Origin of the sequence: Paraburkholderia sp. UYCP14C, assembly GCF_004197395.1 — a bacterium.
GTDB lineage: Bacteria > Pseudomonadota > Gammaproteobacteria > Burkholderiales > Burkholderiaceae > Paraburkholderia.
Genome location: NZ_SELS01000028.1, coordinates 1 through 57,671 on the forward strand (window position 1 = coordinate 1; position 57,671 = coordinate 57,671).

Here is a 57,671-nt window from a genome sequence, read left to right on the forward strand (position 1 = left end):
CACACCCTGTGCCCATCGGACTGTCCCCGCTGCCAAAACCATTGCTATCCATAATCGACGACTTTGCATAATCGGCCTTTGCGGACATTTCTGTCTCGGCTCTGGAGAGGAAGCTAGTCGAGGCTTAAGACATTCGCTCAACCACCAGCCGGGAAGGTGGGCTGCGAACGGTGAGAAGCCGAGGGGGACGATAGGCTGTCTCCCGGCAATGTTCTAAAAAACACCGATCGTGGCATTCCACGGCCCCATGGGTATCCGCAGGAATAGCTAATGGAGAGACGTGGCCGTCATCCGACGTCGCCATATGACTACTTCGTGCTTACATGGCCCATGAGCTGAGCTATAAGCGCATTCGCGGCGAGTTGGTCTCGTATCACAACCTCGGACGCGCCGCGTTCTCAAGCAGAGTCTTCCTCATGTTAGCTAGCTGATACCACAGTCGTGAGAGTTGTTGCTCGCATTTCGTTTTGGTAGGGGCGTGCTCTGGACGGCCGGTGACCATCCAGGTTTCCTTTCCCGATCTGATATGAACTGTGACAGAGCGCAACAATCAGTCTAGCGCCGGATCCAGTCACCAGGCACTTCGAATGTCTTGATCACTCGTGCTGGTAGGCCAGCGGCAAGGCTCCTGGCAGGAATTGCGCCGGTGACAATCGATCCGGCCGCAATGACGCTGTGGTCGCCGATAGAAGCTCCTGCCAGAACCATGGAATTTGCACCGATCCAAACGTTGTTCCCGATTGATACCGATGCCTCGGTTAGCGGTTCATCCGGGCATACCTGATGGAAGTGAGTGTCGTAGATATAAACCATGTCTGCCACCTTGACGGAGTGGCCGATTTTGATCGACTTCACGGCACATAAAACGACACCGTCGTTGAATAATGCGTTGTCGCCCACCTCCAGCACTGCATCTTTGAGGACGGTGAATTGCTGTCGAAGACGAAAGGAGCGAAAGCAACAATTCTTTCCAAGCCTGACGTGCCCTTCGCCTAAGAAATCAGGAAAGTATCCGTTGATTATGGGGCGTCCGGCACATTGGATGTTCCGCGGTCTTACAAGCGAATAGAGACACCCCTTGAGACGGGATCTATTCATAATATTACTGAGGTCCATTTCTTCTACTCCTCGGAGTAATGCCTCAACAATAAGGATTGGCTATGACAAATCGAGCCCTCGATGGTCGGGTCAGGGACGCACTCCGCGCAGGCACAGACAGTTCGCAGTACTGAAACTGGTGGTTCGGCCTACCATAGGTGGGACAGGTGAGTATATCAGTGCTTCCGGGCGGTTGATATGCCGGCGAGGGGCCAAGACATATTCCAGATGGGAACGCGTTCGTTTCAATTCACCTGCTGTTGGCCGGGCCACTCAGTTAACCGCCGTTGAACCCAGACAGCGCGACCGGCAGTTGAGGGTCGGCTACGGCCTGTTGGCATCTGGAACCGGCCACAACTTCGGCGCGGCGATAGGCATGTCGCGCGTTCTCTGACGCACACGAGCAACCGTCGTGGCGCAGCTAGACAGCTACGAGCAAGCACTTGATTTTTTGATGTGCGGCGTCGCAATCACCATGGCGCTCTACGCCACGCGAGCCCCGCTACTAATGCGAAGGCGGCAGATAGGTCATGTGCTCTTCGTCGTACAGCGCGTAGATCAGTTCGAGCATGCGCTGGATGTCGGCCGATTCATCGAGCATGCGCATGCTCATGATGATCGGCGACACAAGGTTCTGATCGTCGAGGTCTTTGTAGGCGACGTCGCCGCGCTGCAAGCCGTACACGCTCGCCGGCACGATCGAGATGCCTTCGCCCGCGCCGACGAGGCCGAGCGCGATCTGCAATTCGCGTGTTTCGTGGAGCCGGTGCGGCTTCAGGCCGCGATCGTGAAACGCGGCGAGCACCTGGTCCGCGTAACTGGGCCGCGGCGCCTTCGGAAAGATGATCAGCGTTTCGCCGGTCAGGTCGTGCAGCGACAGCACCGGCTTCGCGTCGATCAGCGGATGGCCGGTCGGCAGCGCGACGATCATCCGCTCCTCGCGCAGCACGACGCGCTTGATGCTCGGGTCTTCGTGACGAATCCGGCCGAAGCCGACGTCGATACGGCCCTCCTTGAGCGCCTTGATCTGATCCATCGTCGACATCTCGTGCAGGCTCAGCTCGACGGTGCTGTTCTCGGTGCGAAAGCGGCGGATGATTTTCGGCAGCATGCCGTACAGCGTCGAGCCGACAAAGCCCACCGACAAACTGCGCTCGATCTTGCCGACGCGCCGCGTCATCGCCTCGATTTCCGTGGTCTGTGCGAGCAGTTGCACCGCATGCGAATAGAAGAAGCGGCCGGCCTCGGTCAGCTTCAGCGGCCGCGAGTCGCGCTCGAACAGTTGCACGCCGAGCAGGTCCTCGAGCTGCTGGATCTGACGGCTGAGCGGCGGCTGCGCAATGTGCAGACGTTTGGCGGCCTTGGTGACGTTGCATTCCTCGGCGACGGCCACGAAGTAGCGCAGATGGCGCAGTTCCATAGAAATACCTTTTGAGTATCGTCGCGATACTAAATCAGTGTTGGACGATGCGAACGGCGTGGAACTATCCTTCAGTTACCGTAGACGCCCCGCAAAATTATACCTCCCGAGCATTGATAACTCGGCCCGGTCTGAAGCGTCGGTCGGCCCCCGGAGACGGCGCAGGCAAATCCTCGCGCATGGGATCCAAGACCTAGAAAGAGTTCAGGAGCAGCAATGAGACATGCTGAAATCGCAACCCCGATCAAAGGGTTGTCCACCGATGCCCTGCCACCCGCGGCCGATGCGCGCGGGCAATCCCTCAGGCACCAGGTCCTGCATTCCATGCCGAAGGTCGAGCGCTTACGCGCCACGGCCTGACGCCATACCGGAGGCGCACCGCCTCCACTCCCCGACGTAAAAGACCAACCGGCCAGCCGGCCTCCCGGCAGGCAGGCCGCTCCCTATACGCGTGCATCGCACGCATACCGACAGTCCGAATCAGGAGACCCGCATGATTCCGATCTACCCGGATCACACTCCGCAACTGAAGAATATCGACGACTTCCTCGTGGAAGACCGTGAGAGCGGCGATTACCGCCTGCATCGCAGCGCGTTCACCGACGAGCGGCTGTTCGAACTCGAAATGCAGCACATTTTCGAGGGCAACTGGATTTACCTGGCCCACGAAAGCCAGATTCCGAACAACAACGATTACTTCACGACCTACATGGGCCGTCAGCCGGTCGTGATCGCGCGCAATCGTCAGGGCGAGCTGAACGCGTTCATCAACTCGTGCACGCACCGCGGCGCGATGCTGTGCCGTCACAAGCGCGGCAACAAGGCGACCTATACGTGCCCGTTCCACGGCTGGACCTTCAACAACAGCGGCAAGCTGCTGAAGGTCAAAGACCCCGCGGACGCGGGCTATCCCGACTGCTTCAACAAGGAAGGCTCGCACGACCTGAAGAAGCTCGCGCGCTTCGGCAACTATCGCGGCTTCCTGTTCGGCAGCCTGAGCGATGACGTGCCGCCGCTCGAGACCTTCCTCGGCGAGGCTGCACGCATCATCGACATGATCGTCGACCAGTCGGAAGAGGGCCTCGAAGTGCTGCGCGGTTCGTCGACCTATACGTACGAAGGCAACTGGAAGCTGACCGCCGAAAACGGCGCGGACGGCTATCACGTGTCGGCGGTGCACTGGAACTACGCGGCGACGACCAATCATCGCAAGGAAGAGAACGCCCGCGAAGACAAGATCCGCGCGATGGATGCCGGCAGCTGGGGCCGTCAGGGCGGCGGCTTCTACGCGTTCGAGCACGGCCACATGCTGCTGTGGACGCGCTGGGCGAATCCGGAAGACCGTCCGAACTTCAGCCGCCGCGACGAATTCGCCGCGCGCTGCGGCACCGAGCGCGCGGACTGGATGATCCAGAACTCGCGCAACCTGTGCCTCTATCCGAACGTGTATCTGATGGACCAGTTTGGCTCGCAGATTCGCGTGCTGCGGCCGCTGTCGGTCAACAAGACCGAAGTGACGATCTACTGCATCGCGCCGAAGGGCGAATCCGACGAAGCGCGCTCGCGCCGCATCCGTCAGTACGAGGACTTCTTCAACGTGAGCGGCATGGCCACCCCCGACGACCTCGAGGAATTCCGCGCCTGCCAGCTGGGCTACGCGGGTCGCGCGGTCGAATGGAACGACATGTGCCGCGGTTCGAAGCACTGGATCGACGGCGCGGACGAAGCGGCGCAAAAGATCGGCCTCAACCCGGTGATGAGCGGCGTGAAGACCGAGGACGAAGGCTTGTACACGGTGCAGCACCGCTACTGGATCGACACGATGAAAAAGGCGCTGACCGCGCCGGGGAGCCGCGCATGAGCAACATCGCCATCACCGATATTCAGGCTTTCCTGTTCCGCGAAAGCCGCCTGCTCGACGACGAGCAGTGGGACGAGTGGCTCACCTGCTATCACCCGGACGCGCCCTTCTGGATGCCGTCGTGGGACGACGAGGACAAGCTCATCACCGATCCTGAGCGCGAGATTTCGCTGATCTACTACCCGAACCGCCAGGGCCTCGAAGACCGCGTGTTCCGCATCAAGACCGAGCGTTCGAGCGCGACGATGCCCGACACGCGCACGAGCCACAACGTGGCCAACGTCGAGATCGAGAGCGCGGACAACGGCGTGTACACGGTGCGCTTCAACTGGCACACGCTGAGCCATCGCTACAAGACCAACTACAGCTACTTCGGCATGTCGCGTTACGTGATCGACTTCAACGGCGCGCAGCCGCAAATCCTGAGCAAGTACGTCGTGCTGAAGAACGACTACATCAATCAGGTCATCGATATCTACCACATCTAACCGGTGCGGTCGCAGGAGACAGGTCATGGAACACACCATTGCACTTCAGTTCGAAGACGGCGTCACGCGCTTCATCAGCTGCCGTGAGAACGAAACGATCTCGGATGCCGCGTACCGGCAGAAGATCAACATTCCGCTCGATTGCCGCGAAGGCGCGTGCGGCACCTGCCGCGGGCTGTGCGAATCGGGTGTGTACGACATGCCCGAGGAGAGCTACGTCGAAGATGCGTTGACGCCCGAGGAAGCAGGCAAGGGCTATATCCTCGCGTGCCAGACGCGGCCGCGCTCGGATCTCGTGGTGCGTGTGCAGGCGTCGTCGGCGGCGTGCAAGACCGGCGTGTCGCGTTTCGAAGGCACGCTTGCGGCGGTCGAGCGGCTGTCGGATTCGACGATCCATTTTTCGATCGATCTCGACGGCGCGAGCGCGCCGAGCTTTCTTGCGGGTCAATACGTGAACGTCGACATTCCGGGCGCGAGCGGCGAGAGCCGGTCCTACTCGTTCAGCTCGGCGCCGGGCGCGACGCGTGCTGCCTTCGTCGTGCGCAACGTGCCGGACGGCAAGATGAGTGGCTTTCTGAGCAACGATGCGCAGCCGGGTCAGCGGATCGGCTTCACGGGTCCGTACGGCAGCTTCTATCTGCGCGATCCGCAGCGTCCGGTGCTGTTTCTCGCGGGCGGCACCGGCATCGCGCCGTTCCTGTCGATGCTCGACGTGCTGAAGGCGAGCGGCAACTCGCAGCCGGTGCGGCTCGTGTACGGCGTGACCAACGACATCGATCTGGTCGCGCTCGAACAGATCGAAGCAGCACAGCAAACGTTGCCGAATTTCAGCTATCGCACCTGTGTGGTCGATTCCGCAAGCGGTCACGAGCGCAAGGGCTATGTGACCGCGCACGTCGACAGCGACTGGCTGAACGACGGCGACGTCGATGTCTACCTGTGCGGCCCGGTCGCGATGGTCGAAGCGGTGCAGGGCTGGCTGCGCGACAGCAGCGTGGAGCCCGCGAACTTCTACTACGAAAAATTCTCGGCGAGCAACGTAGCATGACTTCGACCTTTACCGATCGCTTCAAGGGCAAGGTGCTCGTCGTGACCGGCGCGGGCCAGGGCATCGGCCGCGGCGTCGCATTGCGCGCGGCGCGCGAGGGCGCGGCTGTGGTGCTGGTCGACCGTTCGCCGATCGTGCACGAGGTGGCCGAAGAGATCGCGCATGCCGGCGGCAAGGCGCGCGCATTCATCGCCGACCTCGAAACCTATGCGGGCGCGGCGGCGATGACGGCCTTCGCGATCGACGCGTTCGGCCGCATCGACGCGCTCGTCAACAACGTCGGCGGCACGATCTGGGCGAAGCCGTACGAGGAATATGAGGCAGAGCAGATCGAGGCCGAGGTGCGGCGTTCGCTGTTCCCGACGCTGTGGTGCTGCCACGCTGTGTTGCCTGGGATGCTGCAGCGTGCGAGCGGCGCGATCGTCAACGTGTCGTCGATTGCGACGCGCAGTATTTATCGCGTGCCGTACGCGGCGTCGAAGGGCGGCGTCAACGCGCTGACCGCGAGCCTCGCGTTCGAGCATGCGGAGCACGGCATCCGCATCAACGCGGTTGCGACCGGCGGCACCGAAGCGCCGCCGCGCCGCGTGCCGCGCAATGCCGCAGCGCAAAGCGAGCAGGAAGCGACGTGGTATCAGGGCATCGTCGAACAGACGATCGCGTCGAGCCTGATGCACCGCTACGGCACGATCGACGAACAGGTCGGCGCGATCCTGTTCCTCGCTTCCGACGAAGCGTCGTACATCACCGGCACCGTGCTGCCGGTCGGCGGCGGCGATCAGGGCTAGCGAGTCGCGGGTGCCGCGTGATGCCGATAGGCCGCGCGGCGATTGTCCTTCATACTGTCGGCCTCGAATGATTCCGCTGTCTGACGGTGGCCTGCTTCAAGCGCAGCGCCGCCTTGACCCACATCGACGATGAATCCCACCCCTAGCCAGGCGCCGACCACCCGCGCCGTTGCGGCCGACTGGTCCGTGTCCGCCATCGTGGCCGGCTTTCTGGCCGTGCTGATTTCGTACGCGGGCCCGCTCGTGATCTTCTTCCAGGCGGCGCAAGCGGCCCACATGCCCAACGAGATGGTCGCGTCGTGGGTGTGGGGTATTTCGATCGGCGCGGCCGTCTCCGGCATCTTCGCGAGCTGGAAGCTGAAAGTGCCGGTCGTGACCGCTTGGTCCGCGCCCGGCACCGCGCTGCTGGTCGGACTGTTTCCCGCGCTGACGCTGCATCAGGCGGTGGGCGCGTACCTCACCGCGGCCGTGATCATTCTGCTGATCGGCGTATCGGGCTATTTCGACCGCATGGTGCGCAGCATTCCGAAGGGCATCGCCTGCGGGATGATGGCCGGCATCCTGCTGCAGTTCGGCACGCATGCGTTCAAGGCGGCGGCGTCGATGCCGGCGTTGGCGTTCGGCATGATCGGCGCGTACATCGTGTTCAGGCGTTTGCTGCCGCGCTATTGCATCGTGCTGGTGCTGCTGACGGGCACGGTGCTCGCCATCGCGCTCGGCGCCGCGCATCTGGGCGCGCTGCCGCTGCAAGTGACGCGGCCGATCTTCATCAAACCCGAATGGACGCTGAGTTCGACGCTGAGCCTTGCGTTGCCGCTCGTCGTCGTCAGTCTGACCGGGCAGTTCCTGCCGGGCATGGCGATTCTGCGCGTGTCCGGCTATCACACGCCGGCCCGGCCGATCATCACCGCGACGAGCATCGCGTCGATCGGCGTGGCGTTTTTCGGCGGCATCACGATCGTGATCGCCGCGATCACGGCGGCGCTGTGCACCGGCAAGGATGCGCACGACGATCCGGACAAGCGCTATATCGCGGGCATTGCGAACGGCGTGTTCTATCTGATCGGCGGCACGTTCGCCGGGGCGATCGTCGCGCTGTTCACGATGCTGCCGAAGGAATTCGTCGCGATTCTGGCGGGCCTCGCGTTGATCGGTGCGATCACCTCGAACGTGATGGGCGCGATCCAGGACGAAGACCATCGCGAGGCCTCGGTCATCACGTTTCTGGCGACTGCGTCCGGGATGACGTTCCTCGGGCTCGGCTCCGCGTTCTGGGGCATCGTGATCGGCTCGTTCGCGTACCTCGTGCTGAACAAGGTGATGCGCGAGACGCCTGCGAACCGATAACGAATCGCTCACTCAAGGCCGCGCGCCGAGCGCCTGATACAGCGCGGCGGTATCGGCATAACGCTGCGCCGCGGCTTTGGTGCGATCGAGTCCGGTCTGCAATTCCTGACGCTGCGTATCGAGCAGCGACAATTGACTGATCCCGCCCGCCGCGTAGCGCTGGCTCGCGATGCCGGCGCTATGTTGCGCGCTGCGTTGAGCGGCGTCTAGCGCCTGCAACGCGACGGCGTCCTGATCGAGCGCGCGCAGCGCGTCGGCGACCTGTTGCAGTCCCTGCAGCACGGTTTGCCTGTACACCGCGAGCGCGGCCTGGTAGGCCGCCTCGGACGAACGCTTGCGCGCCAGCAGCTCACCGCCATGAAACAGCGGCTGCGTGAGACCCGCACCGAAACTCCACACGTTGAAGCCCGTCGGCAGGTCGGACAGATTGATCCGTTCGGTCGACGCGCTGCCCGACAGCGTGATGCGCGGATACAGATTCGCGGTCGCGACGCCGATGTTCGCGCTCGCCTGATGCAACAGCGCTTCGGACGCGCGGATATCGGGCCGCTGCTGCGCGAGCGTGGACGGCAAGGTCAGCGGCAGGTCGGCGGGTAGCACGAGCGTATCGAGGTCGAGCGCGGCGAGCTCGGGCATGGCGCTCGATTCCGCCGGTGCGCGACCCAGATAGATCGCGAGTTGATGATCGGTCTGCGCGAGCTGCGTGCGCAGCGGCGGCAACGTCGCGCGGGTTTGCTGCACCAGCGTGCGCTGGCTCAGCAGATCGACCTCGGAGATGCCGCCCGCGTGAAAGCGCTGTTCGGCGATATCGAGCTGCTGCATCTGGTTCGCGAGCAGCGCTTCGGTGAGCGCGATCTGACGCGCAAGCGACGCGCGTCGGATCGCGGCCGTCACGACGTTGCCCGCGACCGTCAAACGCGCGGCTTCGAGTTCGTATTGCTGATAGTCGACCTGCGCGGCCACCGCTTCGAGCGCGCGGCGATTCGCGCCGAACAGATCGAGGGTGTACGACACCGCGACCTGTGCGCTGTACAGCGTGAACGGAGCAAACGGGTGGCCTTGCGCCAGCTGTCCGAAGCCAAGCGCTTCAGGGTCGATTTGCGCGCGCGTGGCCGACAGGTTCGCATCCACCTGTGGCCACAGCGTGCCGCCCGCCTGCGCGCGATAGTCCTGTTGCGCCTGGTCGAGTTTCGCGCGGGCTTGCGCGAGGGTCGGGCTGTCGTCGAGCGCCTGTTGCACGAGCGCGTTCAGCACCGGCGATCCGAACGCACGCCACCAGCCGTCGCCGGGTACGTCGGTCGGCGCAAAGTGTTGCGCGGCGCCGCCGGGACCATCGGCCGCGACGGTGCTTGCCGCCAGCGGCGCGGCGGTATAGCTCGACACGCTGGTCACGTCGGGTCGATGAAAATCCGGACCGACCGTGCACGCGCACAATGCCGCGCTTGCGCAGAATGCGGCGAGCCGACGCGTGGCGGATCGCTCGGACCAGCAAGCCGCGCGATGAACAGCCACGTCACGAAAGCGAGGAGCGGAACACATTGCAGGCCTTCCTCAATCGAGCGTGCGTCGATAGAACTTCACGGCGACACCCATCACGACGAACAGAAAGATCAGCAGCGGCCACACATGCGGCCACATGTCCACCCAACCGACGCCCTTGAGCAGAATGCCGCGCACGAGCCGGTTGAAGTAGGTGAGCGGCAACAGGTTGCCGATGTACTGCGCCCACTTCGGCATACCCGCGAACGGGAACATGAAACCCGACAGCAGGATGTTGGGCAGAAAATAGAACATCGTCAGCTGCATGGCCTGCAGCTGGTTCTGCGCGAGCGACGACAGCGTAATGCCGATCGTCAGATTGGCCGCGACGAACAGCAGCGCGGACAGATACAGCGCGATCAGACTGCCTTCGAACGGCACATTGAACACGAAGCGCGCCGCCGCGAGAATGATGCTGACCTGCACCAGGCCGATCGCCACATAAGGCACGATCTTGCCGGTCATCACTTCGAGCGGCAGCACCGGGGTGGCGAGCAGATTTTCCATCGTGCCGCGCTCGCGTTCGCGCGTGATCGCGAGGCCGGTCATCATCACCATCGTCATCGTCAGGATCACGCCCATCAGGCCGGGCACCACGTTGTACTGGGTGATGCTTTCGGGGTTGTAGAGCCGGTGCAATTGAACATCGAAAGCCGTGGGGCCGACCGCGAGCGACGACAGCGCGCCCGTGAGGTCCTTCTGCAACACCGACTGCGTGATCGACGGCAGCGCCCCGAGCGCGGTGCCCACCGCCATGGGGTCGGTTGCGTCGGCTTCGACGAGCAGCGATGGCCGCGCGCCCTTCGCCAGTTCGCGCGTGAAGCCGACAGGGATATTCAGCACGAACAGCACTTTGCCCTGCGCGAGCGCGCGGCGGCCGGACTCTTCATCGGGCAACGTCGACACGATGTCGAAGTAATCGGAGTTGCGCATCGCCATCACGAAGCTGCGCGTGAACTCGCTGTGATCGGCGGCGATGACGGCGGTCGGCAGATGCTTCGGGTCGGTATTGATCGCGAAGCCGAACAGCGCCATCTGCATGATCGGCAGCACGATCATCATCGCAAACGTGATGCGGTCGCGCTTCAGTTGCAGAAACTCCTTGCGCACGATGCTCCACCAACGCATCAGCGAAAAGCGTGGAAGGCGGCGCGCGGAATTCATGATGCCTGCTTCGCCGAAGGAGTTGCGTAATTGTCGGTCGAGCGGTTCATCATGAAGATGAACACGTCCTCGAGGCCGGTTTCCTGTGGTTCGATCCGCAGCGTTGGATCCGAATGACCGAGTTGGTCGATCGTCGCGTGCAGTTCGGGCGTGTCCGGACCGCTGACATGCAGCGACGAACCGAACGCCACCGTCTGCTCGACACCGGGCGAGCGGCGCAGCCGGTCGCCGAGCTGGACCAGGTTCTGGCCGTACACGGCCCACGTCACGAGCCCTTGCGGGTCGATCACCTGTTTCGACGTGCCCTGCGCGAGCAGCTTGCCGTACGCGATATAGGCAAGCTTGTGGCAGCGTTCCGCTTCGTCCATATAGTGCGTGCTGACGAGCACCGAGATGCCGCGCGCCGCGAGGCGGTGCAACTCTTCCCAGAAGTCGCGGCGCGCGCTCGGATCAACACCCGCGGTGGGTTCGTCGAGCAGCAGCAGTTCCGGCTCGTGCAGCATGCACGCGGCCAGTGCCAGACGCTGCTTCCATCCGCCCGACAACGCGCCGGCCAGTTGTTTCGCACGGCTTTGCAGGCCAAGCTGTTCGAGCGCGCGGTCGACCGCCTCGCGGCGGTTCTTCATCTCGTAGATGCGCGCGACGAAGTCGAGGTTTTCGCGGATGGTCAGATCTTCCCAATAGGAGAAGCGCTGCGTCATATAGCCGGTGCGCCGCTTGATCTGCGCGCTGTCCTGCACGATGTCGTAGCCCAGACACGTTCCGCTGCCGGAGTCTGGCGTCAGCAGTCCGCACATCATGCGGATGCAGGTGGTCTTGCCGCTGCCGTTCGGACCGAGGAACCCGAAAATCTCGCCGCGTCGCACCTGCATCGTGACGTCGTTGACGACGTGCTTCGTGCCGAAATGCTTGTTCAGCCCGTGCACGTCGATCGCGTACACGGGATCGCTGGCGTGGCCGGCGGGCGTGGGCGCACTCATTGCAGCGTCACCGTGACGGGCTGGCCGGGCCGCAGCTTCGGCGCATCGGCGATCTGGGGTCGCGCTTCGACCATGAACACGAGCTTCGCGCGACTTTCGTTGCTGAAGATCACCGGCGGCGTGTACTCCGCCTGGTCCGAAATAAAGCTGAGCACGGCCGGCACGTCGGCGGCGCAACCGTCGCAATGAATCGACACGCGACGGCCCGGCGCAAGCGAACCAACCACCCCCTGGGGCACGAAGAAGCGCACCTTGACGTTCTCCGGCGGCAGCATGCGCACGACGGGGCTGCCGGCCGGCACCCATTCGCCGCTGCGATACATCGTGTCGAACACGAGGCCCGCGTGCGGCGCGTGCACGCTTTTCTGATCGAGCTTCCATTGGGCCTGTCCAAGCTGGGCCTGCGCCGCGTCGACCTGCGCCTGTTGCGCGCGAATCTGTTCGATCCGCCCAGGCAGACGCGAGACGGCGAGCTGGCTTTGCAGCTCGCGCACGTGTGCGGCGCTCGACAGCGCATTCGCGCGCGAGTCGTCGAGCTGGCTTTGCGCGATACCGCCCGCGCCGAGTTGTTGCTGGTCGCGGCGGAACTGGGTCGCGGCGCGCGCCGCATCGGCTTCGGCCTGCACGAGTTGCGCGCGCGTCACGTCGACTTCCGGCGGACGCTTGCCGGTTCCAAGGTCGGCAAGCTGCGCGCGGGCCGAACGCAGTTGCTGGTTGGCCTGCGCGACGGCCTCGGTTTCGTTCTGCGCTTCGAGCGCAAAGAGCGGCGTGTTCTGCGCGACGGTCTGCCCGCGCGAGACCGCGAGCTCGGTCAGCTGTCCGGCCTGCGACGACGCGAGATACAGGAACTCGCCTTCCACATAGCCTTGCCACGTGTTCGCCGGCTGTTGCGAACAGCTCGCGCACGCCGCGATGCATAGTGCGAGGAACGCGGCACGAATGGATGAGCGGGCGGACGGAATCATGACGGCTTCCCTTTCGCGCGGCGTGCGGTGGACGTGGCCGTCGCTTTGACCTTTGCCTTCGCCTTGGCCTTGACCGCCCCGGTTGCGCTCATGCCTTGCGTGAGCAGCGCAACGACGTGGCGTTCGAGCGTCGCGCGATCGAACGAGGTGCGCGGATTCAGGCGCTGCCAGATCCTCGCGGTTGCCTGCGGCAGCATCACGAGGGCCAGCACCGAGTTGAACAGCAGCAACGGTTCCAGCTGCGCGTTCAACTGACCCGATGCGCAGCCGCGCGCGATGTTCTGACCAAACGCGGCGAGCTTCTGGAGGGGGATGTGCGCAAACGCGCGCTCGCGCAGCAGACCGCCTTCGTTGACGATCTCGCGCAGCCATAGCGAAGGCAGCCACGGCATCGTTTCGGTGACGTCGAACATGCGCTTGACGATGCCTTGCGTCAGCTCGAGCGGCTCGTCGTGGTCGGGATCGACCGGATCCCAGATCGCACCGAAGGCGGCGACGAGCCTTTCCTCGAACAACGCGTCGAGCAGTTTTTCGCGGGTCTGGAACCAGTAGTGCACCATCGCGGACGTGACGCCGCTCGCCGCCGCGATCTGTGCAACCGTCGTATTGGCGATGCCGCGCTCGGCGAACAGCGTCACCGCGACATCGAGCAGATGTTCGCGTGCGTCGAAGTCCTGCGGATGAGGACGGCGACCCATTCGGGAGCGGACGGCTTGAGGCATGGCCACGACACTAATTGACGAGTTAGTTAGTTTTAACTGCTTGATACTAGGACATTTTCTGGCGTGAAGAAGGAGGGGAAACCCTGGCGGCGGGCGGTCTGCGTTCGGTCGTTGATCCGCGTCAAGAACCCGTGCGACGACGCAGCATAGGTACCGTCGATACCGGAATAGACGCTCATCTTTTTGTGCTTGCGGTTCGTCGGTACGCTGGCGTATTCCATCGACGGAGGCTCATATGGTCAGCGCTACGCGACAGGGCGAACGTTATTGCACGGCAGTGACGAACGGCTGGTATCCGAATGCAGTTCGACGCCTTGAGTAGCGGTTGCAGACTTCTGCCACTCTGATCCCACGGCGCCGAATTTGCAAAACGACATCAAGTATGGCGGCAATGTCCGGCACCGATGCCGGATTTGTTCTATCGGCCATTTTTTCGACTTGGTGTACTGATGGGACTTCAAGACGACGAAGCCGCTGACATCATGAAACCCGTTGAAGAACCGTTTGGCCTGTCGCTTACAACAGCCGTCCTGTCGCAGCAGCAACGAGGCCGCGGTTGGAGCGTATTCATTGAAGCGTTAGCCGTGCCGGCAAAGGTCGGTATTCACGCTTACGAACACGATGCACCACAGCCGATCGTGATCGACGCTCGACTCGGCTATGGTGCCGAGCCGAGCGAAGCGCACGGATGGATCGACTACGACGGGTATTGCACTCGCATCGCCGACTTTCTCTCCCACAAGCCGCATACGCGTCTGCTTGAAACGCTGGTAGCTGATATTGCAGCAGTGTCGTTTCGACAATGGCCTGCGCTCGAATTGCTGACGCTCAGCGTGCACAAGCCGAAAATCAGACCCGGCACGCGTCGCGTAGGCGTCACGCTCGATTGGACACGCGCGGACTATTTGCAGTGGTGCTGCGGCGCGGGGCGCTACAGTTGATCCAGTTGAACCAGCGCGTCGTTCATTACGGTCCGGGCGCTGGCGTCATGCCTGTCGGTCATGGCGACGTCGCGAAAGCGTGACGCAGGGCTTGCTTTCCCTCAGGCGCGTCGAAAAAGGCCGGTCGCTCGTCCGGCGACAAAGCGCTTCCAGGAATGGTTCACTCGCGCCGCGCGCTTGCGCGGGCAGCGAGAGTCATGGGGCTGAAAAGGGCCAATCGAACGATTATGTGTCGCGCAGCGGAAAGGCGGGATGCCCTAAAGTCGAAAATTGTCCACCGCATCTCGGGCCAAGTGCATTTTTCATGGTCACTGCGAGTACCCCCTTCGATGCGCGCAACGGCATCTCAGTCGCGGCGCAAAAAGCGCTTGGCTGTTGCGGACGGTAACTCGCCAAACATGACGCGATAGTCATGCGCGAAGCTGCTGAGGTGCCAGAAGCCCCATTTCGTCGCGGCAGACGTGACGGAGTCGCCGAGCCTCAATTCCCGACGGACGTGATTCAGGCGCACGGCCCGAAGGTATGCGATTGGATTCAGTCCAAGCGCTTCCTGGAAGGCATACTGCAATGACCTTCTGCTCACACCCAACTGCACGCATAGTTCGGCAATCGATAGTGGACAACTCGCTGGATCCTGAAGCTTTTCCTGGATCGAATTCACGAGCGACCAGTATCTTGTCGGGCGGACACTGGGGGCGGCACCCGGCGCATCCGAAATGACTTCGGAAATCGCATAGAGAATGTTTCTTTCGAGAAGCTCGATGTGGCGGTCGGTGTCTGCCTGCTCATCCGGCGATGACTGCGCCGCGGCGGCGAGGGTCTGCTTGAAAAGGTTGCGCAGATTGCCTGCGGCTTCGGCGGCCATTGGGACGAGCGGCCCTATCGGTCGGGAAACGAGCGACGTGCCCAGCACACGCATCGGATCCGTCGACAGCCTCTCCGGTTCTATTTCGACGTTGACGAGAACGTGCCGGTCAGGCGAGAAGAACTCAAACTCCGAGCCACTGGAGAAGACTTGCAGGCTGTCACGTTCGCTTTTCTCTCCACACATTCTGGCGTGCCCTTCCAGTTCCAGTGGAACGGCGACGGCTAACCTGTCGGAGGGCACCGAGCCCCGCTGCATGATGACTTTGTCCAGATGCTCGACGAGCAGCCTGATACCGCCGATCCAAACGATTGACGACGTCCCGTGGAAGAGACCACCTGAGATTTGCGTGTATTGGAGACTCCAGCCATCGAATGCACGTGCCTGTTCGTGCACGTCGGTAAATGAGCAAACTGCGACCGCGCGCGCAAAAAGCCGGGCACCGGAAGAGGTCGTCGAAACTGGGGCCGTACTCATTAGATAGGAAGTGGGTTGCCGCATCACGTGATCTGTCTTCCAAATAGATCCGAGATCCAGAGAAAAGGATTCACGTCCTCTGCAAGCGAAACTTTCAACGGTGCCGATAGCGCGATTGAACGTGATTGAATCGCTGGCATGAATTGCGGAGTGGACGCGCTTGAGATCATCGGACTCTTCATTCAATCGCATGCTGCATGCCCCCGACTAGAAGCATTGCGACATGCATCTGGAATGCACGCGCACATATCAGGAAGCGCAGTCGTCGCAACAAATGGCCGATTTTTCGTTAGGGATGACCCGTATTTGCCGAAATGCGATAGTGCTCAAAAAAACGGCCTTCTAGAGTGAGATCAACGTGCAAGCCGGGACCTACACCTTGAAATTGGGCGATACGGTCGCGGTGTGACGCGGGATGTGCGACTCCGTGGAGGCTGAAAGATGGATATGAAAACACGAAGTGCCGATGACGGCTTTTTGACACCCTTGCTTAACCCCGCACGACTGCAGAACCGGAAGGTTCTGATCACCGGCGGCGCGGGCGGCATGGGTCGTGCCGCGTCGCTGTTGTTCGCCGCGCATGGCGCAGAGCTGGCGATCGTCGATATCGCGCGGGATGCCGGCGAACAGGTTGTGGACGAGATCCGCAGCAAAGGCGGGCGGGCGACCTTCTATCAGGCGGACGCATCGAGTTCCGGACAGATCGGCGCTGCGGTAAGCGCGGCCACCGAGTCGCTCGGATGGATCGACTGTCTGTTCAACCATGCGGGAACAATCGTGGTGAAACCGCTGCACGACACAACGGATGACGATTACGACCGGCTCATGGCGATCAACGCCCGTTCCGCCTTCATGACGTGCCGGGCGGTGCTTCCCGGTATGGTCGCGCGCGGCAAGGGCAGTATCGTCATTACGTCGTCGATCGGCGGCGAGAAAGGGTTCGCGCTCGAGAGCGTGTATTGCATGACCAAGGGTGCGGTACTGCAACTGGCACGTTCGATTGCGGCCGAGTACAGAGGAAGCGGCATTCGGTGCAACGCGATCTGCCCAGGTTTCGTTCGTACCGCTCATGGCCTGCGCGAGATCGATGAACTCGATCGACTCGGCCAGAAATGGGAAGACGCAGGCGTTGCCGACACCCAGGTACGAATCTGCGAAGCCGAGGAGGCTGCGTCCGCGGCACTTTTCCTTTTGTCGGATGACGCCAGTTTCATCAACGGCGCAGCTCTGTACGTTGACAACGGCTGGTATTCGAAAGGCTAGTGGTCGCTGCAAGTTACCGAATCATCGCCGTCCAGATAGGTAGGAGGTCAAAATGCATGATAGAGACAAACCGCAATACGACGAACGTGATAGTGAAGACAGCAGATTGCTGGCACTAGGTTATCAGCCGCAATTTCGCCGCGTACTCGGTCTGTTCGCCGACTTTTCGCTCGGCTATTCCTACATGAGTCCGATGGCCGGCGTGTTTGCGCTGTTCTCGACCGCGCTCATGGCCGCGGGACCGGCCTTTTTCTGGACGATGCCGGTGGTGCTGGCGGGTCAGGCCTTTGTATGTCTCGTCTTTGCGGAAGCAGCGTCTGCCTTTCCGATCGCCGGTGGGATCTATCAATGGGCGCGACAGCTCGGTGGAACACGTTGGGGATTTCTGACCGCGTGGATTTACCTGTTCGCACTTGTTGGCACTGCGGCCGGAATTGCCGCCGGCGGGGCTCCGTTTCTGGCCAGCTTGCTGGGCGCGCCCGCGACCTCGACGTTCAACGCCATCGCAGGCATCGGGATTGCCGGTATCGCGATAGTAGCCAACTTCGCGGGCACCCGCGTGCTTGCAAGAGCCACGGAAATCGGAGTCTGGGCCGGCATCGTCGGGCTGATCGTCTGCGGCATCTATATGCTATTTTTCGCTCGCGTGCAGCCGCTTTCGATTATCTGGAACTCGTACAACATCGCGCATGGAAACTACACGGCAGCACTCTTTTCAGCGGGGCTCATCGGTATCTGGATTTTCTATGGCTTTGAAGCCTGCGGTGATCTGGCTGAGGAAGTAGATGGCGCGTCGCACGCGGTTCCGCGCGCCATGTTGCTGACGATCGTATGCGGTGGCACGTTCGCGTTGCTGATGACGGTTGGCCTGCTGTTCGCCATTCCCGATCTGGCGGGCGCGCTGAGCGGCAAAGTTGCCGACCCGGCGAGCGCCGCGATTCAACAGGCGATGGGGCCGCTGGGTTTGAAGATCACGATGGTCTGCCTGCTTTGCGTCGTGGTCAGCGCTGTCGCTTCAGTGATCGCTTCGATCAGTCGCTTGATGTTCTCCCTCGGTCGAGACAACATGATCGTCGGCGCCCGCTTCCTGGGTCGGCTCAGCGGAACGCGGCAGCAACCGGTTCCTGCAATCTGGACGACGTCTGCGTTGACCATCCTCGTCCTGTCGGTCGGGTTCATCTCCGCTAACGCTGCGACGCAAATCATCAGCTTTGCTACCACCGGGATCTACACTGCGTTCCAGATGGTGGTTCTCGCCTCCCTGTTCTCCAGTCTGCGAGGGTGGCGTTCCGACGGCGCCTTCCAACTCGGCTCTAAAGGCATCCTCATCAAGATCATCGCGCTGGCGTTCGGCGTTGCCTCGATCGTCGATCTTGCGTGGCCGAGAACGCCTGAAGCAGGCTGGTTCTTGAACTGGCTCATCGTCATTTCGCTGGTCGTCATTGTCCTTGCCGGATTGATTCAAATGGCCAGGCTCGAGTTGCCATCGAATCGATTAACCATGGAATAGAAGTACGATAGCCAGACTTGTCTGTGCGCGTGGTCGTTCCATCTCATCTGCAACGGCTACGCGTTGAGCCTGATGAATCCTGCAATCGCCGGCTACGCGCGCAGCGATTGAAAGCGCCAGTTTTTGCATCAAAGGGACGCGCTCTGGCAGAAGTGCCGATTTTCAAGAATTTGTTTTGAAAAGACAAATAAAAACAAGCCGACAGAATTAGCACGAAAAGGACGGAAACCCCATATTTCTGACGGTGGCGGGGCGGGCTGCAGCGCTGGGTCTCCGCACTGTGCCAAGGCGGAGCAACGGGACCAGCCGCTAACGGAGCGACTCCGGCGTCTTGATGCGTAAGCGCCGGCATGCCCGATTGCACGGGCGAATCCGCCCAACTTTGACAGTTTTGCGACAGCGCGGCGCTTAGCGCGCGACACCTGCGCGCGAAGCGCATTTTCGCCGGAAATTTCTATACTTCCTCTAGCGCACTCCTGGCAGGATCCAGCCCTTACGACCCAGACGAATTGACGTCAACGAAACGAAAGAATCGAAGCGAACACGCGGCGCGGCCATCGCGGCTCACGCGTGATTCGTATGAGGAGGGAGACATGGGACATTACGCAACCGCCGCGCCGGAGAATCATGGCCACGGCGAAGCCTCGCCGGCTCTTCCAGCGCTTGCGCTGGCCGCGCTCGGCGTAGTCTATGGCGACATCGGCACGAGCCCGCTCTATACGCTCGCCACCGTGTTCGATCCCAGCAACGGTCTCTCGCTCAATGCTTTCAATATCGTCGGCATCGTTTCGCTGATCTTCTGGTCGCTGATGATCGTCGTTTCGCTCAAGTACGTCGTGCTGATCCTGCGGGCGAATAATCACGGCGAAGGCGGCATCATGGCGCTGCTCGCGCTCGCGGCGTCGTCGATCAAGTCGCGGCCGCGTTTGCGTCGTGGACTGCTCGTGGTCGGCGTGATGGGTGCGGCGCTGTTCTTCGGCGATAGCGTGATCACGCCGGCCATTTCCGTGCTGAGCGCGGTGGAAGGGCTCGAAGTCGTCGAGCCCGGGCTCAAGACCTATGTGATTCCGGTGACGCTCGCCGCGCTCATCATCCTGTTCGTCACGCAAAAGCACGGTACGGGCGGCATCGGCGCCGTGTTCGGGCCGGTGATGGTGCTGTGGTTCGTGGTGATCGGCGTGGCGGGCGTCGCGAACATCATGGCGGCGCCGGTCGTGCTCTATGCGCTCAATCCGCTGGAAGGGCTCGCCTTCGTCATGCATCACCGCTGGCTCGCGTTCGTCGCGCTCGGCGCGGTAGTGCTCTCGCTGACGGGCGCCGAGGCGCTCTATGCCGACATGGGCCATTTCGGCAAGCGCCCCATTCGGCTTACGTGGTTCGGCATCGTCTTCCCTGCGCTGGCGCTCAACTATCTGGGCCAGGGCGCGCTGCTGCTGGCGAACCCCGGCGCGGTGCAAAACCCGTTCTACCGGCTGTTCCCGCAGTGGGCCATCGTGCCGATGATCGTGCTGGCGACGATCGCCACCGTGATCGCGTCGCAAGCCGTGATCTCAGGGACTTATTCGATGACGATGCAGGCCATGCAGCTGTCCTTCCTGCCGCGCATGAACATCGTGCATACGTCGGAGCGCGAGATCGGCCAAATCTACGTGCCCGGCATCAACTGGATCCTGCTGATCGCCGTGGTCGCGGCGGTGCTGGGTTTCCGCTCGTCTACAGCGCTCGGGTCCGCGTATGGCATCGCCGTGACCGGCACGATGCTGATCACGACGTTCCTCACGTTCTTCGTCGTGCGTTACGCGTGGCACTACAACTGGCTGCTGTGCTTGCTGTCCACTTCATTCTTCTTCGTGATCGATGCGTTGTTCTTTTCGGCGAATCTGCTGAAGATCGTCGATGGCGGCTGGTTCCCGCTCGTGATCGGCGCGATCGTGTTCACGGTCATGGCGACGTGGGGACGCGGCTGGGAAATGATGCTGGCCGAAGCGCGCGTGCGGGCGGGAAAGATGCCGCTCAAGCCGTACCTTGCTTCGCTGCTCGAAAGCTCGCCGACGCGCGTCGGCGGCACGGCGATCTTCCTGACGCCGGACGCCGAAGCGGTGCCGCACGCGCTCGTCAACAACCTGCGGCACAACCGTGTGCTGCATGAGCGGACGGTGTTCCTGAGCGTAGTCACAAAGAGCGTGCCGTGGGTGGCCGAAAGCGAGCGTGTGCAGATCAAGCCGCTGTGCACGGGCTGCTGGCACGCTACGGTGAACTACGGATTCAAGGACGACGTGGACTTGCCGTGCACGCTGGCCGCCTACAAATCGCCAGAATTCGCTTTCAACCTGGACGACACCTCGTGGTTCCTGAGCCGCGCGGCCGTCGTGCCCAAACGCGGTCACGGCATGGCGTTATGGCGTGAGCGGCTATTCGCGGTGATGCTGCACAACGTGGGCAATATCGCGGCGTTCTTCAAATTGCCGGCCAATCGCGTGATCGAAGTCGGCGCGCGCGTGGAGATATAGGGCGCGCCGTAGCATCACGCCGTCAATCCGCCCCGGGCCTGTCGCGAAGATAGGCCGTCAACGCTGCTTCCACTTCGGCCTGAAGCCGTCGCCGCTCGGCTGCGGTCTGACGTGCGTACAAACCGGGCGGGCCCCTGGCGATCATCAACGCCACTTCCGCCACGCGCATAGCGTCGCCTTTGCCGAGTGTCGGCGCGCGTGCCTCGAAGGGGTCTGCGAAACGCTGCCTCGCGCGTGAAGTGAAACACACCGCCGATACCTCGGGTTTGAATCTTGCTGCCGACGATCAGGCGGCCGCTCGAATCGGCGTGCCCGTTTTGCTTCGCGGCAGGCAAGCCTGATTGGATGCCCGCGGCGCATCCAACCAGGGAGACGTGTGATGGGCGACGAGACTCACCAGAATCACGGACACGACCGCCGCCGCTTTCTTGCGGGCGTAGCCGCCGTGGCCGGCAGCGTTGCGCTATCGGGTTGCGGAGGCGGCGGATCGAGCGGCGGAGGATCAGGCGGAGCGGGCGGAGACGGCGGCGACCCCGCGTCCCCGATTACCGACATTCCGTCGCCGAGCGCCGCCGACCGCTATAGCCTGCCGCGCCCGGCGTTGCCCGCGCCGGCCGCTTCGGGCATCGACTTCATCGTGCTGGTGACGATGGAAAATCGTTCCTTCGATCATTTCCTCGGCTGGGTGCCTGGCGCCGAGGGCCGGCCCGCTAACCAGCAGTTCAAGGACGCGTTCGGCGCGATGCATACGCCGTTTTCCCTTGCGGCGAATGCCGCGTACGGCTATCAGGCGTGCTCCTACCAGGACCCCAATCACAGCTTCTCGGGGGCCCGCACGCAACTGGCTTCGGGGGCGATGAATGGCTGGCTGCTGACGCCGGGCACGAGCCTGATTCCCGGCGATCTGCTGCCTATCGGCTACTACACGTCGGCCGATCTGCAATTTTTCAACGCCGTGGCGAGCAGTTACACGATCGGCGACTTCTACTTCAGCGGCATCCTGACCAGCACGTTTCCCAATCGCCTGTACCTGCATAGCGGCGCGACGGATCGGCTCGATGACAGCGCGGGCACTTCGTCGCTCGCCACGATCTGGGACAAGCTGAACGACGCCGATGTCGACTGTCGCTACTACTACCACGACGTGCCGTTCACGGCGCTTTATGGCACGCGGTATCTCGGCATTTCGCGCCCGTTTGCGGACTTCCTCGTGAATGCCGCGGCGGGGACGCTGCCGCCATTCTGCATGATCGATCCGTCGTTCACGGGCGAGCCGGAAGGCGTTTCCGCCGACGATCATCCGCATGCCGACATCCGCGACGGCGAGGCGTTTCTCGCGCAGGTCTACGAGGCGCTGCGCACGAGTCCGACATGGAGCCGCACGCTGATGATCGTCGTCTACGACGAATGGGGCGGCTTTCTCGAACACGTGGTGCCGCCCACCAGGCCGATCAGCAACAGCGAACTCTCGCTTGGCAACGACGGCAAGCTCGGCTTTCGCGTGCCGCTCGCGCTGCTTGGCCCGCGCGTGCGCGCCGGCTCGGTCACGCGCTATCCGTTCGACCCCAGCTCGATTCACGCGCTGCTGCAATGGCGCTTCGGCTTGCAGCCGCTTGGGGTGCGCGGCAGCGATGCGGCGACGGTCAATCTCGCTTACGCGCTCGATTTAACCGACGCGCCGCGCACCGACGCTCCCGCGTTCACGGTCGCCCAGGGGCCGTTCGGCGGAGCGTGCCTGGGGGCGCTCGCGCCTTCGCCGTCGAGCTCGGTATCGGCGATCGATCAGTCGCAAAAGCCGGCAGTCAACCCGACGGCGGACCGCTTCGCGGAGTTGCGCGCGAAGGCGGCGTCATTGGGATTCCAGACCGGAGGCTAGTGCTGGACTCCGACTCACCGTTGCGCGCGGCAAATTCTATTCCAGAGAAAGCAGTGCAAACTTGCCGCCGCTGCCGTGATCGAAGACGAGACTGCCTAGCGGCGTGCCTTGCTTTTTTTCTTCGGCTTCGGCGGCGTGAGTGCGGCGGTCCAGAATGCGGAGACCGCGCGTTTGGATGCGGCGATCGTCCGTACTCTCGCGGCGTTCGCGACGGTATTGGCGCCGCTCAACCACATGCTCATGAACGGATTCTTCTTCGTCCAGGGATTTTTCATGTCGGCCTCGATTGAATGAACGTCTGTCGGGAGGGAGCGCCATCGACAGGTCGACGCGCTCTGTCTTTGCGTCGGTGCCGCAGCGCAAGCACGCAATGACCGGTCCTGCTATTGAACCTGGCCATTTTCGTCCGGTCCCATGACAACTGGAAATCCTCCGGCAACTTTTGATCACTTCATTCGGTGCTCGCGCGCGTGACGATGAAGGGCGCCCGCGAATCAGTACCGTTGTCCGTATTTCACCGGTAAAAGGCGCTTGCACGCTAGCCTGTTTTGCGAAGCGGGCCCCGCATTTGCTCGTGAAACCGTCTCGAAGCCCCGCAGTCGCGTGCAGCATGTCATCGGCACGCGCGGCGGGCCGCCTACGTCGACGTCACCGCGTCGCCCTCAACGGGTCCGCCGATGCCATTTGCTTTGTGGTCTTCCCGCGCGCGGCTGTATCGCCGCGCTGTCGCCTCGGTGGCCACCGCGCTGGTGCTCGCCGCGAGCACCGGCGTCGCCGCGCAATCCGCGCCAACGGTCGCGCAAACCAGGCCGGCCGTGCCGGTCATTACGCTGCCCGCATCGGCTGTTGCTGCGAATGCCGCCAGCAGCGCCGCGCTCCGGCACATCGAAAACACGGATCACGCGCAGCCGTCGCCGGTCGTGCCGACGCCGCCGTCCGAACTGTACGGCGCGCTGTACCGCGACGTCGAACTCGCGCATCTGTACCCGGACAGCAAGACCTTTGCCGATATGTGGCCCAACGAGCCGCCGACGCAGGTCATCGCCGATTACAACAGCTGGCGCACGCAGCCGCAATTCGACCTGAAGCAGTTCGTCGATCAGCACTTCACGTTGCCTGCGCGCGCAGCGAAGCGCTACGTGTCCGATCCGAACGACAGCGTCACCGCGCACATCGATATGCTGTGGAACGTGCTGCGCCGCGAGCCGGACGCCAGCGCGAGCCCGTACTCGTCGCTGTTGCCGCTGCCGTCGCCTTACATCGTGCCGGGCGACCGCTTCGACGAGATCTACTACTGGGATTCGTACTTCATCCTGCTGGGGCTCGACGCGAGCGGCCAGCACGCGCTCGTCGCCGACGAGCTCAACAATTTCTCGACCTTGATCGACCGCTATGGCCACATCCCCAACGGCAATCGCACGTATTACCTGAGCCGTTCCCAGCCGCCGTTCTTCGCGCAGATGGTGCAGTTGGTCGCGCGCAAGGAGGGCGATCAGGTGTACGCCCGCTATCTGCCCGAGCTGCGCCGTGAATACGCGTACTGGATGGCCGGCAGCGACCATCTCGCGTCCGGCAACGCGGCGCGCCATCTGGTGCGCCTCGCCGACGGCACGCTGCTCAATCGCTACTGGGACGAGCGCGCGGCGCCGCGCGACGAGTCGTACCGCGAAGATGTGATGACCGCGCAGCAGGTGCCGCAACGCGAGGCGCAGGATTTGTGGCGCAACCTGCGCGCGGGCGGCGAAACCGGCTGGGATTTCAGCTCGCGCTGGTTCGCCGACGGCAGAACGCTCGCGACCATCGACGTGACCTCGATAGTGCCGGTGGACCTGAACTGCCTGATGGTGGACCTCGAACGCACGCTCGCGAAAGCCTACCGTGTGACCGGCGATGCGGGTCACGCGGAAAATCTCGAACTACGCGCCCGCGTGCGCGCCGATGCGATCCGCCGGGTGCTGTGGGATCCGCAACTGCATGCGTTCGGCGACTACGACTTCGTGCATCGCACGCTCACGCACCGGCTCACTGCCGCGACCGTGTATCCGCTGTACGCCGGCGTCGCGACCCGCAACGACGCGCGCGAAGTGGCGCAGACGATCCGGCGCGATCTGCTGCGCCCGGGCGGTCTCGCGACGACGCGCACCAATACCGGCCAGCAGTGGGACGAACCGAACGGCTGGGCGCCGCTGCAGTATCTCGCGGTAATCGGGCTGCGCCGCTATAGCGAGCCGGAGCTCGCGCGCGATATCGCGACGCGCTGGATTCGCACCGACGTCGCGTACTACCAGCGCACCGGCAAGCTGGTCGAAAAGTACGACGTCGACGCGAGCGACAAGTCCGCGGGCGGCGGCGAGTATCCGCTACAGGATGGCTTCGGCTGGACCAATGGCGTGCTGCGCGTGCTGATGCAGCTCTATCCGGATGCGGTGAGGTCGACGAAGCCGGCCGATCTGCCGGGCGGTGAGGTGGGGGTAGCGGATGCGGCGGCGTCGGCGGCCGCCGCGCCGCAGACGTCGCACAGCACGTCGCGCGCGGGCCACTAGTCGCGCAGGACGCGCGGTCACACCGGCGAGTACCGAAGAGGTAGTAGCGATACCAGGATGATGGGTTGACTGCCTGACGGCGGCGCAGCCCGTTACGATGCTTCGGATAGCGTAGCCACCCTGGAAAGTCTCGAAGATGAATCGCAAGCTCGACATACCATCGGCCGAACCGGTGCCGCCGCAGGCGCAGGCCACGGTGGCTGCGAAGGCCGTCCCGCCCGCCGACGATGACGCCGCCGCGCACTGGCAGCGCAATCTCTGCGTATGCGTGTTCGGCTCGTTCACCACCATCGTCGCGATGACGCTGCTGCTGCCGTTCCTGCCGCTCTACGTCGAGCAGCTCGGCGTGAAGGATCATGCGGCGATCGTGCAATGGTCCGGCGCCGCGTTCGGCGCGACCTTCTTCAGCGCGGCGCTCGTCGCGCCGCTGTGGGGCAAGCTCGCCGACCTCTACGGCCGCAAGCTGATGCTGATCCGCTCGAGCCTCGGCATGGCGGTCGCGATGTCGCTGATCGGCATGGCGCACTCGGCGTGGCAACTGGTCGCGTTGCGGCTGCTCGCGGGGCTGCTCGGCGGCTATGCATCGGGCTCGATGATCCTCGTCGCGACGCAGACGCCGAAGGCGCGTTCGGGCTGGGCGCTCGGCGTGCTGTCGTCGGGGATCATGGCGGGCAATCTGGTCGGCCCGCTGCTCGGCGGCTTTCTGCCGCCGCTGATCGGCATTCGCGCGACCTTCTGGGCATCGGGCGCGGCGATCTTCGTCGCCTTTCTCGCGACGGCGTTCCTGATCCGCGAAACACCGGTGCGCAAGCGCGCGGAGAACGCGTCGAAGAAAGGCGCGTGGGCATCGGTGGACGACAAGCGGCCGGCCATCGCGATGCTTGCCACCGGTTTGCTGCTGATGGTCGCCAACATGTCGATCGAGCCGATCATCACCGTCTACGTCGCCCAACTCACGAAGCCTGAAAGCGTGACGATGGTCGCGGGCTTCGTGATGTCGGGCGCGGCGCTCGGCAGCGTGATCTCGTCGTCGCGCCTCGGCAGGTTCGCCGATCGCACCGGGCACTGGAACGTGATCGTCGGCTGCCTCGCGGTAGCGGCGGTGCTGCTCATCCCGCAGGCGTTCGTCACCGCGAGCTGGCAGCTGATCGTGCTGCGCTTCCTGATGGGCATGGCACTGGGCGGCCTGTTGCCGTGCATTGCGAGCGTGATCCGCCACAACGTGCCGGCGAGCGTGACGGGCGCGATTCTCGGCTACTCGGTGTCGTCGCAGTACGCGGGGCAGGTGGCCGGGCCGCTGCTGGGCGGCTTCGTCGGCGGACACGTCGGCATGCGCGCGGTGTTTCTCGGCACCAGCGTGCTGATGGCGCTCGGCGCGCTCGCGAACTGGCGCGTGAAGTCGGGCCGGGCACGGGCAGCCGTGGTGCGCTGATCACTTCCGCTGCGTCGGCGAGCGTCGGCAACGGCCGGGATGCCCGCATCGAGCATCTGCTCGCCGACTCATGCACCGGGTGCGGTGAGCGTCGCCCGAACGCCACGTCGACGCTCAACACATCCGCCATTCCGGCGCAAACACCCTTCCCCAAGTCGGCCACCGCCCGCGTAAACCCCAGCGCGCGTCTGGCCAGATCCCACTTTGCGCGTTTTTTTATTCATGCTACTGTGAATCGCAGTCCGCAAGGCTATGCAAATTTACATTGCAGCCAGCCGAGGCGGAGCTGGGATGGCATGAGTTGGCCACCTCACCGGACACACCCCAACGTGTAATCCCGACCAAGGAGAAAGCGTGGTGACGCAGGTTCCGATCGACCGTAGCAGCATCGTTTCCGCGCACGCTTTGTCCCGCCCCCGTCTGGCCCCGGCGAAATGGCTCGTCGGGGCTGGCGTCGCGCTCATCTACCTGTTCATGCTGAGCCCGCTGATCTTCGTGATCTGGCTGAGCTTCTTCAAGGACGCGATCATCACGTTCCCGCCGTCCGGCTACACGCTGTCGTGGTACGTCAACGCATGGCGCAACGACGCGTTCGCGAACGGTTTCGTGCTGTCGCTGAAGCTCGCGGCCGGCGCGGCGATCGGTGGCGTGGTGCTCGGTGTCGCGGCCTCGCTCGCACTCGCGCGCTACCGGTTTCCCGGGCGGCGCGTCGTCAGCAACACGCTGCTGCTGCCGCTGGTCGTGCCCGGCATCGTCGCCGGCATTGCGACCTATCTGTTCTATCTGCGCGCCGAGAATGCGCTCGACACCGACATCGTCGGCACCTTCGGCGGCCTACTGCTCGCGCATATCTGCCTCACCATCCCGTGGACGATCCGGCTCGTCACCGCGAGCCTGGGCCAGATCGACACGATGGTCGAGGAGGCGGCGCGCAATCTCGGCGCCGGCGCGTGGCGCACGCTGTGGCGCGTCACGTTGCCGATGCTGCGGCCGGCGATCGTCGCGTCCACGCTGTTCGGCTTCATCGTCTCGTTCGAGAACCTCGAGATGACCTTGCCGCTCGTCGGCCCCGGCAAGACGACGTTGCCGATCGCGATCATGCAGTACCTCGAATTCAATCTCGACCCAACCATCGCGGCGGTATCGGCCGCGCAGATCGTGCTGCTCGGCATCGTGATGCTGATCACCGATCGTTTCGTGAAGCTCGGCAAGGTGATCTGATCATGGCTCAGGTATCCCTGCGCAATCTGCGCAAGCAGTACGGTGCGACAACCGCGGTCGCCGACGTGTCGTTCGATATCGCCGAGGGCGAGCTGGTCGCGTTCCTCGGCCCAAGCGGCTGCGGCAAGACGACGACGCTGCGCATGGTCGCGGGTTTCGTCGAGCCGAGCGACGGCGAAATCTGGATCGGCAACACCGAGGTCACGCGGCTCGCGCCCGACAAGCGCAACACCGGCATGGTGTTTCAGCGCTATGCGTTGTTTCCGCACATGACCGTCGCGCAAAACGTCGCGTTCGGTCTGGAAATGCGGCGCGTACCGAAGGCGGAGCGCGCCACGCGCATTCGCGAGGCGCTCGACATGGTGCGGCTGAGCTCGCTCGCGGAGCGCTATCCGCGGCAGTTGTCCGGCGGCCAGCAACAGCGTGTCGCGATTGCGCGCGCGCTCGCGATCCGGCCCGACGTGTTTCTGCTCGACGAGCCGTTGTCGAATCTCGACGCGAAGCTGCGCGTCGAGGTTCGCGAAGAAATCCGCGCGCTCCAGCAGCGTCTTGGTCTCACGACGATCTTCGTCACGCACGATCAGGAAGAAGCACTCGCGATGGCGGACCGCGTGGCCGTGATGCATGACGGACGCGTGCAGCAGATCGGCAGCGCCGACGAGTTGTACGAGCGGCCCGCTAATCCGTTCGTCGCGAGCTTTCTGGGGCGCATGAATTTCCTCGCGGGCCACGTCGACAACGGGCAATTCATCACGGCGAACGGCGAAAAAATCGCGGTCGATGCCGCCGCGCGCCATGCCAACACGCTCGGCATCCGTCCCGAGCGCCTGCGTCTCGCCGCGGCGCCCGAGCACAGCGAAGTATCGATTCCGGTGCGGCTGGCCGAGCGGATCTATCTCGGCGCGAGCGTCGAACTGCGTCTGACGAGCGAGCGTGGCCAGAGCCTCGTCGCGCTGGCGCCGAACACCGCGCATGCGGGTGCCGGCGGCTGGTCGCCCGGCGACACGCTGCACGCGTGCTTCAGAACCGAAGATTGCCTGCTTTTTTCCGCCTGAAGGACCATAAAATGAGCCATCCCATCACGCGCCGCACGTTTCTGAAAGCTGCATCCGGTCTGCTCGTCGCTCCGTCTCTCGGCTTCGATCCGCGCGCGGCGTTGGCGGCCGATGCTTGTCCCAGTGTGGTCGTCGGCACGTGGGGCGGCGATTATCTGAACCTGCTCGAACAGAACATCGGCAAGCCGATCATCGAGTCCGCGGGCGGTCACGTCACCTACGACTCGGCCGATCAGATCGGCCGCATGACCAAGCTGCGCGCGGAGAAAATGTCACGTCACGGTTCGCTCGACGTCGCCTGCCTGGCCGACATCGACATGTTCGACGTGAACCGTTCGGGCGTGCTCGAACCGCTGGACCCGAAACTGGTGCCGAACTCGGCGCGCACGATCGAAGCGCTACGCCGCCCGTATTCGATTCCGCACATCTTCAGCGCGATGGTGATCGTCTACAACCCGGAGAAGTTTCAGGCGAAGCCAGACTCGCTCGCGGTCGCGCTCGATCCGAAACTGAAGGGACGGGTGGGCTTTTCCGACATTCTGTACAACTTCAACGTGCTGCAATCGTCACTCGCGGCGGGCCAGCACAACGGCGACACGGCGGCCGGCATCCAGTTTCTGCGCGAGGTGCGCAAGCAGCAGCCGAAGGTTTATCCGTCGAACGAAGCGGTCGCGGCGGCGCTGAAAAGCGGCGAAATCTGGATGACCTGCATGTGGAAGGCGCGCGCGTTGCAGTGGAAAAAAGGCGGCGTGCCGGTCGACTACGCGTTCCCGAAAGAGGGCGGCGTGCCGGTCACGTTCGAAGCCGCCGTGCCGAAGAACGCGCCGACGCGTGGCTGTGGCTTCAACTATCTGAACGCGATGCTCGATCCGCGCGCGCAGATCGGCTTCGCCGAGACGATGGGCTACGCGCCGACCGTCACCGATGCGGCCTTGCCGCCGACGCTGCAACAGAGCGTCGGCTTCACGAATGCCGAACTCGACCGCCTCGTGAAAGTCGACTATGCGCGTTTCACCGCGGAAAAGCCGGCGCTGCTCGACTTCTGGAACAAGGAATTCAAGCCGGGACTTTGAACCATGACGACGAGCGCACTGAACGCCGCGCCGCGGCGCCGCGACTTCGCCGGGGGCCTGCTCGCATCGCCCGCCGTGCTGGTCGTGCTATTCGTGATCGTGCTGCCGGGCGTGCAACTGGTGCGCTACAGCTTCAATCATTTCGACTCGGTCCAGATGATGCAGGCGGCGTTCACGCTCGAGAACTACGTCCAGTTTCTGACCGATCCGTACTACCACGCCGTGCTGTGGACCACGATCAAGGTGGCCGCGCTGTGCACGGCGCTGTCGCTCGTGCTCGGTTTTCCGGTCGCCTACGTGCTGGCGAAAACGCAGAGCCGCTTCAAGAGCCAACTGGTGATGCTGCTGGTGTTTCCGCTGCTGGTCGGCAACGTCGTGCGCGCGGCGGGGTGGATGGTCATGCTCGGCAACGCGGGCTTCGTCAATGCGATGCTGATCGCGCTCGGTGTCGTCGATCAACCGGTACGGCTGCTGTACACGCCGTTCGCGGTGGTGGCCGGCACCACCGCCGTGGTGCTGCCGTACATGATCCTGACCTTGCAGAGCGTGCTCGAAGGCCTCGATTTTTCGATCGAGGAAGCCGCGCGCAATCTCGGCGCGAGCTTCGCCCAGACGCTCGCGCGCGTCGTGCTGCCGATCGCGGCGCCCGGCGTCGCGGCCGGCACGATGCTGGTGTTCATTCTGTGCATGAACGCGTACGCGACGCCGGTGCTGCTCGGCGGCACCGGCATCACGATGATGACGCCGGCGATCTACGACCAGATCGCCAAGGCGAACAACTGGCCGTTCGGGGCCGTGCTGTCGCTCGTATCGATGGTCGTGACGTTTGCGCTGGCGCTGTTGTCGCACTGGATCATCCAGCGGCGCTACGCGAAGACGATGATGACCTGAACTGGCAGGCGCGCCGCGGGCTCGCGGGTGGGATGCGCCTCTCCTCAATTCTTCTTCCTGAAGGAATAACCGATGCCGATCCTCACCGAAAAGACTCGCGCTTACCGTCACGGCCTGATGCAAAAGCTGATGGAGCGTCAGCGGGTCGATGCGCTGATCTTCACGTCCGCCGACTTCTTCCAGTTCGCGACCAATTTCCATGTCGACGTGCAGACCTGGGAGCGGCCGATCGCGGTGTGCGTGCCGCTGTCGGGCGAGCCGTTTGCGATCATGAACGAGCTGTCGACGCATCACGTGATGATGGCGCGCGAGCGCGGGCATCTGTGGCTCGACAACATCTCGTTCTATTCCGAGCATCCGCGCGTGGTCGAACGGCAGCCGCAGCTCGCGGAAGTCCCGGAGCTGATCGCCGCGCGTTTGCGTGCCGCCGGGCTCGGTGCATCGAGAATCGGCGTCGAGGCGGCGGGCGGTCCGCTCGGCCGTGCAGCGTCGCTGCTGCCCGATGCGAAATTTCTGCCGATGCTCGCCGAGTTGCGCTCGTTGCGCTGGGTCAAGCACGCGGAGGAGATCGCGATCATGCGTGCGGCGTCGAGTCTCGCCGATTGGGTGCAGGACCAATATCGCGAGAACATCCGTCCCGGCCGGCTCGTTCAGGAACTCGACTATCAGATGGCCACGCTGATGGTGACCGAAGGCGCGCGCCGCTTTCCCGGCGAGAACCTCGAAGTGATGCGTTGCTGGACCTTGTCGGGACCGGCATCGGCGTCGCCGCATGGCGACGGTGCGTCGTGCGGCGCGAAGATCAAGGCGGGCGACGGTCTCGTCAATATCGTGATTCCGCGTTTGAACGGTCTCGTGATCGAGAACGAGCGCACGTGGTTCTGCGGCAAGCCGAGCGCCGAGCAGGCGCGTTTTCATGAGGTCGCGCGCGCGGCCAACGAGGCGGCCGTCGCGGCGGCCGTCACCGGGCAGCCGGTGTCGGGTATCGACGCGGCCGCGCAGGCGGTGATCGAGCAGGCCGGTTGCGCGAAGTACATCCGGCATCGCACGGGTCATGGCATGGGCATCATCGGTCACGAGTATCCGGACGACATGGCGTTCAATCACCGCGCGCTGCTCGACAACGAGGTCTACTCGGCGGAGCCAGGCATCTATGTGTACGGCCTCGGCGGTTTCCGGCTCGACGATTCGGTCGTGACCGGCCCGACGCCCGAACTGCTGACGAAGACCCCGCGCACGCTCGCGCACGCGATCATCGATTGAGTCGCGCGGCTCGCGACACCCTTGAACGTTGGAGATCACCCCGGCCCTGAGCCGGGAGGAGAGATGATGGAGTCGATTCTGTTCTCGCACTGCGCGCTGCTCGACCCGGTTGCCGGCGAGTTGCGCGAGGACCACGCGGTGCTGGTGGAAAACGGACGCATCAAGGAGGTCTCGGATCGGCCGATCCGCAGCGCGTCCGCGCGCGAAATCGATGTGCGCGGCAAGACGCTGATGCCTGGCCTGATCGATCTGCACGTGCACGTGCATGCGACGCAGCTCAACCTCGCGGCCCAGGTGAATCTGCCGAACGTGCTGGTCACGCTGAAATCGCTGCCGCTGTTGCAAGGCATGCTCCGGCGCGGCTTCACGACGGTGCGCGACGCCGGCGGCGCGGGCTTCGCGCTCAAACAGGCGCTCGAACAGGGCCTCGCCGATGGTCCGCGGCTGTTCGTGTCGGGCCGCGCGATCAGCCAGACCGGCGGACACGGCGACATGCGCAGCCGGAGCGACTACATCGGCATGGATAGCCCATGCGCGTGTTGCGCGCGGGTCGGCGCGATCTCGCGTGTCGCCGACGGTGTCGATGCCGTGCGCCGCGCGGTACGCGAGGAACTGCAGATGGGCGCCGACCAGATCAAGATCATGGCCTCCGGCGGCGTCGCCTCGCCCACCGATCCGGTCGGCGCATGGGGCTATTCGGAAGACGAGATCAGGGCGATCGTCCACGAGGCGCGGGCGCGCGGCACCTACGTGCTCGCGCATGCGTACACGGCCGAGGCGATCACGCGCGCGGTGCGCTGCGGGGTCCGCACGATCGAGCACGGCAATCTGGTCGACGCAGCGGCGGCGCGCGTGATGGCCGAGCACGGCGCGTTCGCGGTGCCGACGCTCGTCACCTACGATGCGCTCGCGAACGAAGGCGAATCGCTCGGCCTGCCCGCCGACAGCGTCGCGAAGATCGAGAGCGTGCGCCAGGCCGGCCTGCATTCGCTCGAAATCTTCCGCGCGGCGGGCGTGCCGATGGGCTTCGGCAGCGATCTGCTCGGCGCATCGCAGCGTCTGCAAAGCGATGAATTCCGCTTGCGCAGCCAAGTGCTGTCGCCGCTCGAGATCCTGCGCAGCGCGACCGTGGTCGGCGCGCAGGTGCTCGGCCAGGTCGGGCAGCTCGGGCAGATCACGGCGGGCGCGCACGCCGACATGCTGGTTGTCGACGGCAATCCGCTCGCGTCGCTCGACTGTCTGCTGGGGCAGGGCGAGCGCATTCCGGTCGTGATGAAGGGCGGTAAAATCCATGCCTTTGATTTGCCGGCGTGATATGCGCAGCGCTCCCGTGCGAGCGGGGTTGACAGCGGCGAGCGCCGGCGGCCCATGCAATCCGGAGAGAACGGATGGACTTTCGGCACATCGACGCATTCAGGGCGCTGATGCTCACCCGCACGACGACCCGCGCCGCGCAGGTGATCGGCACGTCGCAGTCGGGCATCAGCCGCCTGATTACCGACCTGGAGCGCTCGCTCAATCTGACGCTGTTCGATCGCAGCCGCGGACGGCTCGAACCGACCGTCGAAGCATTGGCGCTGTTCGAGGAAGTCGAGCGGCGCTATGCCGGCCTGAACAACATCCGCGAGTTCGCGCTGAGCTTGCGCAATCCGTCGGCCGCGGTGATTCGCGTGGGCTCGGTCGTGTCGTTCGGGCTCGGCTACTTCGCGCGCGTCATCGCGAACTTTCATCGGGGCCATCCAGCTGTGCAGATCTCGTTGACGACCGGGGCGTCGGACCTGATTCGCGATCAGGTGGTGTCGCGTCAACTCGCGCTCGGTCTCGTCACGAATACAGTCGATGTGACCGGCACCGATTCGACCGCGTTCGCGCAGCTCGATGCGATTTGCGCGTTGCCCCCCGGTCATCCGCTTGGCAAGCGCAAGATCATCAAGGTCGCCGATCTGCAGAATCAGCCGATTGTGTCGTACGATCTGCCCGAACTCGTGCGTTGGGGCATGGATCAGGTGTTTGCGACGGGCCAGTTGCAATCGCAGGTGGTGGCGACCGCGCCGTATTCGGTCAACATCGCGACGATGGTGAAGGAAGGCCTCGGCATCGGCTTGCTGCATCCGGTGTCGGCGTACGACTTCCTCGACTCGAATCTGATCCTGCGCCGCTTCGAACACGCGATGCCTTTCTACACGCTGAAGATCACGCCGCATGGCGCGGCGCCGGCTCCGCATCTCGACGAATTGTCGAAGGTGATGGAGGAGACGCTCGAAGAAGTGCTGGCGGCCGTGAATGCGCGCTTGACCGCAGCGATTTGACCTGTTGCCGCTGCGCGGCGGCAGCGGCGTTCCAAACCTATCCAATCAAATACAGATCGGACCACCAAGGCCCGAGCTCGTCTGTTGCGCCTCCTTTTCGAAAACGCATTTCTCCTGGAGAGAGTGTATGAATCACATCAACCAGCCACGTCGCCGTTTTCTTCGATCCACGGGTGCACTCGTCGCCGCATCCGCACTGGGTCCGTTCGCGGTGAAAGCCAACGCGGCCGGTGCGTGTTCGGGGCAAGTAGTGGTCGGCACGTGGGGCGGCGACTATCAACGCCTGCTGCAACAGAACATCGATTCGCTCGTGACGCCTACCGGTGATGCGATTACCTATGCGGTCGGCAGTGCGCTCGCGCGGCAGACCACGATGCGCGCCGAAGCGCACGGCCGGCGCAGCACGATGGACGTCGCGCTGCTGCGCGATAACGACATGTTCCAGATGTATTCCGAAGGCACGACCGCGAAACTCGACGACGCGCTGCTGCCGAACCTTGCCAACGTGATTCCGCAATTTCGCCGCAGCTACGCGGTGCCGCACATCTTCAGCGCGCTCGTGCTGGTCTACGATACGGATCGCGTGCGCACGCGCCCCGACGGTCTCGCCGCGCTGCTGGACCCGCAATTCAAGGGCAAAATCGGCCTGGTCGATGATCAGTATGACTATCTGACGCTCGCGGGTGCGCTCGCCTCGGGCGGACAGGCGAGCGATCTCGCGCTTGGGCAGAAGTATTTGCGCGCGCTGCGCGAGGCGTCGCCGCGCGTGTATCCGTCGGTCGATGCGCTGGCGTCGGCGCTCAAGAGCGGCGAGATCGTCGTGACCGTCACGTGGAAGGCGCGCACGCTGCAGTGGAAAAAAGCCGGCCTCGCGGTCGATTACGTGTTCCCGAAGGAGGGCGCATTGCCGGCCACGTTCGAGGCGGCGGTGACCGCGGGCAGCAAGTCGTCCGCGTGCGCGTTTCCGTATCTGAATGCGATGCTCGATCCGCGTTCGCAGCGCGCGTTCGCCGAGTCGATGGGCTACGCGCCGACGATCGCGAATGCGAACCTGCCGCCGTCGTTGCAACAGGCGGTGGGATTCTCGGGCAAGGAACTGGAGCGGATCGTGCCGGTCGACTTCGCGATGTTGATGAAACACAAAACGGAAATGCTCGACTTCTGGAACAAGGATTTTCGCGCTGGCCTTTGACCGAAAGAACTGAACACATGATCATTCTGACCAACAACGAAGGTAAATCCGGCATCGGTTTGACCGCGCAGCTGCTGCGCGACGGCGGTGCCGGGCTCGACGCGGTCGAGGCGGGCATCCGGCTCGTCGAAGATGACGACGAGGTGCGCACGGTCGGGCGTGGCGGCTGGCCGAATCTGCTCGGCGAAGTGGAGCTCGATGCGTCGCTGATGGATGGCTCGACGCTGCGCACTGGCGCGGTCGGCGGTCTGAAGGGGTTCAGGCATCCGGTGAGCGTCGCGCGCGCGGTGATGGAGCGGCTGCCGCACGAGTTGCTGATCGGCGAGGGCGCCGCGCGCTATGCAGCCGAAACGGGCGCGGAGCGTTGCGAACTGCTCGCAGAGCATTCGCGCGAAGCATACGCGCGCTGGTTCGATGGCGAAGTGAGCGGGGCCGATAAAGCCGCATGGCCGAACGTGCGGCTCGAACGCTATTGCCACGACGCGGTCGATCCGGAGATCGGCAAGGACACCACCGTTTTTCTGGCACTGGACAGCGCGCGCAACGTCGTGAGCGGCACGAGTACGTCGGGATGGGGCTGGAAATATCCTGGCCGTCTCGGCGACAGTCCCGTGATCGGCGCGGGCTCCTATGCCGATAGCCGTTACGGCGCCTGTGCGTGCACGGGCGCGGGCGAGATGACGATTCGCGCGGGCACGGCGCGCGCGGTGGTGCTCTACATGAAGATGGGGATGAGCGTCGAGCGCGCGGTGAGCGAAGCCGTCGACGACATGCGCGCGCTCAAGGGCGGCTTGATCAGCCGCGTGACGATTCATGCGATCGACGCGGCGGGCAATCATCGCGTGGTGGCGGTCAATGGCTTGCCGGGCAATCACTACTGGGTGTGGACGCCCGGCATGGCAGAGCCACAACGCCGTGATAGCGAGCTGATTCAGATCTCGGAGGGGGAGCCGCAGAGCAAGCGGATTGCGATGCAGGTTTATACGGACGTTTGAGGGCGACACGCCTCTGCGCATCAGCCGTATCTCGCAGCGGCGCCTAAGGCGTGCGCTGCCCCCCGGTAATCACCCGCTCCAACGACAGCTTCAAGTGACGCTGCATCGCCGCCTGCGCCTGAATCGGATCATGCGCTTCCAGCGCTTCGAGAATCACCAGATGTTCGTCGGGCACGGCGCCCCACGTCGTTTCGTTTTCGAAGTGGCCGCGCAGCTTTTCCGACAGCGGACTATGCCGCGCATCGAATAACGTGCTGACGGTGCGCACGAGCACCTCGTTACCGGACATCTGCGCGATCGCGAGATGGAACGCGCGATCGGCCGCGACCGGAATTCTGCCTGCCTTCACCTCGCGCTGCATCTCGTTGTAGATGGCGCGCAGCATCTTCAGGTCTTTCGGTTTGCAGAACGGTGCGACGCTCGCGATGATCGAGCCTTCGATCAGGCAGCGTGCGCCGAGGATGTCGAGCAGGCTATCGCCGAGTTCGGCCTGCGACAGCGACGCATCGTTCTGCGCGGACGGCGTTGCGCACAGATAGACGCCCGAGCCCATGCGAATCTCGACCAGCCCTTCGAGTTCCAGCGCGACCAGCGCCTCGCGCACCGACGGCCGCGACACGCCGAGCGTCTCCGCCAGCGCCCGCTCGGGCGGCAGGCGGCCGTTCGGCGCGAACTCCGGCTGAGCGATCAGATCGCGCAATTTTTCCGCGATCTGAAGATAGAGACGGCGAGGGTCGGCAGGTTTGGCGGTCACGAAACGTTTCCCGGCGATGGAGCTTGTGCAAGCCCGATAAGGCGAGCGCCGATTGTAGATCGAAGCGCCCGGCGCGCAAACCGCGGCCCCTCGGTGGGCGATCGGTCAGCGTTCGGGGTTTCCCCAATTCCTCGAAAATTGGCTTGACCAGTATCTCATGCGCCGTTACTTTTGCAAATTGGTAAGGCCAGATTGACGCCAGGTAGACGCCCGACGAGCAGCTTTGCGGGCCGCTGCGCTCCCCCATACCCGAACAATTCCTCCATGACGATGAAGACAGTCATTTGCGAACAACCCGGCAAGCTCGCGCTCGCCGAACGTGCAATGCCCACCGCGGGTCCTGACGACGTGCTGATCCGCATCCGCCGGGTCGGCATCTGCGGCACCGACTTCCATATCTTCACCGGCAATCAGCCGTATCTGTCGTATCCGCGTGTGATGGGGCATGAGCTTGCCGGCATCGTCGAAGCGGCGCCGGCCGGCGCGCGCGTCGCGGCCGGCGACCAGGTGTACGTGATGCCGTATCTGTCGTGCGGGCGCTGCGTCGCCTGCCGCGCGGGCAAGGGCAACTGCTGCGTGAACATCCGCGTGCTCGGCGTCCATACCGACGGCGGCATGACCGAGTACCTCGCGGTGCCGCAGGCGTTCGTCTTCAAGGCCGACGGCGTGACGCTCGACGAAGCCGCGATGCTCGAGTTTCTGGCGATCGGCGCACACGCGGTCGCGCGCGCCGACGTGCAGGCCGCGCAGCGCGTGCTGGTAGTCGGCGCGGGACCGATCGGCATGGCCGCGACGATCTTCGCGAAGTTGCGCGGCGCCGTAGTCACGGTGCTCGATGGCCGCGCGGACCGCTTGTCGGTGTGCGCCGGCGCGTTGCAGGCGGATCACACGGTGCTGCTCGACACCACCGAGGCCGCGACCGATGCCGCCCAACTCGCCGCACTGACCGGCAATGAGTTCTTCGACGTGGTGTTCGACGCCACCGGCAACGTGAAGGCGATGGAGCGCGGGCTGCAGTTCGTCGCGCATGGCGGCAAGTACGTGCTGGTGTCGATCGTCAGCGAGCGCATTTCGTTTGCCGATCCCGAGTTTCACAAGCGTGAGACGACCTTGCTCGCGAGCCGCAACGCAACCGTCGCCGACTTCGAAACGGTGCTCGACGCGATGCGCGCGGGTAAGATTCCGACGGCCGCGCTCAATACGCACGTGGTCGAACTCGCCGATCTGCCGGGCGAATTCCCCAACTTGCTGAAACCGGATGCCGGCGTCATCAAGGCGCTGGTCGCCTGTTGAGCGAGCGGGGATAACGAACAATGGGCAATCCGATCCTTCAATTCGGCACCAGCCGGTTTCTGCAGGCGCACGCGGATCTGTTCGTGTCGGCGGCACTCGATGCGGGCCGGGCGTTGGGCCACGTCACCGTCGTACAGACGACGGCCAACCCCGAGAGCGTCGCGCGCATCGACGCGCTACGCGCGCACCGGCAATACGACGTGCGCATTCGGGGCCTGCGCCGCGAAGCGGTGATCGATACGACCACGCGATGTCACGCGATTACCGAGGCATTGAACGCGCAAACCGATTGGCCGACCGTGGTGGAGCGCTTCGCGCGCGATGCGCGCGTGGTGATCTCGAACACCGGCGACCGGGGCTACGACTGTTTCGCCGACGACACCGCCGAGTTATTACGTAACGACGCAAGCGCGCCGCGCGGATTCGCCGCGAAGCTCGTGGTGCTGCTGCATGCACGCTTCAATGCCGGCGCCGCACCGCTGACGCTGCTGCCATGCGAACTCGTGTCCAACAACGGCGACACACTGCGTAGCCTCGTCGCCGATATCGCGCGCGGCTGGAACGCCGGAACCGGGTTCCTGAGCTACATCGAGCACACGTGCGTCTGGGTCAATTCGCTGGTGGACCGCATCGTATCCGAGCCAATCCGGCCGGTCGGCGCGGTTGCCGAACCCTACGCGTTGTGGGCGATCGAGCGGCGTGCCGGCATGGTGCTGCCGTGCGAACATGAAGCGATGATCGTCACCGACGACCTGCTGCACTACGAGCGCCTGAAGCTGTTCTTGCTGAATCTCGGGCATACGTGGCTTGCCGAGCGCTGGCAGGCCGACGCACGCGATCCCGACGAAAACGTGCTGCACGCGATGCGCGATCCGCTGTTGCGTACCGATCTCGAATCGCTGTGGCGCGACGAAGTGCTGCCGGTCTTCGATGCGCTCGGCGAGAGCAGCGACGCACGCGCCTATCTCGACGACGTGCGCGAGCGTTTCGAAAACCCGTTCCTCGATCATCGCCTCGCCGACATCGCGCGCAATCACGAGCAGAAGAAGGAGCGGCGCTTCAAGCCGGTGATCGAGCTCGCGCGCGAGCTTGGCGTGCGTGTCGAGCAACCGCGGCTGAATGCGGCGCTTGCCGCGTGCGCGCACGACGGCTAGCGGCGCAGGCCGCAAATCCGCAGTAAATGTGTAGCAAACCCCGGCAGCACACCGGCGGCCGCGAGGCCGCGCGGTTCATCCAAATAGAGTAGATGCCAGCCCAGGAGGAGACGGTTTCATGAAGAAGATGCGTTGGGTAGTGATTTTTCTATGCTTTCTCGCGATCGCGGTCAATTACATCGATCGTGCGAACCTCGCGGTTGCCGCGCCGCAAATCGAAAAGGCGCTCGGTATCGGCCCCGCCGAGATGGGCTTCATCCTGAGCGGGTTCTTCTGGACCTACGCGTTGATGCAGATGCCGTTCGGCTGGTTCGTCGATCGGGTCGGCGCGCGCATCGCGTTGCCGCTCGCGGTCGGCTGGTGGTCGGTGTTTACCGCGGCCACCGCGGTCACGTCCAGCGTCGCCGGCATGTTCGGCTGCCGACTGTTGCTCGGCGTCGGCGAGGCGGGCGCGTATCCGTCCTGCACGAAGCTCGTCAGCCAATGGTTCGAACCGAAGGAGCGCGCGATCGCGACGAGCATCTTCGATAGCGGCTCGCGGGTCGGCTCCGCGCTGTCGATTCCGGTGGTCGCGCTGATCATCGGCACGCTCGGCTGGAAGGCGGCTTTTGTCCTCACCGGCCTGCTCGGCGCGGTGTGGATCGTCGGCTGGTTCGTGATTTACCGCAATCCCGTGCAGGACGCGATGGAAACCGCCCACAACGCTGTGCAGGCGACTCAGGCACGAGGCGAGCAGGACAAAGTGACGTGGGCATCGCTGTTTCGTCACCGCACGCTGTGGGGCATGATGCTCGGCTTCTTCTGCCTGAACTTCGTGATCTATTTCTTCATTACGTGGTTTCCGAGCTACCTCGTGCAGACGCGCGGCTTCTCGCTGAAATCGCTCGGCACGCTCGGCATGATTCCGGCACTGATCGCGATTCCGGGCGGCTGGCTCGGCGGCTATGTGTCCGACGCGCTGTTCCGGCGCGGCTGGAGCCTGACGGCCGCGCGCAAGACCTGCATGGTCGGCGGCATGCTGTTGTCGTCGGTGATCACGCTGTCGGCGTTCACGGAGAACACCTATCTGATGCTCGCGTTCTTCGGCATCGCCTACGGCAGCCTCGCGTTCGCCGCGGCCAGCATCTGGTCGCTGCCTTGCGACGTCGCGCCGACGCCGCGCCATGTCGCGTCGATCGGCGGCATCCAGAACTTCGCGTCGAATCTGGCGGGCATCGTGATCACGACGTTCACCGGCGTGATGGTCGCAATGACGAAGGGCTCGTTCACGATTCCTCTCGTCGTCGCGGGCGGTTTCTGCTTTCTTGGCGCGTTCAGCTATCTTGTCATCGTGGGACGCATCGAGCCGCTGTCGCTGGAGTCGGACAGCCGCGATCTGCCGAAGGGCGCGGGCTCCACGATCTGACGTATTCTGTTTCAACGCTCACGGATAACCCTGTTTTCGAGGCTTTTCATGTCGACTCAAGCTAGCGTCGCGTCCGCAATCATCCGCCTGCATCCCGGCGACGACGTCATCATCGCGACCCGGCAGCTGTTGCCGGGCACGCGCATCGAGGCGGAACGACTGGTCGTCGCCGGGCTGATTCCGCCGGGCCACAAGATCGCGACGCGCGACATCGCGCAGGGCGAGCCGGTCAAGCGCTACAACCAGATCATCGGTGTCGCGCGGGAGGCGATCGCGCGCGGCCAGCATGTTCATACGCACAACCTCGGCATGTCCGAGTTCGCGCGCGAGCACGCGTTCGGCGTCGATGCGCAGCCGACCGTCTACGTCGACGAACCCGCGCATTTCATGGGCATTCGCCGAGACGACGGCCGCGTCGCGACGCGCAATTTCATCGGCATCCTGACGAGCGTGAACTGCTCGGCCACGGTCGCGCGCGCGATCGCCGATCATTTCCGGCGCGACGTGCATCCCGACGCGCTCGCCGACTATCCGAACGTCGACGGTGTGATCGCATTGACGCACGGGCTCGGCTGCGGCATCGACATGCAAGGCGAGGGCATTTCGATCCTGCGTCGCACGCTCGCCGGTTACGCGGTGCATCCGAACTTCGCGTCGGTGCTGTTCGTCGGGCTCGGCTGCGAGACGAACCAGATCGACGGCGTGCTCGCGGCGGGCGGCCTCGACGCCAATTCGATGAAGCTGCGCAGCTTCACGATCCAGGACAGCGGCGGTACGCGCAAGACGATCGAACGCGGTATCGCGATGGTGCGCGAGATGCTAGACGACGCGAACCGCGTGCAGCGCGTGCCGGTGCCGGCTTCGCATCTATGCGTCGGCCTGCAATGCGGCGGCTCGGACGGCTACTCGGGCATCTCCGCGAATCCGGCGCTCGGTGCCGCGGTCGATCGGCTGGTGCGGCATGGCGGCACCGCGATCCTGTCGGAGACGCCGGAAATCTACGGTGCCGAGCATCTGCTGACGCGCCGTGCGGTGAGCGCCGCGGTCGGCGACAAGCTGCTCGCGCGCATCGCGTGGTGGCAGGACTATTGCGCGCGCAACGGCGGCGCGATGGACAACAACCCATCGGCGGGCAACAAGGTGGGGGGCCTCACGACGATCCTCGAAAAATCTCTCGGCGCGGTCGCGAAGGGCGGCACGACGAATCTGGTCGACGTCTACGAATATGCGCAGCCGATCGCCGCGAAGGGCTTCGTGTTCATGGATTCGCCCGGCTACGATCCGGTGTCGGCGACGGGGCAGGTCGCTTCGGGCGCGAACCTGATCTGCTTCACCACCGGGCGCGGCTCCGCATACGGCTGCGCGCCGTCGCCGTCGTTGAAGCTGGCGACCAACAGCGCGTTGTGGGAGCGCCAGCAGGACGACATCGATATCAATTGCGGCGGTGTGATCGACGGCAGCGCGAGCATCGACGAACTCGGCGAAGCGATCTTCCGCATGATGCTCGACTGCGCGTCCGGCACCCGCACGAAGAGCGAGCTGCACGGCTATGGGCAAAGCGAGTTCGTGCCGTGGCAGGTCGGCGTGGTGACCTGAGCGGCTGCTATTGCGGCAACACAAACAAATAAATCACGCACAGGAGGATGCAATTGGAACGCCGCCTTTATTCAGGCCGCGACGTGAAGCGCGCGCACAGCATCGATGATCTGCGCGCGATGGCCCGCAAACGTCTGCCGAATTTCTGTTTCGAGTATGTCGAGGGCGGCGCCGAAGACGAAGCGACGCTGCGCCGCAATCGCGACGTATTCGGCGAAATCGCTTTTCTGCCGCGCACGCTGGTGAACGTCGAGCAGCGCAACCAGAGCGTGACGCTGTTCGGCGAACGCAGCGCGGCGCCGTTCATGATCGGCCCGACCGGCTATAGCGGCCTGATGTTTCGCGAAGGCGACGTCAAGCTCGCCAGTGCCGCTGCGGCGGCCGGCATTCCGTTCGTGCTGAGCAACGTGTCGACGGTTTCGCTCGAGGAAGTCGTGCGGCGCGCGGGCGGTCGCGTGTGGATGCAGGTCTACATGTACCGCACGCGCGAATTTCTCGCCAAACTGGCGCAGCGCGCGAAGGCCGCGGGCATCGAGGCGCTGGTCGTCACGACCGATAGCGCGGTGTTCGGCAAGCGTGAATGGGACCTGCGCAACTACATCGAACCGTTGAAACTCGACTGGCGCAATAAATTCGACGTGCTGCGCCATCCGCGCTGGATGGCCAACGTGCTGTGGCCCAACGGCATGCCGCGCTTCGCGAACCTCGGCGACTTGTTGCCGCCGGGCCAGGACAGCGTGAAGGGCGCGACGATCACGCTGGGCCGGGAACTGGACCCGTCGTTATCGTGGGACGATATCCGCTGGCTGCGCGATCTGTGGCCGGGGCGGCTGATCGTCAAAGGCGTGCTTGGCGCACCGGATGCGCTGAAGGCGCTGGAGGTCGGCGTCGACGGCATCGTGCTGTCGAACCACGGCGGGCGGCAACTCGACAGCGCGGTATCGGCAATGGACGTGCTGCCCGAAGTCGTCGATCAGGTCGGCGGTAAGCTCTGCGTGATGCTCGACGGCGGGTTTCGCCGCGGTTCGGAGATCCTCAAGGCGGTTGCGCTGGGCGCCGACGCGGTGTTGCTCGGACGCGCGACCACCTATGGTCTGAGCGCGGGCGGTCAGCCGGGCGCCGAGCGTGCCATCGAGATTCTGATGACCGAGATCGACCGGGCGCTCGGTCTGCTGGGCTGCGGCGATATCGCCGGGCTCGACCGCAGTTATCTGCGCTGGCTAGCGCATCGGGCGCCGCTCGCGCGTGTGCGAGCGGGGACGCAAACGCAAATGCAAATGCAAACGGGGCAAGCGCGCGCAGCGGCGCTACCCGTGTGACGAACTGGAGATCAGCGATGCAGCACGAACCGAGCGCGGCGAGCCGCGGTAACGAAGCCGTCGCCGCGCTGCGCGCCGCGCTCGGCGCGGACATCGTGAGCCTGCCGGCCGAATTTGGCGGACGGCAGTTCGCGGACTGGAGCGGCACGCCGTCGACCGAACCGATCGCGCTGATCCGCCCGCGCACCACCGACGAGGTCGCCACCGCGCTCAGGATCTGTCATCAGTTGCGCCAGCCGGTCGTCACGCAAGGCGGCATGACCGGCCACGCGGGCGGCGCCTGCGTGCTCGGCGGCGAGGTCGCGCTGAGCGTCGAGCGGATGAACGGCGTTCTCGACATCGATCCGGTCAGCGCGACGATGACCGTGCTCGCCGGCACGCCGCTGCAGGTGGTGCAGGAAGCGGCCGATCACGCGGGCTTCATGTTCGCGCTCGACCTCGGCGCGCGCGGCAGTTGCACGATCGGCGGCAACATCGCGACCAATGCGGGCGGCAATCGCGTGATCCGCTACGGCATGATGCGCGACCAGGTGCTCGACGTCGAAGCGGTGCTCGCCGACGGCAGCGTGATTGGCGGCGAGCGCAAGATGATCAAGAACAATACCGGCTACGACCTGCGCAACCTGCTGACGGGCAGCGAAGGCACGCTCGCGGTCATCACGCGCGCGGTGCTGCGTCTGCGCGCCAAACCGCGCGCGATCTCGACCGCGTGGTGCGGCATGCCGGACTACCCAGTGGTGACCACGCTGCTCGGTCGCGCGCAGGAGCGGCTGCCGGCCGGCGTGTCCGCGTTCGAAGTGATGTGGCCGAGCTATTGCGACTTCGTGCGGCAACGCCTGCCCGAACTGCGCGTGCCGCTCGCGAGCGATCACGCTTACTACGTCCTGCTCGAAACTTGCGGCGCGGACCCGGAACGGCAGTCGGCGGCTTTCGAGGAGTTCCTCGCCGACATGCTCGAGGCCGGCGTGATCGCCGACGCCGCGATCGCGCAATCGGACGCGGATGCCGCGGCGTTCTGGGCGATTCGCGACGCGCCGGCCGAATATCCGCGCCTGATACCGGGACGCATCTCGTTCGACATCAGCTTCGCGGTCGCGCAGGCGGGCGATGCGGCGCAGCGTTGCGACGAGCGGTTGCGCGCGCGCTGGCCGCTCGCGACGATCCTCGTGTACGGGCATCTCGGCGACGGCAATCTGCACGTGGTGGTGCAGGAACCGGGCTGGACCGACGAGGCCATCGACGAGGTCAAGCGCGTCGTTTATGAACTCACGGGAGAAATGGGCGGCTCCGTATCGGCCGAACATGGAATCGGCGAGGAGAAGCTGGGCGTGCTCGGTCTGTCACGCTCGCCGGCCGAACTCGCGGCGATGAAGGCGATCAAGCTCGCGCTCGATCCTCACAATATTCTGAACCCCGGCAAGGTGATCGCGATGTAGTGGGCGGGGCGGTCTGGCGTCGTGCTTTGATGTGTGCAGGCAATTCCAGGCGCGTGTCGTCGCCCGCGTCGGGCGCGTCGGCCGTGAGCAGAGGGCCGTCGAACTGGGCTGAACCGCGCTTTCAGTCGATCGGGAACGCGGCTCTCCGACGTGACATCCAATCCCATATCTGCAACGGAATACGGGGAGATGTCATATGAAACTCATCCACACAGTGCTGGCGGCGGCGCTCGCGTTGACGAGCATCGCGTCCAATGCGCAGGGCGCCGGGCCGGGCGACCCGCAGATCGCCGCGATCGTCGTGACGGCCAATCAAGTCGATATCGACGCGGGCAAGCTCGCGGAAACCAAAACCAAATCGAAGGACGTCAAGGCGTTCGCGCAGCGAATGGTCACGGATCACAGCGGCGTCAACAAGGCCGCGACCGATCTAGTGAAAAAGCTCAAAGTGACCCCCGAGGATAACCCGACGAGTCAGAGCATCAAGCAGGGCGGCGACGCGAACATCGCCCGGCTGAAGACACTGTCGGGCGACAGTTTCGACAAATCGTATATCGATCACGAGGTCGCCTATCATGAAAGCGTGATCGACGCGCTAGACAAGACGCTCATTCCGGGCGCGAAGAATGAGGAACTGAAGGCGCTGCTCGTGAAGGTGCGGCCCGCGTTTGTCGCGCATCTCGAACATGCGCGGCATTTGCAGGCGGAACTGGCAAAGAGCGGTGCGTGATATGCGCCTGCTGGTTTGTCTGATGGGCGCACTCGTGTTGCACGTCGATGCGATGGCGGCGACGTACGTCGTCGTGATCGAACAGATGCGGTTCGATCCGCCGGCGTTGACGGTGGCGCGCGGCGATCGCGTGGTGTGGATCAACAAGGACCTGTTTCCTCACACCGCGACAGCCGACGCGAAGGCGTTCGATTCGCATGACATCGCGCCGGAGGCATCGTGGAGTTACGTGGCGCGCAATCGGGGACGCTACGCATATTCGTGCACGCTGCATCCGACGATGCACGCGGTTCTGACCGTACGATGAAAACGATGATGAATCTTCCTATCGAAACCACTGACGACGACCTCGGCATCGCGCGTCGCATCGCCACGGGCGATCGTGCCGCCTTCGAACTGCTGATGCGAAGGTATAACCGCCGGCTCTACCGCCTGGCGCGCGCGACCTTGCGCAACGATGCCGAAGCGGAAGATGCGCTACAGGACGCGTATCTGCACGCGTACAGATCGATCAGCCAGTTTCGCGGCGATTCGCAATTGTTCACATGGCTGTCGCGGCTGGTGCTGAACGAATGTTTCGCGCGATTGCGGCGCTCGGCACGGCGTCAGAATGTGATTCCGATCGTGGACGCGCCCGAATCCATCGAACATGCCGATGCCATGACCACGGCCGACGACGATGCCCCCGACCGGGCGTTCGCGCGTTCGCAAGTGCGCGCGCTGCTCGAACGCAAACTCGATGAATTGCCCGAGCTATTTCGCGTCGTGTTCGTGCTGCGCTCGATCGAGGAGATGAGCGTCGAGGAGGCCGCGCAGTGTCTGAACATTCCCGAGGCGACGGTGCGGAGCCGGCATTTTCGCGCGCGCAGCATGTTGCGCGAGTCGCTTGCTCAGGCGCTCGATCTCGCCGAGCGCGACGTGTTCGAGTTTGGCGGCGCGCAGTGCGATTGCATCGTTGCGAGGGTACTTTCGAAAATATCCGGTGGCGCGTCACCGGCTGCGATAGGGACGAGCGCATGAATGAAGTCCGCTACCGCGGGAGATATGCCGGCAAATGCGCTTTTGCCGTCGTTGCGGGATGGTCGATACGAAATCCAAATCAGGCCTTGCCGAGCAACACCGCGACGTTGCGCTCAGCGAGCGCCGCGATCGTGCGCGATGGGTTCAGCCCCAACGCTCGCGGCACAACCGCACCATCCATCACATACAGATCTTCGTAGCCGAATACTTTACCGTTCGCGTCAACGACACCATCCGCCGCGGTGAGGCCCATGTTGCAGCCGCCGAGCGGGTGAGGGGTGATCAGCTTGTGCAACTCGCTCCACGTCGGTGGGACGAACGGTTGGCCGCCGGTGGCGGCCGACAACCGCTGGTGTGCGTCGATCATGGCGTCGACCACCGCGCGAGATCGAATATACGACCAGTCGAGTCGCAACTCGCGGCGCCAGGGGGCATACCAGCAGCGACCCAGGCGCATCCGCCCGTCGCCCGGATCGATCGCCTGGCCGAACCACGGCATCATGTTGTCGACGGGGTCCTCGGAGTCAAAATGGCGCGCGAAGCTACGCCAGAAGGTGCGCGACACGCCACGAGGCGTACGCTGAAGGCGGCGTTGCACGAGGTCATGCATAAGATCGGGTACCCCGCCGTCTTCCACGAACAGTGACTGCCCGTTGGCGCCAGCATGGTCCAGCAGGTCGATCGCGGCGGAAATGGTCACGCCATGTGACGGCGAAATCTTGCGGTCCCGATAGAACGTTGGGGTGACGAAATCGCCGTTGAACGCCCATCCGCAGCCGAGCCGCGAAGATAGATCGGGCAGTGAGCGATGTTCGTCGCGACAGCGTAGCAGCAACTCGGTGCTGCCGATCGAGCCGGCGCTAACGATCACTTTGGTCGCCGTTGCGGTCCCGGGCGTGCAGCCGCCTGTTGATCGATCAACCACATTGAAATGCACACGCCATCCAGGGCCAAGCGGCTCAATCTTTTGCACTACATGCAGCGGCAGGATCTTTGCGCCGTGACGCTCGGCGACGGCGAGATAGTTCAGGTCGAGTGTATTCTTCGCCGACACCTGGCAGCCGATGTCGCAGTTACCGCAGTGTACGCAGGTGCCTTGCTCCACCCCATGCACGTTAGTGAACCTGACCGAATGCTTGTCGCTGCGAGCATCGGGCAAAGACGGGTCGTAGTCTCGCGAGAAGCTGACGGCCAGCGGCAGCTTTCGAAAGCGGTCGCACCAGCCACATGCGTCGGCGGCCTCGCGCATGAGTCGCGTGCGTTCGCTAAGCTGGTTGTCGGGTAGTTCCTGAACAGACAGCATGTATCCCACGATCTCGTAGTAGGGCTTGAGCGCTTCATACGTGATCGCGGGCGGCCAGCCGCGGTCAAAGGCGTCACGTTTAGCTTCGACCGAGACATTGGCGTAGATCAGCGATCCTCCACCCACACCCGCGGCAGCGACTACCCACATGTTCGAGAATGCGCGCAGGTCGGCCCAGCCATTGAATCGTTGCGGATGCTGCTGGTTCCACAACCAGGAGTCGGCATCGTCGCGCGGATAAGTTTGCGGGGTCCAGCGGCGGCCACGTTCCAGCACCACTACGTCACGTCCCGCCTCCGCAAGACGACAGGCCGCGACTGCACCGCCAAAGCCGCTACCGACGATGATCACATCGTGTTCGAACCCGCTCATGTCGGCGATCTCCTGATATAGATGCGCCACAGTTCCGATACGAAGAACCTGAAGAACCGCGAGATCGCATGTGCCGCTTGTCGCGAGTCAGGCGCATTCGTGGCGTAAACCGTTTGCATCAGGCGCCCGAGCTGGGGCACGCCAAGGTGTAGCACGCCGGCGCCGACCACGGGTCCCGTCGCATCGCCGCCCCGGTGCAACGTGGTGTAAAGGGTCGTCGTCTCGCCCCACATCCTGAATGGGCTGCCAATGCGGACATGCTTCTTGCCTGCCAGATAGTACGGCTGGCCCGCGTGACGAAATCCAATTTCGTAAATCATGTAGGTTAGCTCTGGATCGTCGCAAGGCGTGAACAGGCCGAAGACGCCCGACTCCGACGGCATCGCGAGTCCAAACGGGGCGAAATCTATGTGGCCCGTCAGGCCACCGAGATGACGAGGGTCGGCAATGAAAGCCGCCATGTCGTCGATGTGGATCGTGGCGTTCATGGTCAGCGGGGTGCCATCGCTGTCGCTCTCGACGGCGCCTGGGTCGGTCGCCCCCAGACGAAAGCCGCCCGCCATCGTCTCGCGAAAGCTCAATCCCACGCCGGGCTCGCGCATCACAGCTGCACTCGGGTTCAGCGGCGACGGAGTACTGATGCGCAACGTACGCCGCGCATCACGGTAGCCCATGTCGATCAGTGTCGCGGCATCGATCCGTCCTCGATAGAAGTCGGGGTCGAGTGGCAGGGGCACCTCCGGCTTGATCACATGGACGGAGATGGGCTGATCGTGTCCGAAGACACACTCGCCGCACGCGATCCTGCGATTGATATCCGCGATCGTCTCCAACTCCCGGTTAAGCGCGCCCCCCGCACTCATCTCGATCATGTGCACATACTGGTTGAACGCGCCATCGCGGTAGACGGGCGTGTTGCCGATGCACCAGACGAGCCACAGCTCGCGCGCGCCTCGCTCGACACAACTCAGCAGGTTGGCGTCCTTGATCCAGACCGCATCCGTCCATGTCTTGCCGTCGGCTTTCACGGCGGGCATGAAGATGGGCAGCGAGGCGGCCGCGACCAGCCGGGGCAGGTCGAGCTGCGGGTGAGGGATGGGCACCACGGTTTTGTCGTCGAAGCAGCAGGCATTGAAGGAGCCATCGATGCCGGCCGCCGCGCGAACCCGGTTGATGTCGATACCCAGCGCAGGGTAGACATGCTCCGTCAAGCCGGCGGCGCTGCCCAACGCGCTCATGTTCGCGACGTGCAGGTATTCAGGCGCCGGGCGCAGCGCGGCGAATTGCTTGACGGGCAGTGCTCGCCAACGCGCGCATAACTCGTCCGGCGGCACACCGGACAACAAGGCAGCCAGATTGATCGTGCCGCCCGAGGCACCGTCGGCGTGACTGAATCGCAGTCCCTCGTCTATTAGCGCCTTGACGGCACCCGCCTGGTAGGCGACACGCATGCCGCCGCCGGCCAGCACCAGTGCGCGACGAACAGAGGGATTGTCAGCCGCGATAGGCGGGCAATGGTTTGCGCTCACGACGTTCTCCCGCGCCAGACGACTTCCCACACGAGAAATCCCGTCACGGCCTCCAGTACACAGAACGCGATGAAGACCTTGGTGGGAATGCCATCGACGATGAAACTCAGTACCCGAGCCGTGACATCGGCCCAAAGGCCGCCGGGAAACACCCGTGATGCCGTGAGAGGCAGGAAGATTTCGTTCCGGAAGGCCCGGCAAAACACACCGAAGCCCAGCTCGAGCGCTTTGAGAAAGCGATATTGGCTGGGAAAGGTGGCCCGGTGCGGTTCGGTGATCGAATCCAACCGCACTTCGAAGATGTGAGGAAGCTCCCAGGCGGCGATGAAGATTCCGCTTGCGCCGATGCCCAGAAGCATCAGCATGTAGCCCCAGAAGCAAACGCGCGCCAGGCGTTTCATCGGTCATCCTCCGCGGCGTCGCAAGTCCAGATAAAGCAGGCCGCTGGCTCCGTCGAACATGGCGACCAGCAGTGCCGCGGAAATGAATACGCCGCGGGTGACGCCCCATGCCACGAATGCCGACGCCAGCAGCTTCTGGAACGCTCCCCAGAGAAGCACGACGGGCAGGGCTTCCGTGCGCCGCTGTGCGTGCAGCAGACTGCCGCCGAACAGGATCATGAACATCCCTACCGTGGCGAACAGATGATCTGCGAGCCGATCGGGTGGCACGTACGCGATCAGGGCCAGTAAGGAGCTTGAGGCGATGACCTGGGCGGCTCCCGTCAACACGGTTATGGCCGCTATCAATGTCGTCGCACGGCGCTCGAAAATGAGGAATCGCATCATCGCCCCAATGCTGAATAGCGGATGCGATATGTCCAGCGCGCGAAATACCAGGCCATCGAAAGCCACTGAATACACCACAACCCGGCACGTATCCGATTGAGCCGCATCCACTCGTTCAGCACCTCGTGCAACCTGATCGCATCCTTGATGTGACTGGCCATTTCTGCGTTGAGCGGGAAAATCCATTTCAGTGTGAGAAACGTGGCGATGAACACACCGAGCAGAACCACGATCGGTATCCAGCGCGTGGGCTGACGCCATTCGCCGATGAGCATGACGACGCCGCTCGCCAGCATCAGTTTCGTCATCGTCGTGAAGAACGCGGTGGCTGCCGACACCTGGGGGACGAACTGCAGATAGTAGTTGTCCGGGGTGAGCTGCGAGGCAATGGGAAACGAAAAGAGTACCAACGAGCCGCCGGTGCCCAGGTACATCGATGTGCACAACAGCAGAAACACGTGATTGACTATCAACAGGCGGCCGATCATGGTGCAGACTCCCAGTCTGCCGGCCGGGCTGGCGGCGCGAGCCATTGCTGCGATTGCCCGAGCGGATACGTCGTCTCGAGACCCGGCATGGGCTGAGCCGGCGGCTCGGCGCTGGTCACGAACCAGCACTCGAAGTAGTCATCCAGCACGCCGCTTGTCGACGGGAAGAAGCCTGTGGCGATCGGCTTCGGATCGATATCCAGCGTCTTTAGCCAGGCCATGCGCGGGTGATCGCCGATCAACAGGCGGGCGGACTTATCGGCGAACAGCGAGAAACCGAGCTTGCCCTTGAAATAGATGTACGACTTCATCAGCATGCCGCGAAAGCAGCAGTAGTTGACTGCCCCGGTGTTGACGGGCAACCACGCCGTGCGGGGCTTCTGCACGTCGATGCGCATCATCATCTGGCCATCGAGGTCGTACTGACTGCTGACCCACTGCTCTCCGACGACGAAGTCGAGGCTCGCCTGGTGCTTCGGCATGCCCCAGATGCCACGGCCACCTTTGACCGAAACCTCGGTCGACACCGGAAGGTCCACCACGTATTGCCCTGTACCAAAGGTCTTCATGAAAAGGCCCGGCAACAGGCGTGGGGCCGGTTGGCGGCCGTGGGTGCAGGCGATCGCGATGGAGTATTCGATGTAGCGGCCGATGTTCGTGACGACATAGTCGATCACGGTCACGACAAGCAGGCCCCGGCGCCAGAGCTGGAACGGATGGACTTCATTGCCCGGGATCACACTGCGCGCTGCGTCGAGGTCGATCGAAAAGACCGCCATCAGCGCCGGCGAATTCTGGGAAGCGACTGGCATCTGGAATGGAATGTCATCGACCAGTGCATGGCGGCCGGCGAGCCGCCTCTGTCGTGCTGGTATCGCCATCACCGGCTCCCTTTGTCGGTTCTGAGTCAGTGGGGGGCGGCCAGTGACGCCATGAGCACGGGAAACACGTCGCGCTCCGCGTTCTTGCCGATGAAAACGTCGAGATGCCCATATCCGCCCAGCACGTGCAGACGGTGATAGTTAGGCCGGTGGCGCTCGAACCAGTCGAACGTAGCCTGCTGACTCTGCCACTTGAAGCAGTCGTTGAGTTCGCCAGCGATGAACGTGAAGCGCGCCTGTGTCTTCGGCGGCTGTGCTGTGGGATCCGGCAGAAGCCCCGGCAACTGTGACACCAGGTGGCCTGCATCCAGGCATCGGTTCATCTGCCGGAAGAACGAGACTGGCACATTGGCGAATTCCTGGCGAATCCATTCGTGTACGGCGTCGCTGAGGTTTTCATGGCGCCACAGCACCGGAAATCCCACACCGAAGGTGAAGCTGGAAAATCGGCAGACCCCATTGGCACATTCGTGATGGGTAAGCAGCACCAGACCTTTGAGCAGGTTGGGTACGACTCCAGCGGCGTGCTCACCCCATTGAGGATTGAGGTAGTCGGTCATCAGGCCGACGATGGGTAGCGCATAGCGGCCTTTGCGATATGAAAGCCAACCGACCTGAGGATGAAGTGAGACTGCGTTCGATACGATCGTGTCGACTTGCGGGACGAGCCCGGCAACTGCCGACAGAAGGAAGCTCGTTGAGCCCTGACAGTGCACCACGGCCTTGATCGTGGGAGCCCCCGTCATCTCGACAACTTTATTCACGGCGGCGGGGTGATCGTATAAAGCAGCTTCGTCCAGCGTCCATTGACACGGCGGAAGGTCGATACTGGCGCGCCAGTTTTCCAGCCAGACGTCATATCCCTCATCGATTAATGCATCAACGAAGTTCGTCGCGTTTGGGGGGCGAAATATGTTGGCGCGCACGCCTGCTCCATGTACCAGCAGGACCGGTCCCTTCGGAGCCGGCCCGGAGCCCCTGACGTGAATCAGGTTGCACGCGTGACCGTCGCCGGCGCGAAACGCGACAACTTCTTCGTGGGACATGGGCAACTCCTTCTGGGTGATACGAAGGTGCGCGGTGCCAAAAAGGTCAATGAACAACATTGGCCGAATCGCGGCACTCTGTGTCCGGCCGAGCCCGGCGGTTTCAAATTGAAAACGATTGGACGCGATTATCTTTCAAATCGATGAGCGTTCAGAAAAAGGCATACTCAATGAAGATCCGGGGTGCTTCGCTTGCGTGGCCTAAATCCATTGCTCCAATGCTGGATTTCGATAACTCATTTCGCGCATTCCGCGCATCACTGAGCCGGGTTGAATTAAAACAATTCCGGGATAGTGAGAGACAATTTCAAGGTCGGCGTTAGCACTTGTCCGCGGAATCGGCGGGCTTTGGCGGACGAGTGCTAGTCAGGATCACTATGAAGGCTGAATGTGCCGAAATGACGGCGGCCCTTCAGCGTCGGTCATCGTCTTGTGGTGACGGTTTGGGCGCCACGCCGCGTTAATCGACGGAGTGGGTTGGTCGCGCGGGACCGATCTCATTGCGCATCGGCTGCCAATATTCGCACAGCGCTTAGGACATTTCAATTTCTTGATCTCGAATCGTCTTTACTGCATCGTAAAGATGCGTACGCAATACCTGATCGCGACATAAGGAGACGTGTATGAGCACCGTCAAAATATTCCTCAGTCACACGTCGGAGTTCGTCAACATTGCGCGAAGCTTGAAATGGTCAATCCTGGCTCTGGCGTCTCCGGATTCCGTTGAGGTGAAGCTGAGCGAAGAAATGCAGGGCGGCGCCAACTGGCGGGTGTGGATCGAGCAGAACACCCGCGAGACCGACGCCTTCGTATTCCTGTATCCACGCGCTGATATCGACAACGGCTGGCCAGCCTATGAACTCGCGCGTTTCACGGAAAATTGCGAAAAGCCGGTGATATGGATACGCAATCTTGAACTGCAAAAGCTGCCAGGCATGTTCGAGCAGTATCAGTCTTACCCGGCAACGGAAGAGGGCATTCTGAAATTCTTTAGTGAGGTCTTCGCGAAAGGATTGTTCACTCACGGTGAACCTCTAAATGCGGAAGTGGATGACATCGGTTCCAAGTCCCATAAGAGCGCGGTAGACGCCGCTTGCGAACTGGCAGAAGCCTTTGCCGATACGTTGATCAAACCAAAGTACTACACGAGGCGAATCCTGATCTCCCTTGCCTATGACAGGAACCGAAAGTTCGATCCGGAGCAGTCGAAGGTCACGGGAAACGAAGATGGCATGAAGATGCTGGGCATGAGCGCTGACGCCACGCTCAGTTGGTCTGCTGTATCGGAGATGTTCGGGGACCAGGTCGAATGGCCTCGTGAACTGGAGACGGAGTTTGCATCGATAGTGGCAGGGGCGCTACCTCCTCACCTTTCGCCATTCGCGACCGAGCAAGGAATTTTCATCCCGATCATAGCGAAGTGCGAAGTCGCGCAGTCACAGCTTCGCCGCGTCGCCGTGCTGTTTGTCGAAGCGAATAGCCAGAAGCTTCGGCCGATGTTCGAATGGCAAATGCCGACGGCGATGCCCGGTCAACTTGCGTCGTTCGTTCAGCTTGTGAGGCTGATGCTGAGAGTGCGCTACGACATCCTCGACCCGAAGTACCAGGAGACGAGATTCCAGTCACCGTCGCAGGAAATGTGTCTCTCGCTGTGCGACGCGGCCCTTACCGAGTACAAGACCGTGCGTGAGGAATCCAGAAAGATCGGCATTTCGGGGGTGTCGGCTTTTCAGATGCTATTTGACAAATCGCTATGGGATAAGCTGGACGCAGCGGCCGACGAGTATGCGACCCACACCAAGGCATTGAAGGCGTATCCCGAGAAGCTAAAGACCGCCGAAGCGGACTTCGATCATGCCGCTGCGCTCGCCCACGTGTTGCAGGGGCTTCGGGAGAACAACGCGCATTGGCTCGCGGCGGCGGCTGCTCAATTTGCGTTGTTCGAATGGAGATAATACTAGGTGTCCACGTGGACATTTGGCATCTGTGAGTCACGAGCCTGATGCCAGGGGGCAATAACTGACCGCTCACAATAGGCGTGCAAGGAGTCCGTGGCGGCACCTCAGTCCTTCTCAGGATACGCAATGTAACGGATGATCTTCCAGCTACCGTCAGGCTGGAGGCCGAATACATCGAGCCCGGTCTCGTCATTGGACTGTTGTTTGCCGTTCATGGTGACGGTCGATCTCCAGGTCAAGCGCACGATCGCGAGGTCACCGGAGACAATGATCTCTTTGATTTTAAGGTCGTAATGAAGCGATTGCGTTGTGTCGGCCAGCGCATGATGGAGACGGGCACAGAGTAACGGGTAGGTCCGCTCGGGTGCGCCATAGAAATCGTAGCGAAGATCGGGAGCGAAGAGGTCGCAGATATGTGCTGCACGTCGCGCATTGAAGTCTGCCCGCCACTGAGCCAGAGCGTGACGAATGGTGCTCGCGGGATCCGTGTCGACTGGCGCTGCATTCAGCGCACAGGGGAGAGCGGTGACGATAACAGCGGCCGTGGCTATGCGGCGAATCAGTCGAGTCATTTGGGCTCCTCTTGGATGAATGTCGAGCACCTGTTCGGGTTCCCCGGATAACCTTATGGCACTCTACTACTGTCGGTGCTGAAACAGCTCCCTTCACTCCGGCTCTGCAGCTTCGATGGCATCACGAACGCTGTGAGGTGCTTGAGAGGCCAGGGGCCAATGGGCGAAGTCCAATCATCTTTTGAGTGATGTATGGCATTCGCCTTGACCTCGTTTACGTCACGGTCTAAGTTGGGATGAAACAATCCCGATCGTGTGCGCGGCAGCCCGGTCACTGGAGTGGCTTCATGACTTCGTTTTTAACGATTAGCCAGCGGGGTGCTTGCGGCACGCTCGCGATTCTGCTCGCGGCATGCGGCGGCAGCATCAATTCGGTCAGTCCGGTCAATCAGGCGATTCCGCCGGCGATTCAGCAGATCATGGCCAAGCCGGCTTACAAGGGTTCCACCTGGTCGCTGCGGGTCGTCGATCTCGACTCGGGGAGCGTCGTCTACGACATGAATTCGAGCACGCCGCTGCTGATCGGCTCGGTGCGCAAGCTGTTTTCGGTCGGCGCCGCGTTGGACCAGTTGGGCGCGCAATACCAGTTCGTCACTCCCGTCTATGCACAGGGAACAGTGGACGCAACCGGTGCGCTGAACGGCAATCTGGTCCTTGTCGCAAGCGGGGATCTCACGATGGGCGGCCGCACCAACCCCGACGGCTCGGTGGCAATCAGCAGCTTCGACCATAACGAAGCCAATTCGCTCGGCGGCGCAATACTGACGCAACCGGACCCGCTGGCGGGCTACGCTTCGCTTGCCGCACAGATTGCCGCGGCGGGTATCAAGCGGATCAACGGTGAGGTCGTCGTAGACGACCGCCTGTTTCAGCCATTCGTTTTTCGTGGCGAATTCGCCGTGCGGCCGATCTTCGTCAACGATGACGTCGTCGACGTCGTGATCGGTCAAGGTAGCCAGGGCACCGCAGCGCCGCTGAGCTCGCGCCCACTGTCGCAGGCGTTCTCGGTGCAATCGACGCTGGCCGTCGGTTCGCCCGGCTCGGAGCCGAACATCGAGTTGGCGCCCGAGTTGCCAACGTGTATTGGACAAACGGGCTGCACCGGCAGCGTCAGCGGCAACATTCCGGTGGATTTCGTTCCTCCATTGACGAATCAGTATCCATTGATTAGAACATTCCGCATCACCGATC

Annotated in this window: 53 protein-coding genes (1 of these 53 running past the window's edge); 34 read left to right on the forward strand and 19 right to left on the reverse strand. The window is 63.3% G+C overall.

Going from position 1 to position 57,671, the window contains the following annotated elements; all coding sequences use genetic code 11:
* Nucleotides 1–555 precede the first annotated feature (555 nt).
* The gene (locus EVC45_RS24160; RefSeq protein ID WP_129960754.1) at nt 556–1,116 is read right to left on the reverse strand and encodes a DapH/DapD/GlmU-related protein; all 561 of its coding nucleotides are present in this window, start codon (nt 1,114–1,116) and stop codon (nt 556–558) included.
* Between the two features lie 487 nt (nt 1,117–1,603).
* Complete coding sequence (locus EVC45_RS24165) at nt 1,604–2,518, reverse strand: LysR family transcriptional regulator (protein WP_129960755.1); 915 nt, start codon at nt 2,516–2,518, stop codon at nt 1,604–1,606.
* A gap of 493 nt (nt 2,519–3,011) precedes the next feature.
* On the opposite strand from EVC45_RS24165, the gene benA reads away from it, so the two are divergent.
* The 5 genes from benA to EVC45_RS24190 all read left to right on the forward strand — a co-directional run bounded on the left by benA (nt 3,012) and on the right by EVC45_RS24190 (nt 8,050).
* Nucleotides 3,012–4,379: a benzoate 1,2-dioxygenase large subunit gene (gene benA / locus EVC45_RS24170; protein ID WP_129960756.1), complete on the forward strand. Its 1,368-nt coding sequence runs from the start codon at nt 3,012–3,014 to the stop codon at nt 4,377–4,379.
* Nucleotides 4,376–4,867 carry a benzoate 1,2-dioxygenase small subunit gene (gene benB, locus EVC45_RS24175; protein WP_129960757.1) on the forward strand — a complete coding sequence of 164 codons (492 nt, stop codon included), beginning with the start codon at nt 4,376–4,378 and terminating at the stop codon, nt 4,865–4,867. The genes benA and benB overlap by 4 nt, the downstream gene beginning before the upstream one ends.
* A 25-nt stretch (nt 4,868–4,892) precedes the next feature.
* Nucleotides 4,893–5,915 (forward strand): benzoate 1,2-dioxygenase electron transfer component BenC, encoded by a 1,023-nt coding sequence (gene benC, locus EVC45_RS24180; RefSeq protein WP_129960758.1) that lies wholly within the window; start codon nt 4,893–4,895, stop codon nt 5,913–5,915.
* Nucleotides 5,912–6,703 (forward strand): 1,6-dihydroxycyclohexa-2,4-diene-1-carboxylate dehydrogenase, encoded by a 792-nt coding sequence (locus tag EVC45_RS24185; RefSeq protein ID WP_129960759.1) that lies wholly within the window; start codon nt 5,912–5,914, stop codon nt 6,701–6,703. The genes benC and EVC45_RS24185 overlap by 4 nt, the downstream gene beginning before the upstream one ends.
* 129 nt (nt 6,704–6,832) lie before the next feature.
* Nucleotides 6,833–8,050, forward strand: coding sequence for a benzoate/H(+) symporter BenE family transporter (locus EVC45_RS24190; RefSeq protein WP_129960760.1), 1,218 nt, complete (start codon nt 6,833–6,835; stop codon nt 8,048–8,050).
* 12 nt (nt 8,051–8,062) lie between these two features.
* Here EVC45_RS24190 and EVC45_RS24195 read toward each other — a convergent pair whose 3' ends face one another.
* Genes EVC45_RS24195 through EVC45_RS24220 form a run of 6 tightly spaced genes read right to left on the reverse strand, consistent with a single transcriptional unit; the run spans nt 8,063 to nt 13,641 of the window.
* Nucleotides 8,063–9,589, reverse strand: coding sequence for an efflux transporter outer membrane subunit (locus tag EVC45_RS24195; protein ID WP_129960761.1), 1,527 nt, complete (start codon nt 9,587–9,589; stop codon nt 8,063–8,065).
* Nucleotides 9,590–9,601: 12 nt separating this feature from the next.
* On the reverse strand, nt 9,602–10,753 hold the full coding sequence (locus EVC45_RS24200; RefSeq protein WP_306770790.1) for an ABC transporter permease: 1,152 nt from the start codon (nt 10,751–10,753) through the stop codon (nt 9,602–9,604).
* Nucleotides 10,750–11,733 carry an ABC transporter ATP-binding protein gene (locus tag EVC45_RS24205; RefSeq protein ID WP_129960762.1) on the reverse strand — a complete coding sequence of 328 codons (984 nt, stop codon included), beginning with the start codon at nt 11,731–11,733 and terminating at the stop codon, nt 10,750–10,752. Before EVC45_RS24205 ends, EVC45_RS24200 begins: the two co-directional genes overlap by 4 nt.
* Nucleotides 11,730–12,698, reverse strand: a complete 969-nt coding sequence (locus tag EVC45_RS24210) for an HlyD family secretion protein (RefSeq protein ID WP_129960763.1) — start codon at nt 12,696–12,698, stop codon at nt 11,730–11,732. The genes EVC45_RS24205 and EVC45_RS24210 overlap by 4 nt, the downstream gene beginning before the upstream one ends.
* Entirely contained in the window at nt 12,695–13,396 is a 702-nt protein-coding gene (locus EVC45_RS24215) for a TetR/AcrR family transcriptional regulator (RefSeq protein ID WP_129960764.1), read from the reverse strand. Before EVC45_RS24215 ends, EVC45_RS24210 begins: the two co-directional genes overlap by 4 nt.
* 56 nt (nt 13,397–13,452) lie before the next feature.
* A complete protein-coding gene (locus tag EVC45_RS24220) occupies nt 13,453–13,641 on the reverse strand; it encodes a hypothetical protein (RefSeq protein ID WP_129960765.1) in 189 nt (62 codons plus the stop codon).
* Nucleotides 13,642–13,902: 261 nt separating this feature from the next.
* Between EVC45_RS24220 and EVC45_RS24225 the strand changes: the two genes are divergently transcribed.
* Nucleotides 13,903–14,361 carry a dihydroneopterin aldolase gene (locus EVC45_RS24225; RefSeq protein WP_129960839.1) on the forward strand — a complete coding sequence of 153 codons (459 nt, stop codon included), beginning with the start codon at nt 13,903–13,905 and terminating at the stop codon, nt 14,359–14,361.
* Between the two features lie 346 nt (nt 14,362–14,707).
* On the opposite strand, the gene EVC45_RS24230 is transcribed toward EVC45_RS24225, so the two are convergent.
* Entirely contained in the window at nt 14,708–15,889 is a 1,182-nt protein-coding gene (locus EVC45_RS24230; RefSeq protein ID WP_306770791.1) for a helix-turn-helix domain-containing protein, read from the reverse strand.
* Between the two features lie 255 nt (nt 15,890–16,144).
* Between EVC45_RS24230 and EVC45_RS24235 the strand changes: the two genes are divergently transcribed.
* The 3 genes from EVC45_RS24235 to EVC45_RS24245 all read left to right on the forward strand — a co-directional run bounded on the left by EVC45_RS24235 (nt 16,145) and on the right by EVC45_RS24245 (nt 20,986).
* Complete coding sequence (locus tag EVC45_RS24235; RefSeq protein WP_248295237.1) at nt 16,145–16,966, forward strand: SDR family NAD(P)-dependent oxidoreductase; 822 nt, start codon at nt 16,145–16,147, stop codon at nt 16,964–16,966.
* 52 nt (nt 16,967–17,018) lie between these two features.
* Nucleotides 17,019–18,476 (forward strand): amino acid permease, encoded by a 1,458-nt coding sequence (locus tag EVC45_RS24240; RefSeq protein WP_129960766.1) that lies wholly within the window; start codon nt 17,019–17,021, stop codon nt 18,474–18,476.
* Between the two features lie 593 nt (nt 18,477–19,069).
* On the forward strand, nt 19,070–20,986 hold the full coding sequence (locus EVC45_RS24245; protein ID WP_129960767.1) for a potassium transporter Kup: 1,917 nt from the start codon (nt 19,070–19,072) through the stop codon (nt 20,984–20,986).
* A gap of 22 nt (nt 20,987–21,008) precedes the next feature.
* On the opposite strand, the gene EVC45_RS47955 is transcribed toward EVC45_RS24245, so the two are convergent.
* Complete coding sequence (locus EVC45_RS47955; RefSeq protein WP_168991524.1) at nt 21,009–21,236, reverse strand: hypothetical protein; 228 nt, start codon at nt 21,234–21,236, stop codon at nt 21,009–21,011.
* A gap of 129 nt (nt 21,237–21,365) precedes the next feature.
* Here EVC45_RS47955 and EVC45_RS24250 point away from each other — a divergent pair, with 129 nt between their 5' ends.
* The 13 genes from EVC45_RS24250 to EVC45_RS24310 all read left to right on the forward strand — a co-directional run bounded on the left by EVC45_RS24250 (nt 21,366) and on the right by EVC45_RS24310 (nt 36,836).
* Nucleotides 21,366–22,862, forward strand: coding sequence for an alkaline phosphatase family protein (locus tag EVC45_RS24250; protein ID WP_129960768.1), 1,497 nt, complete (start codon nt 21,366–21,368; stop codon nt 22,860–22,862).
* Nucleotides 22,863–22,970: 108 nt separating this feature from the next.
* A complete protein-coding gene (locus tag EVC45_RS47670; RefSeq protein WP_168991525.1) occupies nt 22,971–23,156 on the forward strand; it encodes a hypothetical protein in 186 nt (61 codons plus the stop codon).
* A gap of 383 nt (nt 23,157–23,539) precedes the next feature.
* The gene (gene treA, locus EVC45_RS24260; protein WP_129960770.1) at nt 23,540–25,405 is read left to right on the forward strand and encodes an alpha,alpha-trehalase TreA; all 1,866 of its coding nucleotides are present in this window, start codon (nt 23,540–23,542) and stop codon (nt 25,403–25,405) included.
* 136 nt (nt 25,406–25,541) lie between these two features.
* Entirely contained in the window at nt 25,542–26,837 is a 1,296-nt protein-coding gene (locus EVC45_RS24265; RefSeq protein WP_129960771.1) for an MFS transporter, read from the forward strand.
* A 357-nt stretch (nt 26,838–27,194) separates the two neighbouring features.
* Complete coding sequence (locus tag EVC45_RS24270; RefSeq protein WP_129960842.1) at nt 27,195–28,058, forward strand: ABC transporter permease; 864 nt, start codon at nt 27,195–27,197, stop codon at nt 28,056–28,058.
* Nucleotides 28,059–28,060: 2 nt separating this feature from the next.
* Nucleotides 28,061–29,113 (forward strand): ABC transporter ATP-binding protein, encoded by a 1,053-nt coding sequence (locus EVC45_RS24275; RefSeq protein ID WP_129960772.1) that lies wholly within the window; start codon nt 28,061–28,063, stop codon nt 29,111–29,113.
* 11 nt (nt 29,114–29,124) lie between these two features.
* The gene (locus EVC45_RS24280; protein ID WP_129960773.1) at nt 29,125–30,186 is read left to right on the forward strand and encodes an extracellular solute-binding protein; all 1,062 of its coding nucleotides are present in this window, start codon (nt 29,125–29,127) and stop codon (nt 30,184–30,186) included.
* Nucleotides 30,187–30,189: 3 nt separating this feature from the next.
* Nucleotides 30,190–31,077 (forward strand): ABC transporter permease, encoded by an 888-nt coding sequence (locus tag EVC45_RS24285; RefSeq protein WP_129960774.1) that lies wholly within the window; start codon nt 30,190–30,192, stop codon nt 31,075–31,077.
* Nucleotides 31,078–31,149: 72 nt separating this feature from the next.
* Nucleotides 31,150–32,340: a M24 family metallopeptidase gene (locus EVC45_RS24290; protein WP_129960775.1), complete on the forward strand. Its 1,191-nt coding sequence runs from the start codon at nt 31,150–31,152 to the stop codon at nt 32,338–32,340.
* 66 nt (nt 32,341–32,406) lie between these two features.
* On the forward strand, nt 32,407–33,654 hold the full coding sequence (locus EVC45_RS24295; protein WP_129960843.1) for an amidohydrolase family protein: 1,248 nt from the start codon (nt 32,407–32,409) through the stop codon (nt 33,652–33,654).
* 74 nt (nt 33,655–33,728) lie between these two features.
* Complete coding sequence (locus EVC45_RS24300; protein ID WP_129960776.1) at nt 33,729–34,649, forward strand: LysR substrate-binding domain-containing protein; 921 nt, start codon at nt 33,729–33,731, stop codon at nt 34,647–34,649.
* A gap of 127 nt (nt 34,650–34,776) precedes the next feature.
* Nucleotides 34,777–35,841 (forward strand): PotD/PotF family extracellular solute-binding protein, encoded by a 1,065-nt coding sequence (locus tag EVC45_RS24305; RefSeq protein ID WP_129960777.1) that lies wholly within the window; start codon nt 34,777–34,779, stop codon nt 35,839–35,841.
* 17 nt (nt 35,842–35,858) lie between these two features.
* Nucleotides 35,859–36,836, forward strand: coding sequence for a N(4)-(beta-N-acetylglucosaminyl)-L-asparaginase (locus EVC45_RS24310; RefSeq protein ID WP_129960778.1), 978 nt, complete (start codon nt 35,859–35,861; stop codon nt 36,834–36,836).
* Nucleotides 36,837–36,879: 43 nt separating this feature from the next.
* On the opposite strand, the gene EVC45_RS24315 is transcribed toward EVC45_RS24310, so the two are convergent.
* A complete protein-coding gene (locus EVC45_RS24315; RefSeq protein ID WP_129960779.1) occupies nt 36,880–37,590 on the reverse strand; it encodes a FadR/GntR family transcriptional regulator in 711 nt (236 codons plus the stop codon).
* A 270-nt stretch (nt 37,591–37,860) separates the two neighbouring features.
* Here EVC45_RS24315 and EVC45_RS24320 point away from each other — a divergent pair, with 270 nt between their 5' ends.
* The 9 genes from EVC45_RS24320 (at nt 37,861) to EVC45_RS24360 (ending at nt 47,543) form a co-directional block, all read left to right on the forward strand.
* Entirely contained in the window at nt 37,861–38,883 is a 1,023-nt protein-coding gene (locus tag EVC45_RS24320; protein WP_168991529.1) for a zinc-binding alcohol dehydrogenase family protein, read from the forward strand.
* Nucleotides 38,884–38,903: 20 nt separating this feature from the next.
* On the forward strand, nt 38,904–40,037 hold the full coding sequence (locus EVC45_RS24325) for a mannitol dehydrogenase family protein (RefSeq protein WP_129960781.1): 1,134 nt from the start codon (nt 38,904–38,906) through the stop codon (nt 40,035–40,037).
* A 118-nt stretch (nt 40,038–40,155) separates the two neighbouring features.
* Entirely contained in the window at nt 40,156–41,442 is a 1,287-nt protein-coding gene (locus EVC45_RS24330) for an MFS transporter (protein WP_129960782.1), read from the forward strand.
* A 48-nt stretch (nt 41,443–41,490) separates the two neighbouring features.
* Nucleotides 41,491–43,038: a UxaA family hydrolase gene (locus EVC45_RS24335; protein ID WP_129960783.1), complete on the forward strand. Its 1,548-nt coding sequence runs from the start codon at nt 41,491–41,493 to the stop codon at nt 43,036–43,038.
* Between the two features lie 53 nt (nt 43,039–43,091).
* Nucleotides 43,092–44,357 carry an alpha-hydroxy acid oxidase gene (locus EVC45_RS24340; RefSeq protein WP_129960784.1) on the forward strand — a complete coding sequence of 422 codons (1,266 nt, stop codon included), beginning with the start codon at nt 43,092–43,094 and terminating at the stop codon, nt 44,355–44,357.
* 17 nt (nt 44,358–44,374) lie between these two features.
* Nucleotides 44,375–45,793, forward strand: coding sequence for an FAD-binding oxidoreductase (locus tag EVC45_RS24345; RefSeq protein WP_129960785.1), 1,419 nt, complete (start codon nt 44,375–44,377; stop codon nt 45,791–45,793).
* A gap of 196 nt (nt 45,794–45,989) precedes the next feature.
* Nucleotides 45,990–46,523 (forward strand): DUF4142 domain-containing protein, encoded by a 534-nt coding sequence (locus EVC45_RS24350; RefSeq protein WP_129960786.1) that lies wholly within the window; start codon nt 45,990–45,992, stop codon nt 46,521–46,523.
* Between the two features lies 1 nt (nt 46,524).
* A complete protein-coding gene (locus tag EVC45_RS24355) occupies nt 46,525–46,830 on the forward strand; it encodes a cupredoxin family copper-binding protein (protein ID WP_129960787.1) in 306 nt (101 codons plus the stop codon).
* The gene (locus tag EVC45_RS24360) at nt 46,827–47,543 is read left to right on the forward strand and encodes an RNA polymerase sigma factor (RefSeq protein WP_129960788.1); all 717 of its coding nucleotides are present in this window, start codon (nt 46,827–46,829) and stop codon (nt 47,541–47,543) included. The genes EVC45_RS24355 and EVC45_RS24360 overlap by 4 nt, the downstream gene beginning before the upstream one ends.
* A gap of 79 nt (nt 47,544–47,622) precedes the next feature.
* On the opposite strand, the gene EVC45_RS24365 is transcribed toward EVC45_RS24360, so the two are convergent.
* From EVC45_RS24365 to EVC45_RS24395, 7 genes are read right to left on the reverse strand one after another with little or no spacing between them, the layout of a single operon-like run.
* Nucleotides 47,623–49,218, reverse strand: a complete 1,596-nt coding sequence (locus tag EVC45_RS24365) for a GMC oxidoreductase (protein ID WP_129960789.1) — start codon at nt 49,216–49,218, stop codon at nt 47,623–47,625.
* On the reverse strand, nt 49,215–50,747 hold the full coding sequence (locus tag EVC45_RS24370; RefSeq protein ID WP_129960790.1) for a patatin-like phospholipase family protein: 1,533 nt from the start codon (nt 50,745–50,747) through the stop codon (nt 49,215–49,217). The genes EVC45_RS24365 and EVC45_RS24370 overlap by 4 nt, the downstream gene beginning before the upstream one ends.
* Complete coding sequence (locus EVC45_RS24375) at nt 50,744–51,148, reverse strand: DUF4345 family protein (RefSeq protein WP_129960791.1); 405 nt, start codon at nt 51,146–51,148, stop codon at nt 50,744–50,746. The genes EVC45_RS24370 and EVC45_RS24375 overlap by 4 nt, the downstream gene beginning before the upstream one ends.
* A 3-nt stretch (nt 51,149–51,151) precedes the next feature.
* Complete coding sequence (locus EVC45_RS24380) at nt 51,152–51,535, reverse strand: patatin (RefSeq protein ID WP_129960792.1); 384 nt, start codon at nt 51,533–51,535, stop codon at nt 51,152–51,154.
* On the reverse strand, nt 51,532–52,068 hold the full coding sequence (locus tag EVC45_RS24385; protein ID WP_248295239.1) for a hypothetical protein: 537 nt from the start codon (nt 52,066–52,068) through the stop codon (nt 51,532–51,534). The genes EVC45_RS24380 and EVC45_RS24385 overlap by 4 nt, the downstream gene beginning before the upstream one ends.
* Nucleotides 52,020–52,904, reverse strand: a complete 885-nt coding sequence (locus EVC45_RS24390) for an acetoacetate decarboxylase family protein (protein ID WP_129960793.1) — start codon at nt 52,902–52,904, stop codon at nt 52,020–52,022. Before EVC45_RS24390 ends, EVC45_RS24385 begins: the two co-directional genes overlap by 49 nt.
* A gap of 26 nt (nt 52,905–52,930) precedes the next feature.
* Nucleotides 52,931–53,830, reverse strand: a complete 900-nt coding sequence (locus tag EVC45_RS24395) for an esterase (RefSeq protein ID WP_248295241.1) — start codon at nt 53,828–53,830, stop codon at nt 52,931–52,933.
* Between the two features lie 57 nt (nt 53,831–53,887).
* Here EVC45_RS24395 and EVC45_RS45735 point away from each other — a divergent pair, with 57 nt between their 5' ends.
* Nucleotides 53,888–54,097: a hypothetical protein gene (locus EVC45_RS45735; protein ID WP_168991522.1), complete on the forward strand. Its 210-nt coding sequence runs from the start codon at nt 53,888–53,890 to the stop codon at nt 54,095–54,097.
* 476 nt (nt 54,098–54,573) lie between these two features.
* Nucleotides 54,574–55,905 carry a TIR domain-containing protein gene (locus EVC45_RS24400; RefSeq protein WP_129960795.1) on the forward strand — a complete coding sequence of 444 codons (1,332 nt, stop codon included), beginning with the start codon at nt 54,574–54,576 and terminating at the stop codon, nt 55,903–55,905.
* Nucleotides 55,906–56,012: 107 nt separating this feature from the next.
* Here the strand turns inward: EVC45_RS24400 and EVC45_RS24405 are convergent, their stop codons facing one another.
* Nucleotides 56,013–56,480: a DUF4440 domain-containing protein gene (locus EVC45_RS24405; protein ID WP_129960796.1), complete on the reverse strand. Its 468-nt coding sequence runs from the start codon at nt 56,478–56,480 to the stop codon at nt 56,013–56,015.
* Between the two features lie 287 nt (nt 56,481–56,767).
* Between EVC45_RS24405 and EVC45_RS24410 the strand changes: the two genes are divergently transcribed.
* On the forward strand, nt 56,768–57,671 hold the 5' portion of the coding sequence (locus EVC45_RS24410; RefSeq protein WP_129960797.1) for a D-alanyl-D-alanine carboxypeptidase. Its footprint extends 740 nt past the window's final position; 904 of the gene's 1,644 nt are visible here — the first part of the coding sequence; the start codon lies at nt 56,768–56,770; the stop codon falls past the right edge of the window.

Coding starts and splice junctions, on each gene's coding strand:
- EVC45_RS24355 (WP_129960787.1), top strand. CDS start 46,525: ATGCGCCTGCTGGTTTGTCTGATGGGCGCACTCGTGTTGCACGTCGAT.
- EVC45_RS24285 (WP_129960774.1), top strand. CDS start 30,190: ATGACGACGAGCGCACTGAACGCCGCGCCGCGGCGCCGCGACTTCGCC.
- benB (WP_129960757.1), top strand. CDS start 4,376: ATGAGCAACATCGCCATCACCGATATTCAGGCTTTCCTGTTCCGCGAA.
- EVC45_RS24280 (WP_129960773.1), top strand. CDS start 29,125: ATGAGCCATCCCATCACGCGCCGCACGTTTCTGAAAGCTGCATCCGGT.
- EVC45_RS24205 (WP_129960762.1), bottom strand. CDS start 11,733: ATGAGTGCGCCCACGCCCGCCGGCCACGCCAGCGATCCCGTGTACGCG.
- EVC45_RS24200 (WP_306770790.1), bottom strand. CDS start 10,753: ATGAATTCCGCGCGCCGCCTTCCACGCTTTTCGCTGATGCGTTGGTGG.
- EVC45_RS24380 (WP_129960792.1), bottom strand. CDS start 51,535: ATGATGCGATTCCTCATTTTCGAGCGCCGTGCGACGACATTGATAGCG.
- EVC45_RS24265 (WP_129960771.1), top strand. CDS start 25,542: ATGAATCGCAAGCTCGACATACCATCGGCCGAACCGGTGCCGCCGCAG.
- EVC45_RS24385 (WP_248295239.1), bottom strand. CDS start 52,068: ATGGCTCGCGCCGCCAGCCCGGCCGGCAGACTGGGAGTCTGCACCATG.
- EVC45_RS24350 (WP_129960786.1), top strand. CDS start 45,990: ATGAAACTCATCCACACAGTGCTGGCGGCGGCGCTCGCGTTGACGAGC.
- EVC45_RS24225 (WP_129960839.1), top strand. CDS start 13,903: ATGAAACCCGTTGAAGAACCGTTTGGCCTGTCGCTTACAACAGCCGTC.
- EVC45_RS24360 (WP_129960788.1), top strand. CDS start 46,827: ATGAAAACGATGATGAATCTTCCTATCGAAACCACTGACGACGACCTC.
- EVC45_RS24215 (WP_129960764.1), bottom strand. CDS start 13,396: ATGGGTCGCCGTCCTCATCCGCAGGACTTCGACGCACGCGAACATCTG.
- EVC45_RS24235 (WP_248295237.1), top strand. CDS start 16,145: ATGGATATGAAAACACGAAGTGCCGATGACGGCTTTTTGACACCCTTG.
- EVC45_RS24190 (WP_129960760.1), top strand. CDS start 6,833: ATGAATCCCACCCCTAGCCAGGCGCCGACCACCCGCGCCGTTGCGGCC.
- benC (WP_129960758.1), top strand. CDS start 4,893: ATGGAACACACCATTGCACTTCAGTTCGAAGACGGCGTCACGCGCTTC.
- EVC45_RS24220 (WP_129960765.1), bottom strand. CDS start 13,641: ATGGAATACGCCAGCGTACCGACGAACCGCAAGCACAAAAAGATGAGC.
- treA (WP_129960770.1), top strand. CDS start 23,540: ATGCCATTTGCTTTGTGGTCTTCCCGCGCGCGGCTGTATCGCCGCGCT.
- EVC45_RS24400 (WP_129960795.1), top strand. CDS start 54,574: ATGAGCACCGTCAAAATATTCCTCAGTCACACGTCGGAGTTCGTCAAC.
- EVC45_RS24165 (WP_129960755.1), bottom strand. CDS start 2,518: ATGGAACTGCGCCATCTGCGCTACTTCGTGGCCGTCGCCGAGGAATGC.
- EVC45_RS24240 (WP_129960766.1), top strand. CDS start 17,019: ATGCATGATAGAGACAAACCGCAATACGACGAACGTGATAGTGAAGAC.
- EVC45_RS24320 (WP_168991529.1), top strand. CDS start 37,861: ATGAAGACAGTCATTTGCGAACAACCCGGCAAGCTCGCGCTCGCCGAA.
- EVC45_RS24335 (WP_129960783.1), top strand. CDS start 41,491: ATGTCGACTCAAGCTAGCGTCGCGTCCGCAATCATCCGCCTGCATCCC.
- EVC45_RS24390 (WP_129960793.1), bottom strand. CDS start 52,904: ATGGCGATACCAGCACGACAGAGGCGGCTCGCCGGCCGCCATGCACTG.
- EVC45_RS24290 (WP_129960775.1), top strand. CDS start 31,150: ATGCCGATCCTCACCGAAAAGACTCGCGCTTACCGTCACGGCCTGATG.
- EVC45_RS24250 (WP_129960768.1), top strand. CDS start 21,366: ATGGGCGACGAGACTCACCAGAATCACGGACACGACCGCCGCCGCTTT.
- EVC45_RS24160 (WP_129960754.1), bottom strand. CDS start 1,116: ATGGACCTCAGTAATATTATGAATAGATCCCGTCTCAAGGGGTGTCTC.
- EVC45_RS24310 (WP_129960778.1), top strand. CDS start 35,859: ATGATCATTCTGACCAACAACGAAGGTAAATCCGGCATCGGTTTGACC.
- EVC45_RS24375 (WP_129960791.1), bottom strand. CDS start 51,148: ATGAAACGCCTGGCGCGCGTTTGCTTCTGGGGCTACATGCTGATGCTT.
- EVC45_RS24345 (WP_129960785.1), top strand. CDS start 44,375: ATGCAGCACGAACCGAGCGCGGCGAGCCGCGGTAACGAAGCCGTCGCC.
- EVC45_RS24275 (WP_129960772.1), top strand. CDS start 28,061: ATGGCTCAGGTATCCCTGCGCAATCTGCGCAAGCAGTACGGTGCGACA.
- EVC45_RS24325 (WP_129960781.1), top strand. CDS start 38,904: ATGGGCAATCCGATCCTTCAATTCGGCACCAGCCGGTTTCTGCAGGCG.
- EVC45_RS24365 (WP_129960789.1), bottom strand. CDS start 49,218: ATGAGCGGGTTCGAACACGATGTGATCATCGTCGGTAGCGGCTTTGGC.
- EVC45_RS24245 (WP_129960767.1), top strand. CDS start 19,070: ATGGGACATTACGCAACCGCCGCGCCGGAGAATCATGGCCACGGCGAA.
- EVC45_RS24405 (WP_129960796.1), bottom strand. CDS start 56,480: ATGACTCGACTGATTCGCCGCATAGCCACGGCCGCTGTTATCGTCACC.
- EVC45_RS24195 (WP_129960761.1), bottom strand. CDS start 9,589: ATGTGTTCCGCTCCTCGCTTTCGTGACGTGGCTGTTCATCGCGCGGCT.
- EVC45_RS24330 (WP_129960782.1), top strand. CDS start 40,156: ATGAAGAAGATGCGTTGGGTAGTGATTTTTCTATGCTTTCTCGCGATC.
- EVC45_RS24185 (WP_129960759.1), top strand. CDS start 5,912: ATGACTTCGACCTTTACCGATCGCTTCAAGGGCAAGGTGCTCGTCGTG.
- EVC45_RS24295 (WP_129960843.1), top strand. CDS start 32,407: ATGGAGTCGATTCTGTTCTCGCACTGCGCGCTGCTCGACCCGGTTGCC.
- benA (WP_129960756.1), top strand. CDS start 3,012: ATGATTCCGATCTACCCGGATCACACTCCGCAACTGAAGAATATCGAC.
- EVC45_RS24300 (WP_129960776.1), top strand. CDS start 33,729: ATGGACTTTCGGCACATCGACGCATTCAGGGCGCTGATGCTCACCCGC.
- EVC45_RS24305 (WP_129960777.1), top strand. CDS start 34,777: ATGAATCACATCAACCAGCCACGTCGCCGTTTTCTTCGATCCACGGGT.
- EVC45_RS24210 (WP_129960763.1), bottom strand. CDS start 12,698: ATGATTCCGTCCGCCCGCTCATCCATTCGTGCCGCGTTCCTCGCACTA.